The organism is Acinetobacter sp. Ac_5812 (assembly GCF_013072695.1).
Classification (GTDB): domain Bacteria; phylum Pseudomonadota; class Gammaproteobacteria; order Pseudomonadales; family Moraxellaceae; genus Acinetobacter.
Window position 1 is genome coordinate 58,217 of record NZ_LXUK01000012.1, and the last position, 57,671, is coordinate 115,887.

General features: G+C 40.0%; 52 protein-coding genes, 2 tRNA genes and 1 pseudogene (2 of these 55 running past the window's edge). 28 read left to right on the forward strand and 27 right to left on the reverse strand.

The genetic code is table 11. From position 1 onward, the window contains the following. Both A7P55_RS09415 and A7P55_RS09420 read left to right on the forward strand, forming a co-directional pair. Positions 1 to 481: the final stretch of a TonB-dependent receptor gene (locus tag A7P55_RS09415; RefSeq protein WP_171551903.1), read on the forward strand. It extends 2,252 nt beyond the left edge of the window; 481 of the gene's 2,733 nt are visible here — the last part of the coding sequence; its start codon lies beyond the left edge, outside the window; it ends in the stop codon at positions 479 to 481. 7 nt (positions 482 to 488) lie between these two features. Then, positions 489 to 3,261: pseudogene (locus A7P55_RS09420) on the forward strand (M1 family metallopeptidase). A 59-nt stretch (positions 3,262 to 3,320) separates the two neighbouring features. Here A7P55_RS09420 and A7P55_RS09425 read toward each other — a convergent pair. Beyond that, positions 3,321 to 4,685 (reverse strand): L-cystine transporter, encoded by a 1,365-nt coding sequence (locus tag A7P55_RS09425; protein ID WP_171551905.1) that lies wholly within the window; start codon positions 4,683 to 4,685, stop codon positions 3,321 to 3,323. A 357-nt stretch (positions 4,686 to 5,042) separates the two neighbouring features. Then, positions 5,043 to 5,627, reverse strand: coding sequence for an aminodeoxychorismate/anthranilate synthase component II (locus tag A7P55_RS09430; RefSeq protein WP_216078011.1), 585 nt, complete (start codon positions 5,625 to 5,627; stop codon positions 5,043 to 5,045). A gap of 617 nt (positions 5,628 to 6,244) precedes the next feature. On the opposite strand from A7P55_RS09430, the gene glnA reads away from it, so the two are divergent. The 5 genes from glnA to A7P55_RS09455 all read left to right on the forward strand — a co-directional run bounded on the left by glnA (position 6,245) and on the right by A7P55_RS09455 (position 11,179). After that, the gene (gene glnA, locus A7P55_RS09435) at positions 6,245 to 7,660 is read left to right on the forward strand and encodes a type I glutamate--ammonia ligase (protein ID WP_171057879.1); all 1,416 of its coding nucleotides are present in this window, start codon (positions 6,245 to 6,247) and stop codon (positions 7,658 to 7,660) included. A 393-nt stretch (positions 7,661 to 8,053) separates the two neighbouring features. Beyond that, on the forward strand, positions 8,054 to 8,545 hold the full coding sequence (locus A7P55_RS09440; protein WP_016660385.1) for a chorismate lyase: 492 nt from the start codon (positions 8,054 to 8,056) through the stop codon (positions 8,543 to 8,545). Between the two features lie 15 nt (positions 8,546 to 8,560). Then, positions 8,561 to 9,442 (forward strand): 4-hydroxybenzoate octaprenyltransferase, encoded by an 882-nt coding sequence (gene ubiA, locus A7P55_RS09445; protein WP_171551906.1) that lies wholly within the window; start codon positions 8,561 to 8,563, stop codon positions 9,440 to 9,442. A gap of 109 nt (positions 9,443 to 9,551) precedes the next feature. Further along, complete coding sequence (locus A7P55_RS09450; RefSeq protein WP_171551907.1) at positions 9,552 to 10,856, forward strand: lipase family protein; 1,305 nt, start codon at positions 9,552 to 9,554, stop codon at positions 10,854 to 10,856. Positions 10,857 to 10,972: 116 nt separating this feature from the next. Next, positions 10,973 to 11,179: a hypothetical protein gene (locus tag A7P55_RS09455; protein WP_171551908.1), complete on the forward strand. Its 207-nt coding sequence runs from the start codon at positions 10,973 to 10,975 to the stop codon at positions 11,177 to 11,179. 19 nt (positions 11,180 to 11,198) lie between these two features. Here A7P55_RS09455 and A7P55_RS09460 read toward each other — a convergent pair whose 3' ends face one another. The 4 genes from A7P55_RS09460 to A7P55_RS09475 form a co-directional block, all read right to left on the reverse strand. After that, positions 11,199 to 11,639, reverse strand: a complete 441-nt coding sequence (locus tag A7P55_RS09460) for a DUF2726 domain-containing protein (protein WP_171551909.1) — start codon at positions 11,637 to 11,639, stop codon at positions 11,199 to 11,201. Positions 11,640 to 11,697: 58 nt separating this feature from the next. After that, positions 11,698 to 11,773: transfer RNA gene (locus A7P55_RS09465), tRNA-Asn, on the reverse strand. Positions 11,774 to 11,858: 85 nt separating this feature from the next. Further along, on the reverse strand, positions 11,859 to 12,167 hold the full coding sequence (locus tag A7P55_RS09470) for a hypothetical protein (protein ID WP_171551910.1): 309 nt from the start codon (positions 12,165 to 12,167) through the stop codon (positions 11,859 to 11,861). 179 nt (positions 12,168 to 12,346) lie between these two features. Then, positions 12,347 to 12,422: transfer RNA gene (locus A7P55_RS09475), tRNA-Asn, on the reverse strand. 236 nt (positions 12,423 to 12,658) lie between these two features. On the opposite strand from A7P55_RS09475, the gene A7P55_RS09480 reads away from it, so the two are divergent. Then, a complete protein-coding gene (locus A7P55_RS09480; protein WP_171552241.1) occupies positions 12,659 to 13,090 on the forward strand; it encodes a hypothetical protein in 432 nt (143 codons plus the stop codon). 36 nt (positions 13,091 to 13,126) lie between these two features. Here A7P55_RS09480 and A7P55_RS09485 read toward each other — a convergent pair whose 3' ends face one another. Further along, entirely contained in the window at positions 13,127 to 13,564 is a 438-nt protein-coding gene (locus tag A7P55_RS09485; RefSeq protein WP_171551911.1) for a PaaI family thioesterase, read from the reverse strand. A gap of 181 nt (positions 13,565 to 13,745) precedes the next feature. Here A7P55_RS09485 and A7P55_RS09490 point away from each other — a divergent pair, with 181 nt between their 5' ends. After that, the gene (locus A7P55_RS09490) at positions 13,746 to 14,165 is read left to right on the forward strand and encodes a GFA family protein (protein ID WP_171551912.1); all 420 of its coding nucleotides are present in this window, start codon (positions 13,746 to 13,748) and stop codon (positions 14,163 to 14,165) included. 99 nt (positions 14,166 to 14,264) lie between these two features. Here A7P55_RS09490 and A7P55_RS09495 read toward each other — a convergent pair whose 3' ends face one another. Beyond that, positions 14,265 to 15,500 (reverse strand): aminotransferase class I/II-fold pyridoxal phosphate-dependent enzyme, encoded by a 1,236-nt coding sequence (locus tag A7P55_RS09495; protein WP_171551913.1) that lies wholly within the window; start codon positions 15,498 to 15,500, stop codon positions 14,265 to 14,267. A 214-nt stretch (positions 15,501 to 15,714) separates the two neighbouring features. On the opposite strand from A7P55_RS09495, the gene A7P55_RS09500 reads away from it, so the two are divergent. Then, positions 15,715 to 15,894, forward strand: coding sequence for a hypothetical protein (locus tag A7P55_RS09500; RefSeq protein WP_004652676.1), 180 nt, complete (start codon positions 15,715 to 15,717; stop codon positions 15,892 to 15,894). A gap of 38 nt (positions 15,895 to 15,932) precedes the next feature. On the opposite strand, the gene A7P55_RS09505 is transcribed toward A7P55_RS09500, so the two are convergent. Then, positions 15,933 to 16,727, reverse strand: a complete 795-nt coding sequence (locus tag A7P55_RS09505; protein WP_171551914.1) for a hypothetical protein — start codon at positions 16,725 to 16,727, stop codon at positions 15,933 to 15,935. A gap of 159 nt (positions 16,728 to 16,886) precedes the next feature. Then, a complete protein-coding gene (locus A7P55_RS09510) occupies positions 16,887 to 17,870 on the reverse strand; it encodes a GGDEF domain-containing protein (RefSeq protein ID WP_216078012.1) in 984 nt (327 codons plus the stop codon). Positions 17,871 to 18,285: 415 nt separating this feature from the next. Here A7P55_RS09510 and uvrB point away from each other — a divergent pair, with 415 nt between their 5' ends. The 6 genes from uvrB to A7P55_RS09540 all read left to right on the forward strand — a co-directional run bounded on the left by uvrB (position 18,286) and on the right by A7P55_RS09540 (position 25,339). Continuing rightward, positions 18,286 to 20,310 carry an excinuclease ABC subunit UvrB gene (uvrB, locus tag A7P55_RS09515; protein ID WP_171551916.1) on the forward strand — a complete coding sequence of 675 codons (2,025 nt, stop codon included), beginning with the start codon at positions 18,286 to 18,288 and terminating at the stop codon, positions 20,308 to 20,310. 120 nt (positions 20,311 to 20,430) lie between these two features. Then, positions 20,431 to 21,015: a lipocalin family protein gene (locus A7P55_RS09520; RefSeq protein WP_016163065.1), complete on the forward strand. Its 585-nt coding sequence runs from the start codon at positions 20,431 to 20,433 to the stop codon at positions 21,013 to 21,015. A gap of 108 nt (positions 21,016 to 21,123) precedes the next feature. Continuing rightward, positions 21,124 to 22,068: an EamA family transporter RarD gene (rarD, locus tag A7P55_RS09525; RefSeq protein WP_171551917.1), complete on the forward strand. Its 945-nt coding sequence runs from the start codon at positions 21,124 to 21,126 to the stop codon at positions 22,066 to 22,068. 255 nt (positions 22,069 to 22,323) lie between these two features. Further along, positions 22,324 to 23,781 (forward strand): glyceraldehyde-3-phosphate dehydrogenase, encoded by a 1,458-nt coding sequence (locus A7P55_RS09530; RefSeq protein ID WP_171551918.1) that lies wholly within the window; start codon positions 22,324 to 22,326, stop codon positions 23,779 to 23,781. A 134-nt stretch (positions 23,782 to 23,915) separates the two neighbouring features. Then, complete coding sequence (locus A7P55_RS09535; RefSeq protein ID WP_216078014.1) at positions 23,916 to 24,659, forward strand: MFS transporter; 744 nt, start codon at positions 23,916 to 23,918, stop codon at positions 24,657 to 24,659. Then, positions 24,659 to 25,339, forward strand: coding sequence for a hypothetical protein (locus tag A7P55_RS09540; RefSeq protein WP_171551919.1), 681 nt, complete (start codon positions 24,659 to 24,661; stop codon positions 25,337 to 25,339). Before A7P55_RS09535 ends, A7P55_RS09540 begins: the two co-directional genes overlap by 1 nt. Positions 25,340 to 25,423: 84 nt before the next feature. Here the strand turns inward: A7P55_RS09540 and A7P55_RS09545 are convergent, their stop codons facing one another. Further along, the gene (locus A7P55_RS09545; RefSeq protein ID WP_216078015.1) at positions 25,424 to 26,536 is read right to left on the reverse strand and encodes a hypothetical protein; all 1,113 of its coding nucleotides are present in this window, start codon (positions 26,534 to 26,536) and stop codon (positions 25,424 to 25,426) included. Positions 26,537 to 26,719: 183 nt separating this feature from the next. Here A7P55_RS09545 and cgtA point away from each other — a divergent pair, with 183 nt between their 5' ends. Both cgtA and proB read left to right on the forward strand, forming a co-directional pair. Next, positions 26,720 to 27,937: an Obg family GTPase CgtA gene (cgtA, locus tag A7P55_RS09550; RefSeq protein WP_004808499.1), complete on the forward strand. Its 1,218-nt coding sequence runs from the start codon at positions 26,720 to 26,722 to the stop codon at positions 27,935 to 27,937. Between the two features lie 15 nt (positions 27,938 to 27,952). Further along, entirely contained in the window at positions 27,953 to 29,086 is a 1,134-nt protein-coding gene (gene proB, locus A7P55_RS09555) for a glutamate 5-kinase (protein WP_171551920.1), read from the forward strand. 74 nt (positions 29,087 to 29,160) lie between these two features. Here the strand turns inward: proB and A7P55_RS09560 are convergent, their stop codons facing one another. From A7P55_RS09560 to A7P55_RS09580, 5 genes are all read right to left on the reverse strand, one after another. Next, positions 29,161 to 30,795, reverse strand: coding sequence for an iron ABC transporter permease (locus A7P55_RS09560; protein ID WP_171551921.1), 1,635 nt, complete (start codon positions 30,793 to 30,795; stop codon positions 29,161 to 29,163). A gap of 73 nt (positions 30,796 to 30,868) precedes the next feature. Then, entirely contained in the window at positions 30,869 to 31,888 is a 1,020-nt protein-coding gene (locus tag A7P55_RS09565) for a Fe(3+) ABC transporter substrate-binding protein (protein WP_171551922.1), read from the reverse strand. Between the two features lie 66 nt (positions 31,889 to 31,954). Further along, entirely contained in the window at positions 31,955 to 33,025 is a 1,071-nt protein-coding gene (locus tag A7P55_RS09570; RefSeq protein ID WP_171551923.1) for an ABC transporter ATP-binding protein, read from the reverse strand. Positions 33,026 to 33,140: 115 nt separating this feature from the next. Continuing rightward, on the reverse strand, positions 33,141 to 33,773 hold the full coding sequence (locus A7P55_RS09575) for an HAD-IB family hydrolase (RefSeq protein ID WP_171551924.1): 633 nt from the start codon (positions 33,771 to 33,773) through the stop codon (positions 33,141 to 33,143). Next, on the reverse strand, positions 33,740 to 34,948 hold the full coding sequence (locus A7P55_RS09580) for a DUF1615 family protein (RefSeq protein ID WP_171551925.1): 1,209 nt from the start codon (positions 34,946 to 34,948) through the stop codon (positions 33,740 to 33,742). The genes A7P55_RS09575 and A7P55_RS09580 overlap by 34 nt, the downstream gene beginning before the upstream one ends. A gap of 82 nt (positions 34,949 to 35,030) precedes the next feature. Between A7P55_RS09580 and dusB the strand changes: the two genes are divergently transcribed. After that, a complete protein-coding gene (dusB, locus tag A7P55_RS09585) occupies positions 35,031 to 36,053 on the forward strand; it encodes a tRNA dihydrouridine synthase DusB (protein WP_171551926.1) in 1,023 nt (340 codons plus the stop codon). Positions 36,054 to 36,113: 60 nt separating this feature from the next. On the opposite strand, the gene oxyR is transcribed toward dusB, so the two are convergent. The 4 genes from oxyR to rubA form a co-directional block, all read right to left on the reverse strand. Continuing rightward, entirely contained in the window at positions 36,114 to 37,019 is a 906-nt protein-coding gene (gene oxyR / locus A7P55_RS09590) for a LysR family transcriptional regulator OxyR (RefSeq protein ID WP_005145424.1), read from the reverse strand. A 6-nt stretch (positions 37,020 to 37,025) separates the two neighbouring features. Then, positions 37,026 to 37,970: an esterase EstB gene (estB, locus tag A7P55_RS09595; protein WP_004808493.1), complete on the reverse strand. Its 945-nt coding sequence runs from the start codon at positions 37,968 to 37,970 to the stop codon at positions 37,026 to 37,028. Positions 37,971 to 38,054: 84 nt separating this feature from the next. Next, positions 38,055 to 39,236 carry a rubredoxin reductase RubB gene (gene rubB / locus A7P55_RS09600; protein ID WP_171551927.1) on the reverse strand — a complete coding sequence of 394 codons (1,182 nt, stop codon included), beginning with the start codon at positions 39,234 to 39,236 and terminating at the stop codon, positions 38,055 to 38,057. Between the two features lie 84 nt (positions 39,237 to 39,320). After that, complete coding sequence (rubA, locus tag A7P55_RS09605) at positions 39,321 to 39,485, reverse strand: rubredoxin RubA (protein ID WP_000760495.1); 165 nt, start codon at positions 39,483 to 39,485, stop codon at positions 39,321 to 39,323. A gap of 348 nt (positions 39,486 to 39,833) precedes the next feature. Here rubA and A7P55_RS09610 point away from each other — a divergent pair, with 348 nt between their 5' ends. From A7P55_RS09610 to cysN, 5 genes are all read left to right on the forward strand, one after another. Beyond that, the gene (locus tag A7P55_RS09610) at positions 39,834 to 40,271 is read left to right on the forward strand and encodes an SRPBCC domain-containing protein (RefSeq protein WP_005202469.1); all 438 of its coding nucleotides are present in this window, start codon (positions 39,834 to 39,836) and stop codon (positions 40,269 to 40,271) included. A gap of 159 nt (positions 40,272 to 40,430) precedes the next feature. Beyond that, positions 40,431 to 41,957: a lysine--tRNA ligase gene (lysS, locus tag A7P55_RS09615; protein WP_171551928.1), complete on the forward strand. Its 1,527-nt coding sequence runs from the start codon at positions 40,431 to 40,433 to the stop codon at positions 41,955 to 41,957. A gap of 144 nt (positions 41,958 to 42,101) precedes the next feature. Continuing rightward, positions 42,102 to 43,541: a capsule assembly Wzi family protein gene (locus A7P55_RS09620; RefSeq protein WP_171551929.1), complete on the forward strand. Its 1,440-nt coding sequence runs from the start codon at positions 42,102 to 42,104 to the stop codon at positions 43,539 to 43,541. A gap of 322 nt (positions 43,542 to 43,863) precedes the next feature. Then, positions 43,864 to 44,772 carry a sulfate adenylyltransferase subunit CysD gene (gene cysD, locus A7P55_RS09625; RefSeq protein WP_004808480.1) on the forward strand — a complete coding sequence of 303 codons (909 nt, stop codon included), beginning with the start codon at positions 43,864 to 43,866 and terminating at the stop codon, positions 44,770 to 44,772. A gap of 83 nt (positions 44,773 to 44,855) precedes the next feature. Continuing rightward, positions 44,856 to 46,469: a sulfate adenylyltransferase subunit CysN gene (gene cysN / locus A7P55_RS09630; RefSeq protein ID WP_171551930.1), complete on the forward strand. Its 1,614-nt coding sequence runs from the start codon at positions 44,856 to 44,858 to the stop codon at positions 46,467 to 46,469. A 122-nt stretch (positions 46,470 to 46,591) separates the two neighbouring features. Here the strand turns inward: cysN and A7P55_RS09635 are convergent, their stop codons facing one another. Together A7P55_RS09635 and A7P55_RS09640 are read right to left on the reverse strand one after the other, a co-directional pair. Beyond that, a complete protein-coding gene (locus A7P55_RS09635) occupies positions 46,592 to 47,464 on the reverse strand; it encodes a DMT family transporter (RefSeq protein WP_171551931.1) in 873 nt (290 codons plus the stop codon). A 155-nt stretch (positions 47,465 to 47,619) separates the two neighbouring features. Then, positions 47,620 to 48,171: a DUF2239 family protein gene (locus A7P55_RS09640; RefSeq protein ID WP_171551932.1), complete on the reverse strand. Its 552-nt coding sequence runs from the start codon at positions 48,169 to 48,171 to the stop codon at positions 47,620 to 47,622. A 218-nt stretch (positions 48,172 to 48,389) separates the two neighbouring features. Here A7P55_RS09640 and A7P55_RS09645 point away from each other — a divergent pair, with 218 nt between their 5' ends. Continuing rightward, positions 48,390 to 48,905, forward strand: a complete 516-nt coding sequence (locus A7P55_RS09645) for a hypothetical protein (RefSeq protein WP_171551933.1) — start codon at positions 48,390 to 48,392, stop codon at positions 48,903 to 48,905. A gap of 67 nt (positions 48,906 to 48,972) precedes the next feature. After that, complete coding sequence (locus A7P55_RS09650; protein ID WP_171551934.1) at positions 48,973 to 49,236, forward strand: ribosomal protein L7/L12; 264 nt, start codon at positions 48,973 to 48,975, stop codon at positions 49,234 to 49,236. 37 nt (positions 49,237 to 49,273) lie between these two features. On the opposite strand, the gene A7P55_RS09655 is transcribed toward A7P55_RS09650, so the two are convergent. Together A7P55_RS09655 and A7P55_RS09660 are read right to left on the reverse strand one after the other, a co-directional pair. Next, entirely contained in the window at positions 49,274 to 50,602 is a 1,329-nt protein-coding gene (locus A7P55_RS09655; RefSeq protein WP_171551935.1) for a hemolysin family protein, read from the reverse strand. 201 nt (positions 50,603 to 50,803) lie between these two features. Continuing rightward, complete coding sequence (locus tag A7P55_RS09660) at positions 50,804 to 51,805, reverse strand: LysR family transcriptional regulator (RefSeq protein ID WP_004808464.1); 1,002 nt, start codon at positions 51,803 to 51,805, stop codon at positions 50,804 to 50,806. A 530-nt stretch (positions 51,806 to 52,335) separates the two neighbouring features. Between A7P55_RS09660 and A7P55_RS09665 the strand changes: the two genes are divergently transcribed. Then, positions 52,336 to 53,940, forward strand: coding sequence for an isocitrate lyase (locus A7P55_RS09665; RefSeq protein WP_005145450.1), 1,605 nt, complete (start codon positions 52,336 to 52,338; stop codon positions 53,938 to 53,940). Between the two features lie 301 nt (positions 53,941 to 54,241). Here A7P55_RS09665 and A7P55_RS09670 read toward each other — a convergent pair whose 3' ends face one another. The 3 genes from A7P55_RS09670 to A7P55_RS09680 all read right to left on the reverse strand — a co-directional run bounded on the left by A7P55_RS09670 (position 54,242) and on the right by A7P55_RS09680 (position 56,824). Then, positions 54,242 to 54,868, reverse strand: a complete 627-nt coding sequence (locus A7P55_RS09670; protein WP_171551936.1) for a superoxide dismutase — start codon at positions 54,866 to 54,868, stop codon at positions 54,242 to 54,244. Between the two features lie 226 nt (positions 54,869 to 55,094). Beyond that, the gene (locus tag A7P55_RS09675; RefSeq protein ID WP_171551937.1) at positions 55,095 to 55,718 is read right to left on the reverse strand and encodes a superoxide dismutase; all 624 of its coding nucleotides are present in this window, start codon (positions 55,716 to 55,718) and stop codon (positions 55,095 to 55,097) included. A 347-nt stretch (positions 55,719 to 56,065) separates the two neighbouring features. After that, positions 56,066 to 56,824, reverse strand: coding sequence for a Nif3-like dinuclear metal center hexameric protein (locus A7P55_RS09680; protein WP_171551938.1), 759 nt, complete (start codon positions 56,822 to 56,824; stop codon positions 56,066 to 56,068). 188 nt (positions 56,825 to 57,012) lie between these two features. On the opposite strand from A7P55_RS09680, the gene A7P55_RS09685 reads away from it, so the two are divergent. After that, positions 57,013 to 57,671 carry the 5' portion of a trypsin-like peptidase domain-containing protein gene (locus A7P55_RS09685; RefSeq protein ID WP_171551939.1) on the forward strand. Its footprint extends 529 nt past the window's final position, so only the first 659 of its 1,188 coding nucleotides appear in the window; its start codon is at positions 57,013 to 57,015; its stop codon lies beyond the right edge, outside the window.

Below are 57,671 nucleotides of genomic sequence, written 5' to 3' on the forward strand. Positions count from 1 at the left end.
GATTAATGCAGCTTCAGATCATACTCGCGGGATTGATTTCACCAGCAAATGGCGCTGGAAAACAGAAAATGTAGGTAACTTCCTGTGGACGGTGAATTATAGTCGTGTGCTGGAACGTGAATATCAACAATCAAAAGATGGCGAGAAAGATAATTATTTAAAAGACTTAACCATTCCAGATTGGAGAGACCGCTTGAATACCAGCCTGAGTTGGAGTCTCGGGGATTGGGCATCAACCGTATTGGTCAATCGCTATGGCAAAATTCCAAACGGTGATCAAACGACTTATCTAAGCCCAACCTATTTGGTCAATTGGAGTGGAACTTATCAAATTTCACCTAAGGCTTCTGCTTCAATCATTGTGAATAATCTATTTGACAAAGTGAAACGCGATGACACAGGTGGATGGCCTTATTATCCAGTAGGATCATACTCACCAATCGGCCGTCAGGGTTGGCTGGAGTTCAATTATAAATTCTAACAATGATGTGTGGATGCAGCGAAGTGGTACACCATTTGCTGCGTCTTTTTATTTTAAAAACTACAGAGGACAGATCTCCTATGTTGGTCAAACCTTCATTTAAAAAACAATTGCTACTGACAACATTACTTTCATTATCTGCAACACAGATTTTTGCATCAAATAGCAATGAACAAATTCCAATCGGCAAATTACCTGAATGGGCCATACCTGAATCTTATGATTTAGATTTTAAAATTGATCCTGCACAAAAAAGTTATACGGGTAAAACCACAATCCATTTAAAACTGACCCAAGCAACCGATTATGTTTGGATTCATGGTAAATCTTTATCGGTAAAAGACGCTAACATCCTATCCGCAACTGGGCAGAAAACCACGGCCAAATATGAGCAAGCTTCGGAAGTCGATGGTGTCAGTCTGATTAAATTTGCTAAGACATTAGCTGCTGGGCAATACCGCTTAGTATTAGATTTCAATGCAGATTATGATCAACAACTGGATGGTATTTATAAAATTGAGTTTGAGGGTAAACCTTATGTTATGACTCAAATGGAAGCCATCAGTGCACGTCAATCTTTTCCATCATTTGATGAGCCCCGTTTTAAAACGCCATTTAATATTCGATTAACCATACCAAGTAAATATTCAGGTTTTGCCAATACCAATCAAGTCGCTGAACAGGCCGAAAAATCGGGTTGGAAAACCTTAAGCTTTGCACCGACTAAACCATTACCAACCTATCTATTAGCTTTGGCTGTTGGCCCTTGGCAAGTACAAAAAGGTCCTGATATTGGTGCGACTGAGTGGCGTAAACAGGCGATCAAATTACGCGGTCTGGCACCTGATGGTAAGGCTGAGAAAATGCAGCATGCTTTGTCTGAAACCCCAGCGATTTTAAAAACATTAGAAGATTATTTTGCATTTGGCTATCCATTCGACAAATTGGATTTGCTTGCTGCACCTGACTTTGCTGCTGGTGCGATGGAGAATCCCGGACTGATCACATTTAGAGATTACTTAATGTTGCTGGATAAAGACTCTCCCGTATCTTTTGTACAGAGTTCATTTAATGTCAATGCACATGAATTAGCGCATCAATGGTTTGGGGATGTGGTGACCATGCCGTGGTGGGATGATCTGTGGTTGAATGAATCTTTTGCCACGTGGATGCAAAGTAAAATCACCCAACAATTACATCCTGAATTTAATGCTGACTTAGAACGTGTGGTCGATACTGCAGGTGCAATGAAAAGCGATAGCTTGGTCAGTGTACGCCGTATCCGTCAGCCAATTTTAAGCAATGCCGATATTCAAACGGCTTTTGATGGCATTACCTACCAAAAAGGTGCAGCTGTTTTAAATATGTTTGAGAGCTATCTAGGCGAAGACAAATTCAAACAAGGCGTGCGTAATTACATTCACAAGCATCAATATGGCAGTGCTACTGCCAATGATTTAATTAGCTCCCTCGCAGAACAGTCTGGTCAAGCTGAGCGTTTTAGCAAAGCGGTGAAAAGTTTTATTGATCAACCGGGTGTACCGTTGCTGAATACTTCATTGCAGCAACAAGGTAATAAAGTCTTTTTAAATGTGAAACAAACACGCTATTTACCCGTTGGTTCTAAAGGCGATGCCAACAGTCTTTGGGGTGTGCCATTGTGCGTACGTTACGAAGTTCCAAATGCAGCGAGTAAAGTTCAATGTGAACTGGTTGATCAAGCCGAAGCCAAAATTGAACTCAAAGGTGCACGTATTAACAGTTGGTATATTCCAAATGCTGATGCGGCAGGCTATTACCAATTTAGTTTGCCTGAACCAGAACTTGCTCGTCTGACTGCCGCTACGGAGAAACTTTCCAATACTGAACAATTGGCCTATGCCTATGCTGTTTCAGCGGCATTTAACCATGGTGATATTAACCTTTTGGCGGTGGTGGATGTCGCCAAGAAGTTTGCGAACTCGAATAGCCGACAGATTAATACGGCATTGTTTCAGCAACTCAGCACAATCCAACGCCATGTGTTGAAGACGGAGGTAGAACGTGAGCATTTTAGAAAAGTGCTTGCGAATTTGTATCTACCTAAATTGAATCAATTGGGTTATGCGAGCAAAGCAGGTGAGTCTGCTGAGGATAGCTTGTGGCGGAGTGAGTTAGCCCAATTTCTTGCATTGGAAATTCAGGTACCAGAAGTTCGCCAAAAACTGTTAAAGCAATCCGATGTTTTATTTGAACAGACGCAACTGAACTTTGCTCAGCTCACCCCAGAATTATTGCCAACGATTCTGGCAGTCCGTGTCCAAGAAAAAGGACAGCCTACATTTGACCGTTTAGTGGGGGAGTTACAACGTATCACGCAGCCGACCCAACGTTTGGCGATTCTCACTGCTTTAGGTTCAGCAAATCAGGTGGAAACACGTCAGCAGGCACGTCAGCTCGTTTTAGACCCACGTGTGAAAGTCGGTGAAGTACGGACCGTGATTAACGCAATCAATAGCTATAGTGGTGAACAAGGTGGACTGTGGTCATGGTTTAAGACCAATCACGATGCTGTGTTTGATCGTTTAGGCAAGTCTTCTGCTGGACGTTTCCCCGCATTGTTTAGTGGTGCAGCCTGTTCACAACAAGAAGCGACGCAGTTGAATGCCTTCTTTGCACCGAGAACCAAAGAGCTGGTCGGGGTTGAGCGGGGTTTAAATCAAACTAAAGAACGTATCCAACTCTGTGAGTCTTTAGTCGCGAAGCAAGATGGTTCGCTTGTGCAACAGTTGAAGTTATAATTGATTCAATCATAAAAAAAGCCAACGATCATGCGTTGGCTTTTTTATTTTAATCTAGCTTAAGCATCATTATCGGGTTGTGGATTTCTGACACCGAGTAATTGACTGGTCGCTGTGCCTGCAGTCATCGAACCGTTGACGTTTAAAGCAGTACGACCCATATCAATGAGTGGCTCAATTGAAATCAGTAACGCAACTAAAGTAATCGGTAAGCCCATGGCTGGGAGGACGATTAAAGCAGCAAAGGTTGCACCGCCACCAACGCCAGCAACACCGATCGAACTGAGGGTTACCACCACAACCAACTGCGCAATCCATAATGGATCCAACGGATTGATACCGACTGTTGGGGCAACCATCACCGCCAGCATTGCAGGGTATAAACCTGCACAACCATTTTGACCAATGGTTGCACCAAATGAAGCAGAAAAGCTGGCAATCCCTTCAGGCACACCCAATTGTTTGGTCTGTGCTTCGATATTGAGTGGAATACTGGCTGCACTTGAACGACTGGTAAATGCAAAAGTTAAAACAGGAAAAACTTTCTTGAAAAAGTCGATTGGATTGACACGTACAAATAGCAAAATCAGTGCATGTACGAGGAACATAATTGCAAGGCCAAGATAAGAGGCAACTAAGAATTCGCCCAGTTTTACAATGTCAGCAACATTCGCCGTTGCCACCATTTTGGTCATGAGTGCCAATACACCATAAGGCGTAAATTGCATGACTAAACGGACAAGACTAATCACCAAAGCTTGCAGTGCTTCAATCCCGTGTCTGATTCTTTCACCATTGACGGTGTCTTTATCCATCAGTTTGAGCGCTGCAACACCTAAAAATGCAGAGAAAATCACCACACTGATGATCGCTGTTGGGCGAACACCGGTTAAATCAGCAAATGGGTTTTGAGGGAATAGTGAAAGCAAGAGCTTTGGAACATCTAAATCTGTCACTTGTCCAATGTATTGACTTTGAATGGTTGCTAGACGCGCCGCTTCTTTGGTGCCTTGTACTAGTCCTTCAGCGGTTAAGCCAAATAAATTGGTGATGCCTGCACCCACCAGTGCGGCAATTGCTGTGGTCGCTAACAAGATACCAATCACGAGTACACTGATTTTTCCAAGAGACGTGGTTTGGTGTAGTTTCACCACCGCACTTAGAATCGAGATGAAAATCAGTGGCATGATCACCATTTGTAATAGTTGTACATAACCATTACCCACAAGGTTGAACCATGCAACCGAGTGTTCAAGCACAGGGTTATCGCCGTAGATCGCTTTAAGGGCTAAACCGAAGAAGATACCAACCACCATACCGATCAGAACTTTTTTGGAGAGACTCCAGTCTTTTCGATAAGTAAAAAACAATCCTGCCATGAGCAGGACAAAAACAATAATATTCAATAAAACCAAGGTATTCACAATAGGTTATCCTGATAGATCATTCAGGGGGAATGCTAAGAACAATGACTTAGATTCTATCATCCAGCCGCCCTGAAACTTAATCATTCCTATGACTATAGTTAATCTAAAAAAGTAAAATGCAATCAGACAAAACAGAAATTGAGGATTGAACTTACTTTTTATAACGTGTGAAAAGTGGATTAATTATTGAAAAAGAATGACTTGTTTTTAAGTGTAAGTTTTCAGATTAAGTTTAATGCTGAAAATTTATACCGTGTGTATGAGTTATATATTGTTTTTATATGTTCAAAATAAAAACAGCCCATTGATTAAAAATGGGCTGTCAGGATATTTGATGTAATCAAATGCTCGTGTTTAAGCGTAAATATCCAAGAAGTTTTTGAAAATTTGATGACCATGTTCGCTCAAAATAGACTCAGGGTGAAATTGCACACCTTCCACAGGCAGAGTTTTATGTTTCACACCCATAATTTCTTCAATCGTACCGTCTGCTTGATTGGTCCAACAGGTCACTTCTAAGCACTCTGGCAAAGTTTCTTGCTCAATCACCAATGAATGATAACGTGTTGCAGCAAAAGGTGATGGCAAGTTGCTAAAAATCCCTTTGTCACTATGATACATATCGGATAGGCGGCCATGCATCACTGTTTTGGCGCGAATGATATGACCACCAAAGGCTTGTCCAATGGCTTGATGACCTAAGCAAACGCCAAGCAAAGGAATTTTGCCAGCAAAGTGATTGATGGCTGGAATAGAAATGCCTGCTTCACTTGGAGAGCATGGACCAGGGCCAATCACCAGATATTTCGGCTGCCATCGCTCAATATCCTCTAAAGTCACTTGATCATTACGAACAACTTTTACTTCTTGATTCAACTCGCCAAAGTATTGAACGATGTTGTAAGTAAATGAGTCATAGTTATCGACCATTAGAAGCATTTTATATTCAACCTATTGATTATATTTAAGGTTTTAACAAATGAGTGCTGATATTGCTCACATTGTTACTCACTTTAAGAAAAATGGAGAATGATGGACCACAATTCTTAGACGAATAATCATAGCAAAAACAAATAGCCAATGTTGAATATTTCGGAAATCTCAGCACTTAAATAAAGGGCCAATTTTGTTTATTGAAATGAGCAGGTAATTGATCATAAATTTTTGTAATTGAAACACTTGAGGAAAAAAACTGAAAGTGAATCGAAAGTCTAAATGAATTGATTGGAATGATGTTGAAAAGAATGATATAAAAAGCCAATTTACGCGAATAATAAAAGCGTAATTGGCACTACATTGGTTCTTTGTTATATGTATTGCACCATTTTGGTTCATTATGTCTTTTTTAGGGACGAACTGAAATAGGAATGTTTAAATATGGTGCATTTTAAAATGCAGGCATTAAAGTAAGCATAGGACAGGGAGCTTAAAGCATTTTTTCTGCAAAGAATTTCAATGTTTTAGGTATGCTTTGAAATTGTTGGTATGATAATTGCTAATTATACACCAACAACTAACACGCACTTAACAAGTGCATAAAAACTTCATTGGAGCAAATGAGCATGGCGAACAAGGTCCTTCAACTCATCAAAGAAAGTGGCGCAAAATGGGTCGATTTTCGCTTTACTGATACTAAGGGTAAAGAGCAGCACGTAACTTACCCAGCTGATACGATTGATGAAGATACATTTGAAGACGGTAAAATGTTTGATGGTTCTTCAATTGCTGGTTGGAAAGGCATTGAAGCTTCTGACATGATCTTACGTCCAGATGCTGAAACAGGTTTTCTTGACCCGTTCTTTGCTGAGCCTACAGTTGTTGTAACTTGTGACGTTATCGAGCCTTCAACTGGTCAAGGTTACGAGCGTGACCCACGTTCAATTGCTCGTCGTGCTGAAGAATATTTAAAATCTACAGGTATTGGTGATACAGCATTCTTTGGTCCAGAACCAGAATTCTTTGTTTTTGACGAAGTAAAATGGGACATCGACATGTCTGGCGCGCGCCACACATTGATCGCTGAAGAAGCTGCTTGGTCTACAGGTAAAGACTACGAAGCAGGTAACTCAGGTCACCGTCCACGTGTTAAAGGCGGTTACTTCCCAGTTCCTCCAGTTGACTCTCATCAAGACATGCGTGCTGAAATGTGTGCACGTATCGAAGACATCATGGGCCCTGGTCGTGTAGAAGTACATCACCACGAAGTTGCATCTTGCCAATTAGAAATTGGTGTGAGCTTCAATACTTTAGTTCGTAAAGCGGACGAAGTTCAGCAGTTCAAATATGCAGTTTGGAACGTTGCGCATCAATATGGCAAAACAGCGACATTCATGCCTAAGCCAATGGTGGGTGATAACGGTTCTGGTATGCACGTTCACATGTCAATTTCTAAAGATGGCAAGAACTTGTTTGCTGGTGATGAATATGCTGGATTATCAGAAATGGCATTGTTCTTCATCGGCGGTGTAATCAAACACGCGCGTGCGTTGAATGCGATTACTAACCCAGGTACAAACTCTTATAAGCGTTTGGTTCCACACTACGAAGCACCAATTATGCTTGCTTACTCAGCGCGTAACCGTTCGGCTTCTATCCGTATTCCTTACGTTTCTAGCCCTAAAGGCAAGCGTATCGAAGCACGTTTCCCTGATCCATTAATGAACCCGTACTTAGGTTTTGCGGCATTGTTGATGGCTGGTCTTGACGGTATTCAAAACAAGATCCACCCAGGTGAAGCTGCTGACAAGAACTTGTATGATCTTCCTCCTGAAGAAGAAGCAAAAATCCCAACAGTTGCGCACAACTTGGAAATGGCGATTGCTGCACTTGAAGCGGATCATGAGTTCCTGTTGAAAGGTGGTGTATTCACTAAAGAAATGCTTGATGCATATATCGAACTTAAAACTGAAGATGTACGCCGTCTTAACACGACGACTCACCCAGTTGAATTTGATATGTACTACAGCCTGTAATACATACAGATTGAAAAAAGCTCGCTTCGGCGAGCTTTTTTTATGTTTTTGATTCAATTGAAAGTCATGCGCTTTTTCTAAAGAAATTCATGTACACTCATAGGGTCTGCTGGCACTTCACAGATGTTTGCGACAGAGGACATTTTTTAGATGTTACAAGGCAGGTCGTATGAAATTTAGTGCTTCTAAATGAATACGGGCTAACGTTGTAACATCAAAAAATGACCCTGTCCCGAAGGGTTATGTCTAAAACCTCCCCAAACTTCGTTATGAAACTTGACAAGGGTATCGCCATTGTCTACGTTCCATGCCTTGTTTGTGTGGTTTTAGCCTATAACGCAATGCATGGCTGAAGTATCAGCAGACCCTAATGATGTTTTTAGTGAGCCAAGCATGCGAAATTTACGACCAAACAGAATTAAGGGACGAGAGATCCCAGCTGAATTAAAAAAATGGTTGTATGCATCTGGTTCCCTCACTCAGCAGTTGACTGATTTGGGCGGGGGGGAGTTTCATGTTGAACGGACAAAAGAGCATTTTCAACGACTCACTTTTAACGATAGCCAGTGGATGCAAATGCCAGCACACCATATTGCATGGGTACGTGAAACCAATCTTTATGGCAGTGAAACAGAAGCTTGGGTGAAAGCAAAAAGTATCTTCCCGATTTTAAGCTTACATAAGAAAGCACGATTATTTCGGCATATTCGTAATAAGCCAATCGGCTGGTTTTTATTTCAACGAACCAATCCTGCCTGTGAAAGACGAGTAATTTATCTTGAAGAAGGGTGGACCAGACAAAGTTGTTATACTTGGCATGGTTGCAAATTTATCGTGCAAGAGACTTTTCTCCCTGCATTTGAACAGTTTATTCGACAGCATTGACTCTAAGGATTCATCATGGAAACAGTGCAACACACAACATGGCGGCAACGCTTAGAAGCCTATTATTATTTATGCCGTTTTGATAAGCCTGTAGGTACAGAACTGGTCTTTTGGCCAACCATGTGGGCGCTATGGATTGCTGCTGGTGGTTTACCACCCTTGCAGATTCTCATTGCGATGGTCTTGGGCACTATTTTTATGCGTGCAGCGGGTTGTGCGATCAATGACTTTGCCGATCGTAAAGTCGATGCCCATGTAGAGCGTACCAAGACACGACCATTGGCGACAGGAGTAATTCGTCCACGCGAAGCGGTTTATGTTTTTTTGGGTTTGGTTGCTGCTAGTGCCTGTACCTTATTTTTTCTACCTATTGCGACCTTTTATTGCGCTTTAGCGGGGTTGGTGCTGGCGTTTATTTATCCCTTTATGAAACGCTATACCCACTTACCACAAGTGGTTTTGGGCATGGCATTTTCATGGGGAATTCCAATGTCTTTTACTGCGATGGGGAAGCCTCTGGATTTAACCTGCTGGCTTTTATATTTCGGCAATTTGGCATGGACAGTGGCTTATGACACCCAATATGCAATTACTGATCGTGAATATGATTTGAAGATTGGCGTGAAGTCGACAGCGATTTTATTTGGTCGTTACGATATACAGATTATCGGTTTGTTACAGCTTTTAAGCCTGATCTTGATTGGTGGGGCTTTATATCTGGAAAATCTGTTACTCCCATTTGGATTGGCTGCATTGTTGATTGTTGCAGGAGATTTTATCTATCAAGCGGTTAAAACTAAAGATCGTGATCCACAAATTTGTTTTTGGGCATTCCGTCACAATCGCTGGGTGGGACTGATTATTTTTATTGGAATTTTTTTAGAATTCATATTTTAAATTGACTGAATAGTTGAAAAGTGTCCTATGCAGGGCACTTTTTTTATGCCTTAATAATGTGGCATGTAGTTTCATGCTTCAAATAAAACAAGGACTAAAGGGATATTTTATGAAACGGTCTAAAATTGCATTAGCAATAACATTCTCTATTTCGGCATTATTTTTAACCGCATGTAATGACAATGATGATGATTATACCGGGGTAGATTCGAATAAAACCTATCTGTCTGAAACGACTTATTCTAAGGATAAAGTGGATAATGCCTCATCGGTAAAAGTCATGACTTATAACATGGTCAATGTACAAGGGCGCACGGCAAAAGCAACCGCACTGGTGATGTTTCCAAAAGCTGCTCAACCTACTGATGGTTACCGAGTTGTGGTCTGGGAGCATGGTACGGTTGGGGTGGGTGATAGTTGCGCACCAAGTAATAATACTGTGAATCCTCGCTTTAAAATTCTCGCTGATACTTTATTGGCGGCGGGTTATGTGGTGATTGCCCCAGATTATGAAGGCTTGGGGACTCCAGGAATTCATCCCTATCTAAACTTGGGTAGTGAAGCGAAGTCAGCAATTGCGGCGGTTAAAGCAGCCAAAGATCATTATGGGGCGAAACTCAATGGACAATGGATGTCAATTGGTCAGTCTCAAGGTGGTCATGCTTCATTGGGTACTGCTGAATTTGCAAATAATGATGCAAATTATAAAGGTGCGGTTGCGGGTGCGCCTGCATCGAGCCTTGGTTATATCATTTCTGTTGTTGCACCACAGGCAATTGCAAATATTCTTAAGCAAGAACAGGCTGGTCTTGCACCAGTAGGTACAGCTGTTGAAGTCTATGCAGAGCTGCTTGCTTATGCTGCATATACGACTGTGGGTATTACTGCTTATGATCCTAAATTTAATTATCGAGAAATTTTTCAGGAACGTTCTCGCTCAATTGCTGAATTCGCCGAAGGCACGACAGGTGAAAATGGCATCTGTTTAGATGATTTGCATAATAAGTTTGCAGCAGATATTCGTGACTTTATCAGCAAAGATACCACGAAAACTGTTTTGGACTACCCAGGCTTAGCAGGCAACTTCCAAGAAAATCCAACAGTGAAAAAATTCCTAGAAGATAATCAACCTGCGGCCAAGAAAATCAATACACCTGTTATGATTATTCAGGGTAAGCTAGATATGGCTGTTCCTTATGATGTGACAAATGCTTTGCAAAATGGATTAAAAGCCTTAGGTACAAATGTTGAATTCTTAGGGGTTGATGGCGCAAGTCATACTCAAGCAATTGTATGTAAGAATGCGGATGCTTATAGATTTATCCAAGACAATATGTCAGCGGGTACAGGTATCGTATTGACGAATGCGCAGAAGGATGCCAGTCAAAATCCTCACTGTACTGGTAAATTCTAAGATTTCTTTACTTATTTAGAAGAAATTTGCTTTTAAAAAGAGCCTCTTTATAGGGGCTCTTTTTTGTTATATTGTTACGCATCTTGAAATTGATGTCATTTGAGTTTGAAACAGCTATGAGCCAGCAATCTGTTGAAAAAAAGTCAGTACCTTGGTTATTAATGAGTTTGGGATTGTTGATTCCAATTTTTATTGTAGGTATGGCCTTTGTTGCTGCTAAAAGTGATGCACAAACCAAGAAAAAATATGACCAGCAACGCGCTGAAATGGCAAAGAAATTTGAACAGCAGAAAAATGCTGAACAAGCGACAAAGGCGGAATAATCTTTCTTAAATTAGCCGACTATCGAAGATCCATCTGTAGCTGTTTTATAGATGGAATCTCTGTATAACGTTGCACTTGATAGCCTGCTTCTTGCAACATCTGATCGCGCTTTTTATCTTCTAATTCTTTACCTAAATGGCTTGGGTCATCTAACTCAATAATCGCCAAAACATTCATTTGCTGATCTAAAACCACAAAGTCTGTGACCTTACGATTAAATTTACTACGGATCTTGTAATGGTCACTGGTAATCAATGCACTGAAGGCAACCTGCGCAAGTACATGGTGCTGTGGAAAGGCCTGTTGTAATCGTGCAAACATTCTTGATTCAAATGATGTGATGACGGGTCGAGCAAAGAACTTTTGTTTGGGAAAGAAAGGTCGTATACAGCTAAAGAGTAATATAGCTGTACTAATAAAACCAATAGTGAGAAATAAGAGGTGATTCGATTCAAACATGTGTTTATCAAAGAGCAAATAAAAAACCCACTCAACTAAGAGTGGGTTTTTAGAATCTTGGCTCTCCCACCTGGGCTCGAACCAGGGACCTGCGGATTAACAGTCCGTCGCTCTACCGACTGAGCTATGGGAGAATCTGGAGCGAATTTTAGGGCTTAAATGACAGTCCGTCAAGTAAAATCAGTATGAATAATAATCGCTTAACCAAAATATAGTGTATTAACGTGCAACTTGATTACATTGTGCCAATTCAGTGGAGCGGGCAGTCCAGATTGCACCTGCTGAGTTTTTATAATAACTAATCTTGCCAATACGTAAGACTAGACTCTGGCAAGAATCTAAGGAGAGTGCATTGCCCCAAGGGCCAGACATGCGACAGACACTACCATTACATTTCCAGACGACATTGGGTCCATTTTCAATGGGAACAGTTACTGTACCTTTATAGGAAGAACCTGCATACCAAGTGGTTTGTGCAGCGATTGCTGGACTGCTAAGGAATATTAAACAGAATAGAAGTTTTTTCATTATATCTTTTCCCTAATATAATAATTAAATTTTATTTTATATTGAAAATAGGGAGGTGGCCTAAATTTATACGATACTCAACATGAAACGAACAAAATAATCATAATTGTCGTTATAAGGGGTATTTTGTACATTTAAAATAAAAAGCCCAGATCAATGATCTGGGCTTTTTAGAATCTTGGCTCTCCCACCTGGGCTCGAACCAGGGACCTGCGGATTAACAGTCCGTCGCTCTACCGACTGAGCTATGGGAGAATCTGAGTGCCATTATAGGCAGCTTTTAAAATTGGTCAAGATAAAACTGTCATGTTTCTTTCATTTTTGCATCGTATGCTTTTTATTTGCACAATTGCGATAAAGTCAGAAAAATAACTTGAACTTTAGGTGGGCTATTGCTAGATTCAAATGAGAAAGAGCGTTTAGGTATTTATCTAAACAGTGTGGATTTAACCCTACTTGCCAGCACTAAAATGGCTAAACTGGAGGTCGAAATGACTATTCTAAATATTCAATCTATTTTTTCAAATTTGTCTTTTTATCAAGAGCATTATCTCGAAATTATTCAAGATGCTGCACAGTATTACACGCCAGTTGAACATTCATTTATCAATACTTTTCCATTTAAGCAACAAGCCTTGTATCTGGGCGATTTATTGCAATTATGGTTTGGCAATAAGTGGAAAATTCAAACGGTTAAAGACCTACTCACACAAAAAAATACATCGACTGTTGATGAGCATACGCCTTTGTATGTATTCCAACTTGGTGGTGAATTATTTTTAGGCGCAAATACGGCTTTGGCTTGGTCTGTGGCAGAGCAAAAGATTGTTTCTGTGCAAGTGAAAAGCATTTGGCAATACGCAGTATTCAGTCATTTATGTATTCGACCAAAAAACTTTCAAGCGAATAAGGCCATTGCATAGGGCTATGATGAGATAGCCCATTTGCTTAATCTGTGCTTATGGGCGAATGATCATGCAGGTTGCGGTTGCATGGGCATACAGTTTGCCATCTGCATCGACAATCTTACCTTCAGAAATACCTAAATTTTTACTAATATTGATCATGCTGCCTATCGCTGTGAGTTTTTGATTCTTTGGAATAGGGCGACACATTTTAATATTTAGATCAATAGTGCCATAACCGACACCTGCTTCTAAAAGCGTATGAATAGCACAGCCTGTCACTGAATCAAGTACGGTTGCAGCAAAACCACCATGTACACCACCCAGCGGGTTAAGGTGGCGTTGATCTGCTTGTACTTCAAATTTAATAAATCCTTCTGCAACTTCTACGGGTTGCATCGGAATCGTTTCACTAATACTGGCAGGTGGAATTTTCCCTTCACACATCGCGGTTAAAAACTCAAGTCCATTCATTTCTTTCGGGTGTTTCATGTTTTTTCCTATATAGTTCTAAAAAGGAACTTGTTTATAACGTAGTCTTTCCATGAGAGGCTGTCAATACAGTTCATCGATCAATATCATGTTTTACAAATTATTGATTGCAGCATGCTTGCTTTGTTTTATGCTAATCATAATTCATAAATAACAATTTTGAATAAAAGGTAAATTTATAATGAAAGGACAATGTGTTTGTGGTGAAACCACATTTGAAGTTGAATTAAGTAATCATGATGTACATGCCTGTCACTGTTCGATTTGTCGTCGACAGACCAGTGGCGTGATTATGACGATTGATGTGAAACAGGGCAGCTTAAAATTTTTAAAACAAGATCATCTCTCTGTTTATAACTCATCAGCTTGGGGCGAGCGAGGATTCTGTAATGCCTGTGGTACCAATTTATTTTGGCGGACTAAAGATCAGAATTATTGCAATATCAATGCATTTGCATTGAATGAGTCACCAAAAGATTTGAATCTCGATCTGGAAATCTATATTGATTGTAAGCCTGGGTTCTATGCTTTTCAAAATTCGACCAAGAAGATGACTGAAGCTGAGGTCGTTGCACTTTTTAGTGGTGAATCTGCGGAATAGCGTAGCTTGTAGGAAATTCTAATTGTATTGCAGATTATTTCGATTTAAGAGATAAAAAAAGAAGCTTCATTGAGAAGCTTCTTTTTTATTGCGGAAAAATTATTTCGCAGCTTTTTCTGCTGCAATCGATGCAATTGCAGCATCAACGCCTTCAATTGAATCAGCCGCTTTTTTGATACGCGCTAAAGCATCAACTAAAATTTCGTCAGCAGTTGCGTAAGAGATACGCATAAACCCGCCTAAGCCAAATGCATCACCAGGAACAACGGCAACACCTGTTTCTTCAAGTAGCCATTCAGAGAATTCTGTGCAAGATTTTAAGCCTTTGGCACGAATCAATGGACGAATGTTGGCATAGGCATAGAAAGCACCATCAGCAGGAAGACAAGAAATCCCTTTGATGTCATTCAAGCCGCTCACAACGAGGTCATGACGACGTTTAAACGCTTCAATCATTGGCTCAAGTACATCTTGCGGGCCATTCAATGCTGCTTCAGCTGCAACTTGCGAAATCGAAGTTGGGTTTGAAGTGGATTGTGACTGGATCTTTTTCATCGCACCAATGATTTTTGCAGAACCTGCAGCATAACCGATACGCCAGCCTGTCATTGCGTAGGCTTTAGATACGCCATTTAAAACAATGGTACGATCATACAAGTCTGGTGCAACAGTCGCGATATTGTAGAACTCATCTTCCCAACGAATTGGTTCATACATGTCATCAGAAGCAACAAATACTTGTGGATGACGACGTAACACTTCTGCTAAAGCTTCTAATTCAGCTTTGGTATAGATCATACCTGTTGGGTTTGAAGGGCTGTTTAATACCACTAGACGTGTATTTGGTGTGATTGCTGCTTCTAACTGTTCTGGTGTGATTTTGAAGCGTTGTTCTTCGCCGCATTTCACGATCACGGGTGTGCCTTCAGCAATAATCACCATATCTGGATAGCTTACCCAGAACGGAGCAGGGATGATCACTTCATCACCTTTGTTTAACAAAGCAAGTGCCAAGTTAAAGAAACTTTGCTTACCACCACAAGACACGAGAATCTGGTTGGCTTCGTAATCTAAATTATTATCGCGTTTGAATTTCGCAATAATTGCTTTTTTTAAGCTTGGAGTACCGTCTACAGCTGTATATTTTGTAAAGCCTTTATTAATCGCTTCAATTGCAGCATCTTTGATATGTTGAGGGGTATCAAAGTCTGGTTCGCCTGCACCTAAACCAATCACGTTTTTACCAGCAGCTTTAAGCTCAGCGGCTTTATTGGTTACTGCAAGTGTAGGGGACGGTTTGATGGCATTGACACGATCAGAGAGACGTACGTCCACGGCATTATTCCTTCTTATGGGATTAAAAAATAAAAAGCAGCTTATCTTAGCCTAAATAGACTTCTTTGTGGCTGAAACTTGCCAGAATCGCATAAAAAGTTACTAAATTTTAAGCATTAGAATCATTGTGTTTTTTTACATATTTTATTTTTATCAAAAGCGCAAAAATCTATTACAATATGCGGCTAGAAATCTAGATTTCGAGAGAATTCCAATGAGTACCCAACAACCTAAAGCCAAAAAAGCTTTGGTGAAATTGCCTTTTCCGATGCCATCTGCTCAGGATGATGCTGAGGATGCAACGCATAATCAGGTTCGTCCAAAACCTGAACAATATGCTGATCGCACTTGGATGCCACCACGCGGTACACGTCGTTCGATGGGTAAGCGTTAAGAAAAAAAGCCAATCAATCTGATTGGCTTTTTTTCTTATTAATGGCGGTTTAATGGATGTTGTATTTTTAGTTCGCCGCGCCAAAGTTTGAGAAAATCGTACTCATCAATATCATACAGTTCCATCAAGGCAATAATGACACTCACAAAGGTCATGGCACCTTCAGCGTTGTTATGGAAATTGAAAATTTTGCCATTGAGCTTGCCTAAAATATCATTGATTTCATGTTCACGACCGCGACCATAACGATCACGTGGGTACAACTCTTCATTTAAAACAACCAAAGCAATGGCCTTTTCAGCTGCGGTTAACTGAGTCTGATCGAGTGCTTCTTCGAAAGACTCGTAGCCATGATCAAAATAGAAAATGACCTTATCTGAAATAAAAGCATGCACCGCTTCAGCAGTTAGATCAGGAAATTGCGAAACAGCATCTTCTTCAATATAGGGGCGAAAGGATTCTGGAAAAATCACATTGGAGTGAATTCCTTTAAATAATGGGGCGATTTCCGATACTTTATAACCCGCGATACCACAGCCCAAGGCCGTTAAAAAGTATTTCATTTTAGGATGATGTTTTGCGTAGACTTTAAAGTCCTCGACATAATGCTCTATCTGAGCCAATGGCATTTGTTGTAAGTGTTCATTCAGGGTTGGAATTGCGAAGGTTTGTCCTGCCCAACCACGACCGACACCTTTGACTGCCGCAAAGTGTTGTGCTGCGACTCGGGCTGCGCCGCTGTCATGTATCCCTGCTAAATTACTACCAAAAACAAAGACCGTATCTTCTGGGAGTTCCGTTACGATTGTTTCATCGTGATATTGGTAAGCCATATTCTTATCATTGAAATAGAGTATAAGTTCATGTTGCAGTCGATTGCTGAAAGGGTCAAGCGCTGTTTGTATTTTTCTTTTATATTTTACTTTGGTGGTAGGTCTAATGTGAGGTTTATTCAATCCTATTGGTTTTAAAGCTATGCTTGAATGAAAGATCTATATAATCAAGTCAAAAGAAATTTGATTTCGTCCATTCTCTTTTGCTTGATAGAGTAAATTATCTGCACGCCGCAATCCTTGTTCAATTTCATCAAAGTCATGTATCTGTGTGAGGCCATAACTGGCCGTCATTTTAATTTTATGGCTCGTAAATGTGGTTTGTTCAAGTTGTGTTTTCAGTTGTTTTGTTCGAGATAGTGCCTCAGTTGCATCTTTTGCAGAGATCAAGCAAATAAACTCTTCACCTCCAAAACGAGCCATTAAATCATTTGGTTTTTTGTGCTGTAACATGACTCGGCTTACTTTTTGTAAGACCTGATCACCAATATAATGTCCCCATGTGTCATTAACTGACTTAAAGTGATCAAGATCTAAGCAAACTAGAAAGTAACAATGATTGCTGAAGGTTCGTTTTTCACTTTTTTCGAAAAACCCCCGCCGATTAAGCAATTGGGTTAATGGATCTTGTAGACGTTCGTTGTTGAGATGCTGAATCACATCTTTGACGGCACCACCACTGATTACGATTGCGAATAAAATATTTAGAATAATATTGACTGACATCCCTAGTAACCACCATGTTGATGAGGTGAGGATGATATGGTCACGATCAATGCTATCTAAAAATATAAAATTAATGATGGCACGACAAAAAGAATAGGAGACATTCAGCAGATAGAAAATCAAAATCCAGCGATCAAATGATTTACTGGCGGGCAGAGATTGCAATACCGCAGGAATCGTAATAAAGCCAATCAGTCCAAGAGTGGCATTCAAAATAATCAACCTTAACCATATTTGCGGATTTACATAGGAAAAATAGGCCAGTGTAATAATGGCAAAGGTTGCGAGTGCGAAAGCGATGTAATGATTGAAAGACCTATTTAACTTGACGCTGATCGCATATGCACCCAGCCAACTACCTAATAAATAAAGAATTGCAGTGAATGGAGCAGCAATTGTCAGTTGCGGGTTGCTCATCAAACATTGTATAAAAAGTGCTATGGAGGGAATTGTATAGGCCAAACCAATCCATAATAAAAAAATCTCAGCTTTAAAAATTAAGCGACAGAATGTAAATGCCAAACCAATGAAAAATAGGCAGCTGGGAACGATTAATATAAAATATTGTGTATTAACTGAATTCACAAAAAATTTTAAAGTTCTTGATATTTTTGAAGCGCATAGATTAATGTGCTTTGGTATAAAAATTCAATCTTTTTAGTTGAAAATATAAAATTAGCCGTACTTTTTAAGTAAACAAATATGTGAATTTGAACGTAATTATTTAAATCTAATATTTGCATCTAAACATTCGCATTAAAGTACATAAAATAGATTGCAAATTGAGTCGATCGACTCCATTAATAACGCATGTTTAGCAAAGAGAAGTCTCGTGAGCGAAAATCAACCTTTTGAGTTAGTCACCAACTACCAACCTGCGGGAGATCAACCTCAGGCGATTGAAAAATTGGTCAGTGGTATCGACCAAGGTTTTCGCAATCAATTACTGCTCGGGGTTACTGGTTCAGGTAAAACCTATACCATGGCCAATGTGATTGCACAGACGCAACGCCCAACCATTGTCATGGCGCATAATAAAACCCTAGCAGCGCAGCTCTATGGCGAGTTTAAAGCTTTTTTCCCGAATAATGCGGTGGAGTATTTCGTCAGTTATTACGATTACTATCAACCAGAAGCCTATGTGCCATCATCCGATACCTTTATCGAAAAAGACTCTGCCATCAATGATCACATTGACCAAATGCGTCTTTCGGCAACACGTGCGTTGTTAGAGCGTCGTGATGCGATTATTGTCGCTTCGGTTTCTGCAATCTATGGTTTGGGTGATCCAAATGCCTATATGCAGATGCTATTGCATATTGTACAAGGTGATCGCGTCAGTCGCGATGAGATCATTCGTCGTCTAGTAGAGATGCAATATACCCGTAATGAACTGGAGTTTTTACGTGGTACCTATCGTATCCGTGGGGAAATTATTGATATTTTCCCAGCAGAATCGGATAAAGATGCGATTCGGGTCGAGTTATTTGATGATGAAGTGGACTCGATTCGTTGGTTTGATCCGTTGACAGGAAAATTGGTATGTAAAGTGCCGCGTGTGACCATTTATCCAAAGAGTCATTATGTGACCCCGAAAGATCATTTAACCCGCGCGATTGATACCATTAGAGACGAATTAAAAGATCAGCTGAAATTCTTCAAAGCGCATGACAAATTATTGGAAGCACAGCGGATTGAACAGCGTACGCGTTATGATTTAGAGATGATGCAACAGTTGGGCTATACCAATGGGATTGAAAACTACTCGCGTCATCTTTCAGGTCGTGGGGCAGGCGAAGCGCCGCCAACTTTGTTTGATTATATCCCCGAAGATGCTTTGCTGATTATTGATGAATCACATGTCACTGTTCCTCAAATTGGTGCGATGTATAAAGGCGACCGTTCGCGTAAAGAAAACTTGGTCAATTATGGTTTCCGCTTACCAAGTGCTTTGGATAACCGTCCAATGAAATTTGAAGAGTGGGAGCGAATTGTTCCAACGACCGTTTTCGTCAGCGCAACACCCGCCCATTATGAATTGGAAAAGTCAGAGCAAATTGTTGAGCAGGTGGTACGTCCAACAGGCTTGATTGATCCTGAAATTGAAGTGCGTCCAGTATTAACCCAAGTAGATGATGTACTTTCTGAAATCAATATTCGTAAACAGCTGAATGAACGTGTGCTGGTCACGACTTTAACCAAACGTATGGCTGAGGATTTAACTTCATATCTTAAAGAATATGGCGTTAAAGTGGCCTATCTGCACTCGGATATTGATACGGTTGAGCGTGTCAAAATTATTCACGAACTACGTACTGGTGTGCACGATGTACTGGTCGGGATTAACTTGCTGCGTGAAGGTCTGGATATGCCAGAAGTGTCTTTGGTTGCAATTTTAGATGCAGATAAAGAAGGTTTCTTGCGTTCAGAACGTTCATTGATTCAAACCATTGGTCGTGCAGCACGTAATGTCAAAGGTAAAGCGATTTTATATGCCGATCGTATTACTGATTCGATGCGTAAAGCGATGGATGAAACAGATCGCCGTCGTAATAAGCAAATTGAATTTAATGAATTACATGGGATTACCCCACGTAGTGCGGTACGCCAAGCGATCAAGGAAATCGATACGGGTGAAGTACTGACCGACGATGAAATTGATGAAAAAGTACTTGAGCAAGCACAGTCGATCAGTGCAGATGAGCAGCATTTATTATCTGATCCAAAACTGTTTGCAAAGCATATTGGCAAACTGGAAAAGGAAATGTTAAAAGCCTCGAAAGAGCTCCAGTTTGAACAAGCTGCAAGATTACGCGATGAGATTGTCCGTCTTAAAGCGCATATGTTGCAGTCATAATCAAACAGAGAAATCCTCAAAAGGGATACATATCGCAACAGTTTTTGTTCACAAAGTAAGCTATTTTAAATTGCTAACTATATGACTATTGATAACAAATTACTGTTTTGAGGATTTCTCATGCCTTTTATTAAAAATTTCCCGAAAGCGAGTTGGCGCCTTGCAAAGATTGCGATTGGTGGGGCTGTCTTAACTGGGCTGGCTGTTGGAACCATTGCTTATGCGCAAGCAAAACCGTTACCGACAGTCGATAAAGTTGAACTCGATAAGTATTTGGGCGTTTGGTACGAAGTAGCGCGAAAACCGATGTTTTTTGAGCGTAAGTGCGCCTATAACGTCACCGCGACTTATACCTTAAATGAAAATGGCAATATTGTTGTTGATAACAAGTGTTATGACAGTGAAGGCAACCTACAGCAAAGCTTAGGCGAGGCATTTGTTGCCAATGCGCCATTTAATACTAAATTGCGGGTAAGTTTCTTGCCAGAGGTCGTGCGTTGGGTCCCTGTGATCCGTGGTGATTACTGGATTTTAAAACTTGATGCTGATTATCAAACGGTATTGGTTGGAGAACCGCGCCGTAAATATTTATGGGTACTTTCACGGATACCTAATCCCAAAAAAGAAATTATTCATGAGTATCTAAATTACGCTAAATCATTAGGTTATGATATTAGTGATGTGATTTACCCTGAACATCATTAAATAAATACGATATACTGAATAAGAACCATGCTTGCATGGTTTTTTTAATTCCAAATAGTGGATAAATCACATATTTTGGAAGATACCCCAAAAAATTAGAGGCCTAAAATGTTTAAAGGAATTGCTTATTCAGTTTTGGCTTCAGTTACTTTTGGGGTTTTGTACTTTTATACTCAATTGCTTGGTGCATTTGACAGTGAACAAACCTTTGGTTGGCGAATCATTGCGACCTTGCCTGTTTTAACACTATTTATGTGGTTCAGCGGTGACTTGAGTCATATCAAACACATATTTAAAAGAATTGTCGCACAACCCTCATTATTACTACTTTTAATTACCACCTCAGTACTCACTTCTGCTCAGCTCTGGCTATTTCTGTGGGCCCCTATGCATGGAAGAGGGTTACAAGTCTCATTGGGGTATTTCCTATTACCTCTGGTTTTGGTGTTGGCTGGAAGTATCCTATACGGCGAAAAGCTTTCAAAGTTGCAGTACGTTGCGGTATTGCTCGCTGCATTTGGTGTCGGACATGAGGTTTGGCGTTTAGGCAGTATTGCTTGGGAAACTGCCTTTGTTGCTTTGGGTTATGCAGCTTATTTTATTCTTCGAAAAAAGATTCAAACTGATAATTTGGGTGGGTTTTGGTGGGATCTTTTACTGATTCTTCCAGTAGCGATTTTCTTTACCCAAACAGGGGATACACCTTATCTCAAGTTTTTAGAATATCCGAGTTTGATCTTGGTGGTGATGGGGCTAGGTTTACTTAGTGCCATTGGTCTGGGGAGTTATATTCTTGCGAGTCGCTATCTACCTTTAATTATTTTCGGTTTACTGGGTTATTTAGAACCTGTTCTTTTGGCCTTGGTCTCTTTGCTCATTGGAGAGAAAATCGGTGTGGATGAATGGTTAACCTATATCCCGATTTGGTTGGCTGTGTTGGTACTGGTGATTGAAGGGGCAATGCATTTGTACCAACAGAGAAAGCGCAAGCAGCATCTAGAATTGAACTTAAAACAGTATTCGCAACGGGTAAATTTGGATGAGAAAAGCTAAAAGTGCTTGTCTATTACGCTGAACTATCAATAAAACTGTTATAAAAGTCTACTAGGTTGCAGCTATTTTGATGATGAAAATGGATTTCTACCAAAATTCACAAAAATAATTATAGGTATTTTATGAATTTATAGTCAATTAGGACAAAATCTTAGCTCGTTTAGCAGCTTTTGATTCAATCTTGATGATAATTCTATTACAATTATGGCGTTTTAAAAATTCACGCCCAGTATATATAAATTAGAGGACGTATCAGTGAGCAAAGACACTATCATTGCCCTACACGCAGAACACCAAGGTCGTTGGAAAAACCGTGAAGAAATCGCGGAACGTATGATTACTTTAATTGGTCAATTGTACCGTGAGAAAAATATTGTTGTTTCTGTTTACGGCCGTTCTTTAATTAACCGTTCAGTTATTCAAATTTTAAAAACGCATCGTCGTACACGTATGCTTGATGTTGAACTTTCTGTTGTCAATACCTTCCCAATTTTGGAAGCGTTAATGAAAGTTGAAAACATCGGTTCAGCTGAAGTTGATATCGGTAAACTTGCTGTTGAATATAAAAACCAAGGTGGCGATGTAGATGCTTTCGTTGCAAATGCAGTTGCTCCAATTCAAGGTAACGTGACTGCTGCTGCGCCTAAAGATGTTGTTCTTTATGGTTTTGGTCGTATCGGTCGTATCTTAGCGCGTTTAATCATTAGCCAATCTGGTTTGGGTCGTGGTTTAAGCCTTAAAGCAATTGTTGTTCGTAAATCATCTGACGGTGACTTGGCGAAACGTGCTTCTCTATTACGTCGTGACTCTATTCACGGTACTTTTGACGGTACGATTTCTGTAGATGAAGAAAACGAAGCAATCATTGCAAATGGTCAATTCATTAAAGTGATCTATGCATCAAGCCCAAGCGAAGTGGATTACACTGCTTATGGTATTGAAAATGCACTTCTGATCGACAATACAGGTAAATGGCGTGATGCTGAAGGTCTAAGCCAACACTTGAAATGTGCAGGCGTTGCACGTGTCGTATTAACTGCACCAAGTAAAGGTGAGATGAAGAACGTTGTGTTTGGTGTGAACAACTCGGACATCTTAGATGAAGACAAAATCATCTCTGCTGCAAGCTGTACAACCAACGCAATTACACCTGTATTAAAAGTTTTAGATGACAAATACAAAGTATTAAATGGTCATGTTGAAACAGTTCACTCGTTCACAAACGACCAAAACTTAATTGATAACTATCATAAAGCTGATCGTCGTGGCCGTGCTGCAACATTGAACATGGTCATTACTGAAACTGGTGCTGCAAAAGCAGTTGCAAAAGCGTTACCAGGTCTTAAAGGTAAGTTGACAGGCAACTCTGTACGCGTACCAACACCAAACGTATCTCTTGCAATCTTGAACCTTAACTTAGAGAAAGAAGTTGATCGTGAAGAAGTGAACGAATACATTCGTCAAATCTCAATCAACTCTAGCTTGCAAGGTCAAATTGGTTATACCAACTCAACTGAAGTTGTATCAAGTGACTTTATTGGTTCACGTACTGCAGGTGTATTTGATGCGCAAGCAACAATTGCTTCAGGTACGCGTTTAACTGCTTATGTTTGGTACGATAACGAAGTGGGTTATAGCTGCCAAGTATTACGTATCGCTGAACAAATGTGTGGCGTAAGCTATACAAAAATCCCTGCTGAAACAAATGCATAATTTGTTCGCAGAGTGATAAAAAGCCCAGTTAATTAACTGGGCTTTTTATTGACTGTACAGAATATATGCTGAATTAAACATAAAAATCGATAAAAATAGAGGAAAAGGGACATAATCAATCAAGGAATTGTTCATTGTTGCAGTTTAGACGTTTATTCATCGTATTTGCTTTAATTGTGGTTGCCAATTTATGCGGCGTATATATCGCAATGTGGGTGTTCAAGCATTTTAATATTTATATTCCATTAAAAAATCAAGATGTCGCGATCGACTTACAAGAACCTTTGCAGGTGCGGGTAAAAGTGAAAGATGCTTTAAATGTAGATGTGAACGGACGTGTTGACGCCAAAATTCCAATTAATGAACAACTAAATGTTCCGCTGACTCAAACACTTACACCACGGGTTTATTTTGATAATTTAGTGCCCATCAGTACCACGATTCCTGTAAAGGAAACCATTAAGGTCAATCAAAGCCTGCCGATTGATACCAAGGTTCAGGTTAAAATTTTAGGTAAGGACGTCACCTTACCATTAAAAGGCTCAATTCCATTGCAACTGGACGTGCCGATTGACATTCAAGTGCCATTGCAACAAAAAGTTCATTTAAAATTCGATGCGCCTGTTCGTACAGAACTGAAAGAAAACTTGAATATTCCTTTAAAAGCACAGCTAGATGCGAACATTCCAATTCAAGGTAATTTGAATGTACCGATTACTTCTGAGCTTAATGCTACCGTTGATGTTAAAAATACCTTGCCTGTCAAAATTGCACAGGGTGAATTAAAAATTCCTTTATCCACCATGTATTTGGATCGTGTCAAAACTCAGCCTGTCGAAGTGCAAGCGACTCAACATGATGTAAAAGTAGGTGAGTAATGGAGATGCCCAAAACACTGAAAAGCCTGCTGATTAGCTTTGTGATCGTGACCACTTTGGTGGCAATCCTATTTTGGTTTTATTTAAATATTCAGGCGTCTTTGATTGTTTCTGCGCAACAGGCAGATATTCGTTTGCCTGAATCTTTGGGCACCAAGATCCAAGTCGGTGATCACCTAAGAGTGAAGTCGGAAGGTCAGTTGAATACGGTTTTGGATATTGATCGGACTTTGCATTTACCATTAAAAGGGAAGTATTTGGCTGATCTGAGTTTTGAAGTGGAAACACCGATTACGGTTGATATCAACTACGAAACCATGCTGAAAGTAGATGAAGTGGTGCCGATAGAAACCAGCACCGATTTGATCTATCAGAATAAATTATTACCCAAGTTTCCTTTGAGTTTGGATATTCCAGTGAAGTTGGATATTCCATTTCAATTGAAACGTACTTATACCGTTCCTGTGAAAATTGTTTTTGATGGACCTGTGTATTTCGCTTTTGATGAGTCTGTTGATTTGCCTGTAAAGCATCAATTTAAACCGAGCTTTTATATGAATGATGCAATTAATATGAGTAAAATTTCTTCCTTTGATGCGATCATGTATAACTCGGTACAGCAGACCAAAGCCAATTTAGATATGCAAATGGAATTACCGTTGAAGAATGTGAGACCTTGAGATAGTTCAAGGTCGAATGATAATGAGGAAGGGGGGATAGTTTAGTTTTTCAAAAAATTTTACCCGAGTTCATAAGGTAGTAATCTATTTTTTAAGTAATCCGTCTAAACGTTTCTGGACTTCTGAATATGTACTTTCTAGAGAGGGGTTAATATACCACGGGTGCCCAGGCTTAACTCTTTGCTGTGATTCTAATATAGGTACAGCTTCTGCAACTAAATCATCATATAAAGGATCATTTAGATATTTAGCTAGCATCAACCGAGGATAGGGGGATGTATAGGCTTTTTCACTACCATGATTAATCCATTGACTCAATGTTTCAATATCTCTATGTTTTTCTGCATCATAAATCAAAAAATCATAAATCTGCTGTAAAACATGCTTTAGTTGTTTTGGATCATTAAACTGACTAGCTTTGCCTTTTATACCATGGATGTTGGATAAATATTGTAGAGTATATTCGGCTATATAATGTGTTCGTGATATTTGTAGAATAGTATTTGATTTTAGTTCTATATAGCTCATTAGCGATATATCAGTATACATAACGTTATCGCCACTAGTTGGGCAAAGTATATTAATGCTTTCATAAATTTTTGAATTAATATTTCTAAACCAACCTTGCTTTAACTCATTAAATTGATTGGCTTTTTTTGTTTCAAAAAAATGCAAAATATCTTGATTTTTTTTCAACCATCTGTCTGAAAAAAGAATAAGTTGCTCTCTTGTTGCGGGGATAGATTGAAACTGTTCTAGTTGCTCTTGAGTTACAGGATGCACAGCATCCAGCATTCTTTCAATATTGTGTTGGTCTGGGAATATTTGTTCCTGACTAAAAAAGAGATAAGACCTTGCATCAAAGGCAACTAGGTCATGTTGGCGTAAAGTCTCAATCAAGATTTTATAGAGATATTTACTTTTAACCAATAAGCCTTGTTCAATCTTAAAGACATTGTCAGCAGCATCTAAATAGCGTATTACATTGGTAAAAGAGCCAATAATTTCCTCATCAAAATTTGCGGCAAGCTCAGGATTGGTGACGATATTCTCCACATTAAGTAGCCAATTTTTAAACTTTTCGGTGAATCCTGTACATTGAGAATTAGTTGCGTAATATTCTGCTTGTGCCAATGAGTCAATTGTGACTTCAGGATGATGTTGTTTCGCATCCCAAATATAAAATAATGATGACACTTATTTTTATCCTGTAATTTTTTTAAGTGATTAATTATACTGATAAAATTAATGGAATACTAAAAATTTTGCTTAATGTGGTCAAGATTGAAATAAAAACTGTTGTTACATTCAATTTTCTATTCGAGAATTTTCTTAAAATGTGGCAAAATAGTCCGCTTTTAAGAATTTGAGGATTGGCACATGCGCTTTGTTGATGAAGCAGTCATTATCGTAGAGGCTGGCGACGGTGGCAATGGCGTAGCCAGTTTTCGCCGTGAAAAATTTGTCCCTTTTGGTGGCCCAGATGGCGGTGATGGGGGACGTGGCGGAAGTGTATATATTCAAGCCGATGATGATACCAGCACACTGGTAGATTACCGTTATACGCGTCGCTATCGTGCAGAGCGTGGTAAAAATGGTTCGGGTGCGAATTGTTCTGGTCGTGGTGGTGAAGACGTTATTTTGAAAGTACCAGTCGGTACAACCATTGTAGATACAGAATCTGGTGACATTATTGGTGACTTGGTCGCTGATGGTCAGCGCGTAAAAGTTGCGCATGGTGGTGATGGTGGTTTAGGTAATACTCACTTTAAATCATCGACTAACCGTTCGCCACGTAAGTGTACGCACGGTATCAAAGGTGAATATCGTGAAGTCCGTTTAGAGTTGAAAGTACTTGCAGATGTTGGCTTACTTGGTATGCCAAATGCAGGTAAGTCAACATTTATTCGTGCAGTCAGCGCAGCAAAACCAAAAGTTGCAGATTATCCATTTACCACGATGGTACCAAACCTCGGTGTGGTCGATGCGGATCGTCATCGCTCATTTGTAATGGCAGATATTCCAGGATTAATCGAAGGGGCTGCTGAAGGTGCTGGTCTAGGAATTCGTTTCCTTAAGCATTTGGCGCGTACGCGTATTCTTTTGCATATTGTTGATGTTCAGCCAATTGATGGTTCTGACCCAGCACATAATGCAAGAGCGATTTTAGGTGAGTTAGAAAAATTCTCTCCGACATTGGCAAAACTGCCAGTGGTCTTGGTATTAAATAAATTGGATCAAATTGCAGAAGAATCAAGAGAAGAATGGTGTCAGCATATTCTTGATGAATTGCAATGGAAAGGTCCTGTATTTAAAACTTCTGGTCTTATGTCAGAAGGAACCAAAGAAGTTGTGTATTACTTAATGGATCAAATCGAACAACAACGTGAGCGTGAAGTTGAAGATCCTGAGTATGCAGCAGAAGTGAAAGCATTCCGTGAACAGCTTGAAGCTGAGACACGTGAACAAACCATCGCAGCGAAAGAAGCATATCGTGCCATGCGTAAAGCACAGCGTGAAGCGGGTTTGGACGATGATGAAGACTTTGATGACGATGAAGACGAAGGCGATGTAGAAAGCGTCTACATTCGTGACTAGTAAACCGAGGGAAAAATGATAGAAGTGGTCGATGGGCAACGTCAGCTCAATGCGTGTAAACGAATCGTTGTTAAAATCGGATCATCTTTACTCACTGCAAATGGGCAAGGTCTAGATTTAAATGCAATTTCGCACTGGGCGAAACAAATTGCAGATCTACACAATGCTGGACATGAGATTATTCTGGTGTCTTCAGGTGCAGTTGCAGAAGGGATGGTACGCATGAAACTTGCGAGTCGACCCACCGATCTACCCAGTTTGCAAGCTTGTGCTGCCATTGGCCAAATGGGCTTAATCCATACTTGGTCAAGTGTACTGGATCAACATGGTATCCAGACGGCACAAGTCTTACTCACACATGATGACCTTGCTGATCGTCGTCGTTATCTTAACTCTTGTGATGCTTTGCAAAACTTGATTGATTGGCATGTCATTCCAGTCATTAATGAAAATGACACCGTCTCTACTGATGAAATTCGGTTTGGTGATAACGATACTTTGGCAGCTATGGTTGCGGGTCAGGTACAGGCAGAATTGTTGATTATCTTAACGGATCAACAGGGTATGTTTGATTCAGATCCACGTAGCAATCCAAATGCAAAATTGTTCTCTGCTGTTCGAGCACTCGATGATCGTTTGTTTGAAATGGCAGGTGGCGGTGGTGTGCTTGGTCGTGGTGGTATGGTGACGAAGGTTCGTGCTGCACGTCTAGCGGCAAAGTCGGGTTGTCCAACCTTGATTGCCAGTGGGGAGAGCGAAAATGTGTTGGCTCGCCTAATGGCTGGTGAGATGTTGGGTACTTTATTCACCACGGACAATGACCGTGTCACTGCACATCAGCAATGGCTGGCTGCGCATTTGCAAACTGCGGGTCGTTTAGTGATTGATGATGGCGCTGTTGAAGCGATTAAGCTCAAGCACCGTAGTTTATTGCCTGTTGGAGTCAGAGCGATTGAAGGACATTTTGATCGTGGTGATGTGGTGGAATGTGTTGATAAAAACGGTGGTCGTATTGCAGTAGGTCGTGTGAATTTTAGTTCACGTTCTGCCGAAATGATCAAAGGTTTATCATCAGAAAAAGTCTATCAGGTACTCGGTGAAGCACGATCGCTAGAAATGATCCATCGTGATCATATGGCCATTTATTAATGTTGATATGATTTCATGGCATTTAAAAAAGACCTCAAATATTTGAGGTCTTTTTTGTGATGCAAAGAAGACTTTTATTTTTGTTGGATGGATTGACCTATACGTGCCAATAAAATGACAGGAATCAGTCCGACCAGCACAATCAATAAAGCGGCAATTGCGCCATCTTCATAGGTTCCTCTGGATGCTTCTGCATAGAGTTGTGTGGCCAGTGTCTCCAGATTCAGTGGTCGAAGTAGTAGGGTTGCGGGTAATTCCTTCATACAATCGACAAAGATCAGTAACGCAGCAGAAATCATTGCAGGGCGTAATAAAGGTAAATGTACTCGCCATAGTGTTGCTGATCGGTTGTGCCCCAAGTTTTTTGCTGCATCATCAAAAACATGGTGGATACGATTATATCCAGACTCAATGCCCCCAATTGCAATGGCGAGAAAGCGAACACAATAAGCATAAATTAAAGTAAAAGTAGTGCCTAGAAATAATAATCCAGTATGGATACCCAGTTGGAACTCCAGAAAGTCTGCAACAGCATGGTCAATTGCACCCAGAGAAAGCATCAGTCCAATGGCTAAGACAGTTCCTGGAATGGCATAACCTAAGCTGGAAATACGGCTGAACCAAGTGTTCTGGTTAAAACGTGCGGCACTGACAATCAAAAAAGCAATGAGAACAGTAATGAAAGTTGCAATCGTTGCCAAGCTTAAGGTGTTGATTGAAGCCTGCAATAATTCAGGAGAAAAGCCTGCATATTGTAGACGTTTATACGATTCAGCGACTAAATAACTTGTTGGAATGAGAAAGCCAATACTAACGGGAATAAAACCAAGTCCAAACAAGAAGAATGCCTTAACTCCTGTGATCGGTTGAGCAGGCATGAGTTTGCTGCGTTGTGCTGAATTCATATAGCGTTGTTTACGGCGTCCAAACCGTTCAATAATCACCAAGAATGTAATAATCATGAGCATAAAAATGGCAATCTGAGCGGCACTGGCTAAATCGGATTGATTGGTCCATGTGGAATAAATTGATAGGGTCAGCGTTTTTACACCCAAGAACTCGGTTGCACCAATATCATTAATGGTTTCCATCAGCGCTAAACTCGTACCCACTGCGATGGCTGGTCGGGCCAGTGGAATAGCGACGCGAGTGAAAACCTGATTCGGTTTTAGACCAAGACTGCGTGCCACTTCAACCAGACTGGCGGACTGCATGAGAAACATGGCGCGGGTACTTAAATAAACGTAGGGATATAGAACAAAGCTTAATAAAAAAATGCATCCCCATACGGTACGAATATTGGGAAACCAATCAGGTTGTCTATCCCATCCGAACCAAGTGCCGAGCACACTTTGTATTGGGCCAATGGGATGTAACAGGTCAATATAGCTATAGGCAATGATATAGGTGGGGACAGCCAATGGCAGTAATAGCGCCCAGTTTAAAAATGCACGCCCTCTAAACTGATAAGCCGTGACCAGCCATGCACTTCCTGTTCCAATCAAGGTCGTGAGTAGACCCACCCCAAATAATAATAAAGTGGTATCCAGTAATGTAGGAGGCAGTACATAACGGATCAAATGCTCCCAAATCTCACTATTGCCTTGTAATGCAGACCAAACCAGCGCCAATACAGGTAAGCAGGCAAGTATGGTGAAAAGACCACTGAGCGAAAATAATGATTGCAGTATGGATTTATTATTTATCATCAAGGTGTCAATTTACTAAATATGAAGCGGAATGACGCTAGGTGGCGAGTCAATGCCACCTAACTGATATGATTTAATGATTGAACTGTACTTTATCGACCAAAAGATTGGCTGTTTTACGGTATCGAGCGATATCACTCAAGCGTATTGTATCGACATTCAATTTACCAAAGCTGGCAATCACAGGATCTATTTTGACTCCAGGTTTAACTGGATATTCAAAACCACTTTGTGCGTAAATGGCTTGGGCATGGTCAGAGACCAAGAACTCAAGCAACTGGACGGCCTGTTTAGAGTTGGGAGCATTCTTGGCGACAGCCGCACCAGAGACATTGACATGGGTTCCGCCATTGCTAAAACGAGGGAGAACGACGTTGATGGCATTGCCCCAGCGTTGCTGTTCAACATTATTTTCTGTACGCATACGACCCACATAGTAAGTGTTTGCAACACCAATATCACAGATTTTACCCAAAATATCGCGTGCCACGTCGCGATCACCGCCACTGGCTGGTCGTGCCAAATTGGCTTTGACCCCACGTAGCCATTGTTCAGTGGCTTTTTCGCCATGATGCGCAATATAAGCCGCAATTAGGCTGGTGTTATAGACATGACTGCCAGAACGAATACAGATTTTACCTTTCCATTTCGGATTGGCTAGTTCTTCATAATTGATTGCAGTCAATGGGGCGCGTTCTTTTGATGCATAGACTGCACGAGCCCGCATGGATAGGGCATACCAGTGCCCATTGGCAGCACGTAAATTACCTGGAATCGCCTGATTCAAAATTTTTGACTGAATCGGTTGGGTTACGCCACCTTCGACTAAATCGACTAGATTGCCAAAATCAACGGTGAGTAATACATCTGCTGGAGAGCGACGGCCTTCGGCTTTCACTCGCTCAAGTAAACCATCTTTGATAAAAACCGTATTGACCTTAACACCTGTCTTGCTACTAAATTCTTGTAGCAGAGGTTGAATCAATGCGGGCTCGCGGGTGGTGTACAGATTGACTTGGGCGGCATGTAACCAACTGCTCCCGAGTGCAAGTAGACCCGTTAAAACTAGACGATGCTTAAACCGTAAATTCATTCTTTTTCACTCATATTTAGGATATTGAATATCAAATTGCTGATTCAGCAAACCAGAGGTTAAATGCTAAGTGGCATAGTAAAAACATGTATTTAAATCAACAGAAACATAGACATTTTCTTGTTCTGAAAAATGTTGTAAGTAATCAACCTGAGCAATTAAGGTAACTGCTTCTGTATTAAGTTGTAAATGTAATTGCTGCATATGTCCCATAAAGGTGGTTGAAATGACTTTCGCTGCTAAAAAACCTTCAGATTGCCGGTGCTGAATGCGTAGTTGATGTGGTCGAAAGTAGCAGTGAATAGGTTGCTGAGATTGGCTTAAGTGTTGTGGGATTTTTATGGAGCCAAATGCGGTCGTCAGTAGTTGATTATTTTGTTGAGTGGGTATTTTATTTAAATGTGAAAAATAACGGGCAGCGAATTGTGTTTCGGGTTGTAAATAAAGTTGTTTGGGGCTGCCTATTTGAATGATTTTACCTTCGTGCATCAAAATAATTTGATCTGCAATTTGTAAGGCTTCTTCTGGATCATGGGTGACAATAATGGTGGTTGTGGCGGTTTTTTTTAACAGGCTGATCGTGTTTTTACGGATTTGATCGCGTAGACGATGATCAAGATTTGAAAATGGCTCATCCATTAATAAAACATGTGGTTTAGGTGCGAGCGCACGTGCCAATGCGACACGTTGCTGTTCTCCACCCGATAAGGTATATGGATAGCTCTGTGCATGCTGATGCATAGAGACATGTGTTAAAGCCTGTTCAGCAATATCCTGTCGTTGTGATTTTGGGAATTTCTCTAAGCCAAACATGACATTTTCCAGCACACTCAGATGCGGGAACAGCGCATAGTCCTGAAAAACTAAGCCGATATTGCGCTGCTCGGCAGGAATGTGCTGCTGACTATTCCAAAGAATATGGTTTTCAAGTTGAATTGAGCCTGAACTCGGCGTTTCCAAGCCCGCAATGAGGCGTAACATGGTGGTTTTCCCACACCCTGAATGTCCGAGTAAGCAAATGATCTGACCGCTTGTGGCGGACCAAGTTGCTTGATCAACTGCAAATCGTTTGCCGAATTTTTTGCTCAGTTGTTGGATGGTTAAAATATTGGCCTGAGGTGCACTAGAAGCGGTCATGGTCAATTCACAACATCATTAAAATTGTTAAATATTAATTTAATAATAGCTTAATAATTCTGCTTGTATAGTGTTTTTTCTAAGCGTTACCAAACTATCGATTTTCAACAATCGACTATTGAACCGCAACAGTCGTATCACGCCCAACCATATAGGGATAGTCCGCCAAAGAAAGCATATCGAGATCTTCTTCACTATTACCATAGGCATAAATTGCTTGGTAATCTGCTAAATTATATTGCTGTAAAATACGCAATTTCTTTTGTTCGCGGCTACAATCTTCTGAACGATAACGACCCGTTAAAAGTCCATTTTTGATTTCGGTTTGCGTGCAGATGAGCTCGATATTCAAAAACTCACAAATTGGTGCTAGGTAGATATCAACCGAAGCAGATACCAACACAATATGGTCACCACGTTGTTGGTGTTGTTGAAGTTGTTGTAATAAATCCTGATCGAGTCGTTTAATCAGCTTCTGTGCATATTCTTGAGCAAGTTGCTCGACCACATCTACAGAAATGTCTTTGAACATACTTTGGAATAAACGTGGTCGCATGGCATGCGCAGGGTAGAGGCGTAAATAGTAGGCTTGAATCCATGGCAGGATTTTCAAGCCTCTTTTGACAATATGACGTTTTGATAGTGCAAAGAAAATAAATCCTGTGAAACTGTCTCTTGGATAGAGTGTTCCATCAAAATCAAATAAAGCAAGATTTAGAGTTTTATGCGTTTCGCTCTTTGCATGCATGTTTCATATCGTCCATTAACGCGACTGGCAAACCAATTGGTATTGTAATCACGACTCAGTTTAGGGCCCGAAATAACGACCTCAGGCATAATTGCATAAATAGGTTCTTTATTAGTTTTACTTTGATACAACTTTTGAACGGCTAAATAAGTTTGGGTATCTTCAAACTTCTTTTCTTTTTCTTTCTTTAAATCCGCGCGAATTTGACGTGGAGTAACTAAAATCTTATTGTTGGTAAATGCTGAGATCACTTCTTTTTCAGATTGGCTCAGTGCAGATTGTACATTCCCATCTTTATTATAAAGCAATAAATCTCCATCTAAATCAAGGTCTTTACCTTGTATGACTTCAAGCATCTTTTGAAAAGCTGCATTACGGCTTGAATACATGCCTGAATTGTAATCGGCAAAACGGTAGATGGCTTTGTCATAATCAGCAGAATATTCCATCAAACGATGGATACCATAATATAGGCCGCCGTATTGGGTATAGAGATCATTACGTAGTTCAGCAATATTTCCGCTTTGGCGTTTATGCTCTTTGGCATAATTAATATGCACTTGCATAGAACCCAGTGTGGTAATCGGGTTCATTTTCTCGCCAATATCTTGTCCAACCAATTTCGCTGCACCTGTTAGGGCACTGACATGGTAATGCTTCGACATATAGTCAAAAATTTCACGATAAAGCAAATCGAGTTCACGCTCGGTTCTGACTTTACGCATTTGGCTCATGTAGTTATTTTCTGGCGAAGGTTGATTTTTGAGCACGTCTTCAAAGTAACCCGCTACCGTGCCGCCAATCGTTTCACCTAATTTCGCCTCAAACTTCTCTTTGAGGCGTGTATTGATTTCCTGAACTGCTTTCTCACCCAGGCCAGGTACAGCAGGGTCAGCGACAAAGTTAGACTCTTGATCAACCACAGCCACAATGCTGCATACATTTTGCTTGGTTTTAGGAATACTCAGTTGTTGCATGATCTCAAAGATATCTTGCGACCAAGACTGACGATCATTAACACGTGGTGGCAGTACTTTGGTAATTTGTTCTGCCTTCATTTCGGGTTCTTTATTATTTGACCACCAAGCATTATCACCACAAGCCACTAAGCTTATGCTGATTGCCAAGAGGCTAAATGTTTTGAATAGAGGACGAGTCGAAAACGATTGGTTCATAATGAAGACAACACCGCACAAAAAGATGAGCCGAACGGGCGAATGAAGTATACTATGTTGATCAGAAATTGTAAGAAAATATATGTATATTGGTTCATATCAACTGTCAAATAATTTGATTGTTGCTCCGATGGCTGGCGTTACAGACCGTCCTTTTAGAACGCTGTGCAAATACTTTGGTGCGGGACATGCGGTCAGTGAAATGATGACCGCAGACAAGACACTACGTATGAGTAAAAAGAGTCTTTATCGGGCTAATTTTGATGGTGAGCTTGCGCCAATCTCTGCACAAATCGCAGGTTCTGATCCTGAGCAACTGGCAGAAGCAGCACGTTATCAGGTGGCGAATGGTGCACAGATCGTTGATATCAATATGGGGTGTCCTGCGAAAAAGGTCTGTAACAAACTTGCAGGTTCGGCTTTATTGCAAGATGAAGATCTTGTTGCGCGTATTCTTGATGCCGTAGTTTCCGCAGTGGATGTACCAGTCACTTTAAAAACCCGATTAGGTTTTTTAAATGGGCATGAAAATATTTTACGTGTGGCCAAACGTGCCGAAGAATCTGGAATTGCAGCCTTAGCCTTGCATGGTCGTACCCGTGAAGACATGTATTTAAATACAGCACGCTATGAATTGATTAAGCAGGTCAAAGAATTGATTGATATCCCATTGATTGCCAATGGTGATATTGATAGTCCTGAAAAAGCCAAATATGTGCTGGATTATACGGGTGCAGATGCCATTATGATTGGGCGCGCAGCCCAAGGCCGACCTTGGATCTTCCGAGAAATTGCGCATTACTTAAAAACTGGGGAGCATCTTGCTGCGCCTGATATAGCTGAAGTTAAAGCAGTATTATTGGGGCATCTGGCTGAGCTATATGATTTCTATGGTGAATACTCAGGCTGTCGTATTGCTCGTAAGCATATTGCTTGGTATACCAAAGGCTTACGTTCAAGTAATGAGTTTCGTCAGAATATGTATAAAGTTGAAAATACTGCTGATCAAGCTAAAGTGGTGGAATCATATTTCAATGAATTACTTGATCAAGGTTTACGTATGAGTGATGTACAAGTTGAACAAGTGAATTTATTGGATATTTAATAATTATTCTAATTGCATTGAAAAAGCCTGTAACTCAAATCGAATTACAGGCTTTTTTTATTACGATAAATGAGCCGTGATTTTTTGCAGAATTTGCAAGATCACATCAAACTCACTTTGTAGTGGTGTACTTTTACGGGTCACTAAAGCCAATGTGCGGCTTGGTGCAGCTTCAATCGCTTTTACATCAATCTCTTCGTTGAAATGAATCATGCTATTTTTAAGCGCGATCTCAGGTAAAAGGGTAAAGCCTAAATCAGACGATACCATTTCAACCAACGTTGGTAATGAACTTGCTTTTAAGCGATGATCATTTTTGCGCTCACCAACAGGGCAGGCACTTAAAGCATGGTCACGTAAGCAATGTCCTTCCTCAAGCAGCATTAAACGAGATAGATCCAAATCATCTAGAGAATTTGCATTGGCTGCATTGGTATCTTTCTTGTTATACACAAGGAATAAGTGTTCTTTGGCAATTTCAGCAACTTTTAGACTGCGCGTATCAAACGGAAGCGCAAGTACAATCATGTCTAAATTACCATGTTCCAACTTCTCTACAATCTTCTCACTCTGTGCTTCATGTAAGTGCAGTTGGATCTTTGGTAATTGCTGATGAACTTCATCTAAAAGTTGAGTCAGAATAAAAGGTGCAATGGTTGGAATAATACCGAGATGTAAATCACCTGTTAATGGTTCACTCATCTCTCGGCTTAAACGCATCAGGTCTTGGGCATCGGCAAGCAACACTCGCGCTCGTGCCACTACTTGCTCACCTAATGGGGTTAAACGGACGTTTTGACGATCACGCTCAACTAAGACGCCACCTAATAAACGCTCCAATTCCATGATGCCACCAGACAGTGTTGACTGGGTAACAAAGGAACGACGCGCTGCTTCAGTAAAATGTAAAGTTTCTGACAACGTAACTAAATATGATAGCTGTCTTAATGAGGGTAATGCAGCCATAGAGTCCTAGTGTGATGATCTAAAGTGGTGAGTAAACAAACCACTAAGTTGCGGAATGAAATGTGCAGGAATATCATGCCCCATTCCTTGAATTAATTCAAACTTAGCACCAGAAATTGCTTTTGCAACAGCTTTCCCGTGACTTGGTGGTAACAGGCGATCTTTTGATCCGTGTACAACCAAAGTCGGCTGAGTAATTGTTTTGTTCAATGGTAACAAAGAACCTGTACATAATATTGCTAAAAATTGTTGAAGTACACCCGCTGGATAAAAACTACGTCGATATAATTTGCGAATGGTTTGAATTGATTCGACTGGATTGACATAACCAGGTGAACCGATAATACGGAAAACATTTAAACTATGATTAATAATTGTTTCTTCATCATGCCCTTCAGGTTTACCCAATAAGCTAAAAAGCTGCTTTGGAAAAGGGGGAGGTAAAAATGGTTGATTATTACTGGTAAAGAGTAAACCTATTTTTTCGACTTTTTCTGGATATTTCGCAGCAACAATCTGTGAAATCATTCCGCCCATTGAGGCACCAATAATATAGGCTTTCTCAATGCCTAGCTGATCAATCAGCATCGCCACATCATCGGCCATATCATATAAAGTATAAGGCGCACCTTCATTGCGAAGCCCAAACATGAAACGACTCATCAGTTTCATGGTATTGAGCCGTTTGCCTTTATTACGAATTTTAGAAGATAAACCGATATCTCGATTATCAAAGCGAACTACACGGAAACCTTGGTCGATTAATGCCTTACAGAAGAAATCAGGCCAAAACAGCATTTGTGCACCTAAACCCATGATCAATAAGATCGTTGGATGCTCAGGATTCCCGCCCATTTCAACATGGAGTTCAATGCCATTGCCCAAAGTTACTTTGGTTTCCTGCATAAAAGACGCATATGGTGACACGTTAAATTGGAGGGCACTGTTCATGATCTTCGTTCCAAATTGAATTCTTCTTATTGCTTAGAGAGTTTGGAGGAAATTCTTTTCTCAACAAACTCTCGTATTTAAACCTTAAACTTGCGCTGGAATCAAGTCTGGAACCAGCTTGGTGAGCGTTAAACGTTGTTTGCCTGCAGTTGCGCCTAACAGTACAAAACCTCTCAAGGTTCCTTCACCATCAGCTGCTTTGGCAAGCATACCGTCATCAAACTCTTCAGTTTCCCAGTTCACATCCACATTAAGCGGTGCAGGTAAAACCGTCAATGGCGCAGCAGGTGTTTTTACTGCAACTGGCATAGCAGGGTAGTGTACCGCTGTGCTTTGACCACTGAGCGTTTTTGCTAAAGCACGTGCTTGCTGCATAATTGGCATCACATATGGCAATAAAGTGCCATTCACTTCTGCACAGTCACCGACAGCGTAGATATCAGCTTGATTGGTTTCTAAAAGCGTGTTGGTAATAATGCCGCGACTGGTTTGAATGTCTGCTGCTTTTGCTAACGAGATATTTGGTTGTAAGCCAATTGCAGAAAGAACAATATCAGCGACCAGTGTTTTACCATTGGCTAAAGTGACTTCGTAGTCTTCACCATTGTTAATTTTGGTGACTTTTTCCACCGTGGTAGAGAGTGCAAATTTAATGCCTGCTTGTTCTAAATTGGTCTTAAAGGCTTCAGCGACATGGTTTGGCAATAAACGACCCAGTGGCTGAGGAGCTAAGTCAATTACAGTAACATCATATTGGCTATGCAATAAGTCATTGGCAAATTCACAGCCAATCAGACCTGCACCAAGAATAACCACGCGTTTGTCTTTACGGTTTGCAAGGTTTTCACGGAAGATACGATAGTCGACCAATGAGTTCACGACATGAATGTCATCACTGCCATCACCAGCAATCGCTAAGCGGATAGGGTTTGCACCGACAGCCAATACTAACTTTGAATAAGGTTGGGTAATGGTTTGCCCATTTTTTTCTAATGTAAGTTCATGGTTTTCGGCATTGATTGCTTTCACCCATGTGTCTGCATCAATGCGCATATTCAATTGGGTTGCCATCTTTGTCGCATCACCTAAAGCGATTTGTTCTGGTGCTTTATTCCCTGCAAAGGCATTAGATAATGTTGGTTTTGCATAATTTACCGCATCATCTGCACAGATCATAACCAGTTCTTGTTCAGGACTTAGTTTACGAAACTCTCGTGCTACGGTGTAACCTGCCATGCCCGATCCGATGATAACGATAGGATGCATTCTATTCTCCAATATTTTCTTATTTAAAAACAAACGATAGCAAAAAAAAAGACCATGATCATTGTCACGGCCTTCTCGATCTATTTAGATTTCAATCATTTCAAAATCAGCTTTTGAAACGCCGCAATCTGGGCAAGTCCAATCATCTGGGATATCTTCCCATTTGGTCCCTGCTGCAATGCCGTCTTGTGGCCAACCTTCTGCTTCGTCGTAAATCCAACCACAAACGATACATTGATATTTTTTCATGTGACTCTCCAAACTGATAGGTATGTTCAAGTTGCCTTTCAGTAAAACTATTCCGTAATGTCGCTATGATCGCTGCAATAGGAACTAACTTATGCTAATCGGGAGTTAGATTTTTACGCAGAACGACATTTAAGTAAAGTAAATGCAAGAGTTTAATCATTTATTCAAAAAGTGATATGGCAATTCTATCTGAAAGTCTTGTTATTTGAGCAATTACTCTAATTTTTTGTAAAAATATAACGCTTATATAATTAAAAAAAGCCGAAATGTATAAATATAGTGTGTATAAAAAACAAACATTCAGAATCAAGATATGATGATGAAAACAATGATCAAGGAGAATAAAGCATGGAAACCTTATCTTATAATATAAAAATTTATGCGACCCCTGAGAAAGTTTGGGAAGTCCTGTGGACCCCAGAAAGTTATCAGGCATGGACAAAATTCTTTGCATGCGATTCAACCATGACCACGGATTGGAAAGTGGGCGGTAAAACCTATTTCGGAGATGGCAAAGGCAATGGCATGATCTCCACCATCGAAAGCATAGATGAACCTAAAGAGATTGTTTTTAAGCATCTTGGGATGATTGAGAACGGCAAGGAGGATCTAGAAAGTGAAGCTGTGAAGTCTTGGGCTGGTGCTTTAGAAAAATATATGCTGTTTGATTTTAATGGTGAAACGCAATTGCATGTAGAGGTCGATATTCAACCAGAACATGCAGAATTTATGAATAAAGGCTTTGATCAGGGACTTGCCATGGTCAAGCATTTAGCTGAGAAATAAGCGACAGCTGATCGATTTTTTAGCGGAAAATTGCTGCGTTATCTCGATTCAAAAATGGATAAATCTTGATTTTTTTGAATTGTCTGGTTGAAACAATACGAAAATGAGTTGTGATCTGCTATTCTATGTCACTTCATTTTTTACTTAATCGAGGCAGAGATGACGCAACAAAACGCTCAATCGACTTCTGAACAAACACTTTCCGAAAACGATTTAATCGCACAGCGTCATGCCAAATTAAAGCAAATCCAAGAGACTGCAAAACAAACGGGTAAGAGCCCGTGGCCTAACACGTTTAAACGTGAGCACTATGCAGCTGATTTGCAAGAACAGTTTAAAGATCAAGACAAGGCGCAAATTGAAGACGCTGAAAAAGTGTATGTAAAAGTTGCGGGTCGTGTGATGCTCAACCGTGGATCATTTATGGTGATCCAAGATATGACAGGTCGTATCCAACTTTATGTAGACCGTAAAGGTTTGCCAGCTGACATTTTAGAAACCATTAAAAGTTTAGACCTTGGCGATATTATCGCTGCTGAAGGTTATATTGGTCGTTCGGGTAAAGGTGACTTATATGTGCACCTCGAAGGTTTTGAATTACTGACCAAATCACTGCGTCCGCTGCCAGATAAATTCCATGGTTTAACTGATACTGAAGCGAAATATCGTAAACGTTATTTAGATTTGATCGTAAATGAAGAAACACGTAAAACCTTTGAAATTCGTGCCCAAGTGGTTGCTGGAATTCGCGCATTCTTGACCAATGAACGTTTCATGGAAGTTGAAACGCCAATGATGCATGTGATTCCTGGTGGTGCATCTGCGAAGCCATTCGTAACGCATCATAATGCTTTGGACATGGAACTGTATTTACGTGTTGCACCGGAACTCTATTTAAAACGCCTTGTGGTGGGTGGTTTTGAGCGTGTGTTTGAAATTAACCGTAACTTCCGTAACGAAGGGGTTTCAACACGTCACAACCCTGAATTCACCATGATTGAGTTCTATCAAGCCTATGCTGATTATAAAGACTTGATGGTATTGACTGAAAACATGCTTGAAAAATTGGCCGTCGATATCTTGGGTTCTACTGATGTGCCTTATGGTGAAGAAGTCTATAGCTTCAAAGGTCCATTCAAAAAGATCTCAATGTTTGATGCAATTCTTGAGAATAATCCAGACTTCACACCTGAAAATGTGAATGACCGTGAATTCTTGGCGAAATTTACCAAAGACGTTTTAAAAGAGCAGGTGAAACCTGGTTTTGGTTTAGGTAAATTACAAACCATCGTATTTGAAGAAACCGTAGAAACTAAACTGCGTCAGCCGACGTTCATTACTGAGTATCCTGCTGAAACTTCACCACTGGCACGTCGTAATGATGATAATCCGCACATTACCGATCGTTTCGAGTTCTTTATCGGTGGTCGTGAGTTGGCAAATGGTTTCTCTGAGTTAAATGACCCGATTGATCAGGCTGAGCGCTTCCAAGCACAGGTTGCAGAAAAAGATGCAGGTGATGATGAAGCAATGCATTACGATGCAGACTTTATCGAAGCATTGGAATACGGTTTGCCACCGACAGCCGGTCAGGGCATCGGTATTGATCGTTTGGTGATGTTGTTTGCCAATGCTGCGAGTATTCGTGACGTTTTATTATTCCCACATATGCGCCGTAAAGATTAATTTACCGTTCATTCAAAAGCCACTTCCATGAAGTGGCTTTTTATATTCATGATTAAAAAAATATAATTATTGCATTTGATGATTGAAAAGAGATCGTAAAAAAACGATCATGTGCACATAAATAAATTTGAGAACAGTTTAGATATGTTTCTAAAAAAATCGCTTTATGTCGCATTATTTGCTTCGCTTTCCTCTGCAACATTTGCACAAGGCCTCATCTTAAACGATGCAAATTTACGTACAGATTTAAATTGGCTGAACCAGCAAGGTGTTATTCAAATTAGTACGTCGACTTGGCCAATGAGTGGGGATGAAATTCAACGTGCTTTATCCCAAGCGAAAGTGAGCAATAATGCTCAGCAAAAGGTGGTGAATTCAGTTGTTAATGCACTGAAAGCAGATAATGAAACGGTTAAACTTGGTTTACATGCCAGCTCTGATCTTAAAACTGTTCCTCAAACATTTGGTGACAACCAAAAATCACAATATCAGGTCGCTGCTGAGTTTAATGCAGGTGGTGAAAATTGGGATGCGAAACTTCGTGTGAATGGAGAGAAAGATCCACTGGTTGATAATGGGCATGATGTCAATGTAGAAGGTTCTTATCTTGCTGGTAAGCTTTGGAATCAATGGGTGATTGCAGGTCAGATTCCGACCTATTGGGGCCCTGGGCATGATGGAAGTTTGATTCGCGGTGATGCTAGCCGTCCTGTGTATGGTGTTACGGTGCAGCGTGCTGTCCAAAATGCATTTGAGACCAAGTGGTTATCTTGGATTGGCCCTTGGCAGTACCAGCTATTTGGAGGTCAGTTAGATGATTATACTTCTATTCCAGATGCAAAACTCGTTGGGATGCGGTTGACTGCTCAGCCTTTACCTTATTTGGAGTTGGGTGCTTCACGTGTCATGCAATGGGGCGGAAAAGGTCGTCCTGAAAGCCTGAGCTCGTTATGGGATGCGATTAAAGGTAATGATAATTTCTATAATGATTACGAAGGTGGAAATCAATTAGCAGGCTTTGATGCACGTTTATCTTTACAACCATTATTGAATCAGCCAATTAGTATCTATAGTCAAATGATTGGTGAGGATGAGGCTGGATATTTACCAGCAAAATGGATGTACCTAGCGGGTGCTGATTTCTCATCAAGCTATAAAAATATGCCGTATCAGCTCTATGCAGAATGGACGGATACACGTACCAATGGTGAGGTAAAAGGTATTTCTTATACTCACCATATTTATAAAGAAGGATATTACCAACATGGTTTTTCATTAGGCCATTCAATTGGTGGTGATAGTCAGATGTATTCAGTTGGTGGTGATATTCGTTTTGATACAATGAACCGTTTAAATGGGCGTGTAATTTATGCCAAATTGAATCAATCAAATATGGCTGTTAATACTGCATTTCCAAAAGAAGACAATATAAAAGGTCTTGATTTGACTTGGACACACTACTTGAAACCAACAATTCCATTAAAAGTGAATGGTTGGGTCAGTGATTCTGATTTGAATGGCAGTGATGGTGGTGTTTCTGTCGGTGTTGAAATTCCATTAGAACGGAAAATGTTCGGTTTCTGATAGGTTTTAAATCTTTGAAAAAAGAAGCCTTTGGGCTTCTTTTTTTATATTTTTTGGTGAGGAATAGGTTGTACTGATATTCCATAATCTTATTTTTATATCATAATTTTGCATATTGATATGAAAAAACAAGCTAAAGAACTGGATCTAAATTATTATAATGAATAACCGCTATTGAGTGGTTTTTTGCCACCAGTAAGAATATCTATATCATGAAAAATTGGAGTTGTTATGGCACTTGTTCCTCCACACAGTCTTCAAAGTGGTGGTTTAATCCCACTTATAGATTTTATGGATAGCATGGATAAGGAGGAAATTGTACATGACTGAAAATAGATTAACTCACCTCAAGCAACTTGAGGCAGAAAGTATTCATATTATTCGTGAAGTTGCAGCTGAATTTGAAAATCCGGTGATGCTTTACTCGATTGGTAAAGACTCAGCAGTAATGTTGCATTTGGCATTAAAAGCATTCTATCCAGCGAAACTCCCATTCCCACTACTGCATGTAGATACGGGTTGGAAGTTTAAAGACATGATTGCTTTCCGTGACAACATGGCAAAAACGCATGGTTTTGATCTGATCGTACATCAAAATGTAGAAGGCCGTGAGGCGGGCATTAACCCGTTTGATCACGGTAGTTCAAAATATACAGATATCATGAAAACCCAAGGTTTAAAACAAGCTTTGGATAAGTATCAGTTTGATGCTGCTTTTGGTGGTGCGCGCCGTGATGAAGAAAAATCTCGTGCCAAAGAGCGCGTGTATTCATTCCGTGATAATAAACATCGTTGGGATCCAAAAAACCAGCGTCCAGAACTTTGGAACCTTTACAACGGTAAAGTGAACAAAGGTGAAAGTATTCGTGTATTCCCATTGTCTAACTGGACTGAGTTAGATATCTGGCAATATATCTATTTGGAAAATATTCAACTGGTTCCTCTTTATTTCTCTGCAGTTCGACCTGTGGTTGAACGTAGTGGCACGCTAATCATGGTCGATGATGAACGTATGCGCTTAAAAGAAGGTGAAGTTCCACAAATGAAATCGGTACGTTTCCGTACACTTGGTTGTTACCCATTAACTGGGGCAGTTGAGTCTGAAGCAGATACCTTGCCTGAAATTATCCAAGAAATGCTTTTGGCCACGAGCTCAGAGCGTCAAGGTCGTATGATTGACCATGATGAGGCTGGTTCGATGGAAAAGAAAAAGCAAGAAGGTTATTTCTAATTTCCTTAAGCAAGTCCCTCTTTTTAAAGAGGGATTTAAGGAGATTAAAACCGATTTCTAAAGAATATGTGGAGTTTTGAGCAATGTCTCATCAATCAGATCTTATTAGCCAAGACATCTTGGGATATTTAAAACAGCATGAGCAAAAAGATTTATTACGTTTTTTGACATGTGGTAATGTCGACGATGGTAAAAGTACCTTAATTGGTCGTTTACTTTACGATTCAAAATTGATTTATGAAGATCAATTGCAAGCAGTAACACGTGACAGTAAGAAAGTGGGTACTACAGGTGATGCACCTGATCTTGCCTTACTGGTTGATGGCTTACAGGCTGAGCGTGAGCAAGGTATTACCATTGATGTGGCTTATCGCTATTTCTCTACAGAAAAGCGTAAGTTCATCATTGCAGATACACCAGGACATGAACAATACACGCGTAACATGGCGACTGGTGCATCTACTGCCGATCTTGCGATTATCTTGATCGATGCACGTTATGGTGTGCAAACACAAACTCGTCGCCATTCATTTATCGCAAGCTTATTGGGTATTAAAAATATTGTTGTTGCGATTAATAAGATGGACTTGGTTGAGTTCTCTGAAGCACGCTTCAATGAAATCCAAGTTGAATATGATGCTTTCGTGAGTCAACTCGGCGATCGTCGCCCTGAAAATATTGTGTTCGTACCCATCTCGGCATTAAATGGCGATAACGTTGTTAATCCATCTGCAAGTACGCCATGGTACAAGGGTCAAACCTTGATGAGCCTGCTTGAGTCAGTGGAAATTAAACGTGAATCTAATAAACGTGAATTCCGTTTCCCTGTTCAATATGTGAATCGTCCAAACCTCGATTTCCGTGGTTTCGCAGGTACGATTGCGCTTGGTCAAGTGAATGTTGGTGATGAAATTATTGCCTTGCCATCTGGTAAGAAATCAACAGTTAAAGAAATCGTAACTTTTGATGGCAACCTAGAACAGGCCGTTGCAGGTCAAGCCGTTACTTTAACTTTAAACGATGAAATTGATATTTCTCGTGGTAACGTTTTGGTCCGTGCAGGCGAGCAACCATTGATTTCACGTAGTGTGCGTGCATCAGTGGTCTGGATGAATGAGCATCCGCTGGTAAAAGGCAAACTGTATAACGTCAAAATTGGGACTCAAACTGTTCCAGCGAAAGTGACGGCAATTAACTTTCGTGTCAATGTGAATACTTTGGAACACACGCAAGTTGAAGAGCTTGAGTTGAATGCAATCGCAGATGTTGTCGTTGAGTTTGATGCACCAGTGGTCTTCGATCAATATCAAGACAGCCGTTACACCGGTTCATTCATCTTTATTGACCGTCTAAGCAATGTGACTGTCGGTGCAGGTATGGTTGAAGCGGCGGTTGAATGGGCAGCGCATAGCAACCCTGTAACTGCTGAAGATCGTGCGGCACGTTTAGGTCAAAAACCTGCTGTGATTGGTGTTTCTGCATCGTTGATCGAGAAAGCTCAAGCTTTAGAAAGTTTATTGATCCAACAGGGTGTAGTCGCAATTGCAAAAGCCAATTTAACGGCTGAGCAAATTGTATTATTACGTGAAACAGGTGTTGTAATTATCACAACGACTGTGGATGGTACAGATACAGAAATTACTGCTGAAACGGTTGAAGAAGCCGCTGAAAAAGTGGTGGAGTTAGTTCGTCTTTAATCGGCTGAATTGATTTTGAAAACCCGCGTAAGCGGGTTTTTTTATTTGAGTGGGCTAAAAAAGCTGAAATTGGTTCTGTTGCATATTTACTCATTGTATTCTTTGCAGTTGTCGTTTTGATATTATGTCGTGCAACTTGGTTTAACTGCTTTTCTATACACTAAATAAACACCACTCAAGATCGCTGTAATTCCAACGTAGTCGAAAGTGGAAAGTTGGGTATTAAAAATCATAAAGTCGAGTATCAACGTCACAAGGGGAACAAGATAGAATAAGCTAGTTGTATTCACTAGATTGCCTGATTGTAATAATTTATAAAAAATCAGTTGAGCAATCACAGAAACAATAATGCCTTGATATAAAACAGGAATCCAAAAGCCCCAATTCATCTCAAAATGAAATGATTGAAATGGGATGATAAAAATAATGAAAATCAAAGATATGGCATATTGTAGTGGTAAAACATGCCATGGTTTTTCAGAAATTTTTCTCTGTAGAATCACACCTGTCGTGATACATATCAGGCAGATAATTGATGCAAGCGTTGCCCATAAAGATAATTTGTTGACAAACATATTGTTGTAAACCAAACAAATAATTCCAAAAAAACTAAGCAATAACCCTGTGAGCTTAACTTTGGAAAAACTTTTCTCTGTAATAAAAAAGGTCAGAATAGGTTGTAAGGCAAGGATGGTAGAAAGAAGCCCTGGGGAAATTCCAAATTCAAGGGATAAAAAATAAAACAGAGTATAACCCGTAATTAAGAAGCAACCTGTAAAGATGACATATTTAAAAGAGGTGTTTTGTGGGTAAAAAGGCTGTTTTGAAATTAAACAGAAGAATAAAATTAACGCTGTAGCAATCAAAAAACGGAAAAACAGAAAAGGAATTGTAGCACCATGATGAAGTCCCCATTTGGTAAAAATGGCAGCGCTCCCCCAAAGTAAAACAAATAGGCCAATATAAAGGAAATTTTCATTCTTAAGTTTGACCATTGAACTTGTCCTTTTTCATATCTATATTTTTAGGTCTTTGAATATTAGTTTTATATGATCAGTAAACGATGATTTTCACTCGATGGTGATAAAAATGCTCTACCATCTAAGACGGGTAGAGCAAGTTATTTTAACAAATGATAAAAAGAATGCATTTAGAAAATATGACGTGTTTTGAAAACTAAATATTCTTTTATATCTTTAGGATAATCTTGAATCATCTTAAAAAAAATCGTTTGATCACCTTGATATAGAGCACGAGTTGCTTCTTCGTAATTTGGCATATTGCCTAACATGGCAGACATAAAGTGGTCAGTGGCTTGCTTGGCAAGCATGATATTGCTTTCAGAATTATGATCATTCAGTTCTTTATCGATCAATTTGCGGATCACAGCCGATGCACTGGCACTCTGTTGATCCAGCCAATCCCAATGCTTTTTCTGTAAGGTAATTTCACGAGAGATGACGCCAAGTTTCGGTCGCCCAACTTTCTTTGTTGGCTCAGGCTCACTATAACGTTGATGAATTTCTTGTTCAGAACCAGAAAGATCAAGATCAACCTGTCGGCCAGTTTGGTCATTGAAAATTAAAATATTCTCAGATGTCTTGGGCGTAAGTTTAATCTTAATTGCAAGCTCAGCAGGTTGCCCACTTGCGACCAATGTATTGCCAGAAAAGGCAGTATAGGTTGTTGTTTGAGTATTCATTTTCTTCGCATTATTTTATACGGGTAAAATAATATTATCAGGGTAAAAGTAATTATGCAAATAAATATAGCTTCAAAATATCTGATTCTGTTGGGGAGCAAGCTTTGGAACCTGACATAAAAAATGATGCAGATCGAATGCCAAATTTCAATTTTATATCTGCTTTGATATCGCTTTTATGAGACAATGTTTTTTTATTTTTGTGTATTAGGACTCCCATGATTGAGCAATCTCCTGAATCTTTAAGCGATATCGAAATTTTAGACATTTTACAGTCTATGAAAAAAGATAAGCTGGATACGGAAGCAAATGAGATTATCCGTAATGGGGGGAAGGCTGGGCGTCAAGAAGCACATAAACAAGCTTTGGTTGCATTGAATGCAAACTTTGAAGAAAAGTTTGTAGAAGCGGTTACACTCGCATTAGGTTTAAATGCTGGTCAGGCGAAAAAAATTCGCTATAAAAAAGATCGTATCCGTATTTTAAAAGTGCGTGGTATTGATTATTTAGCGATTGATGGTGCAGAAACCGCTCAGGTTTTAGCTCAAGTTGCTCAAGCGATTAGCCGTGAAGATGCAATCGTGACTGAAGGCCTACACAATATTTTCCCATTTTGGAAAGAAGGTTGGCCGATGGTTCAGTTTGATAACGCTTATAAAATCTTGGCAGAAGACATTGGTATTCACTATCAAGCGACCTTGGATGAACTCATCTCCATGTATGGTGGGAATTAAGGAATTTTAAATATCCTGTTCTGATCAATGCGGTTGCCAATAGAAAATAACAAGGATTGTTAATTTTATGAATTTACCACCGACGATTCCTGTAGAAGCTTTAGCCATGCTTCGTGCAGGGCAGCTAATTGATGCGATCAAAATCACGCGAGAAAAAACGGGTTTAGGCCTAAAGGAATCTAAAGATTTAATTGATCAATATCTTCAAGATCATCCACAAGAACAGGCGCAGATTCAAGAGCAATTGGCGCAACGTAGTCGTGGTGGAATTAAAGCTTTTATTTTAATTTTATTGATATTGGCTACCGTGATCTGGTTTGTCATGAAATAAAAAAAGCCCATATATGGGCTTTTTTTAGCTTTCAAGATTAATCATCTTGTGATGCTGGAGATTCACCTTCGAGATTGGGTAAAACTTGAGTCACTAGCAATTGGTCAATTTTATAGTGGTCAATATCGACAACTTCAAATTTGAAACCAGCATATTCAACAGCATCAGCAGGGCGCGGAATTTTGCGTAAACGATACATGATAAAGCCTGCAATCGTTTCGTAATTTTCATTTTCCGGGAATTCTTCGATGGTTAATGCGTGTTTTACATCTTCAATTGGTGTGCTGCCGTCAATCAACCAAGAATGATTATCTCGTTTGATAATCTGCTTTTCCTCATCCATCGGTGTAACCCAGTCTCCCATGACCGTGATCATAATATCGCTGAGCGTGATAACACCCACAACCAAAGCATACTCGTTGATCACAACAGCAAACTTTTCTTTGGTCGAGCGGAAACGATCCAGTAGTTCAGATAAGGTTAAAGAGTCTGGAATAATCAGGACATTACGGATGGTTGATTCATTGAGTTGGGTAAAGGATTGATTGTTTAAGATACGTACCAGAATATCTTTGGCATCGACATAACCAATAACCTGATCAATATGTTCACTACACACTAAGAATTTTGAATAAGGATGTTCAGCCAGCTTTTGACGAATACTCTGTTCCGGTTCATTCAAAGTGAAATAAACAATATTTTCTCGTGCCGTCATGCTGGATGGGACAGTTCGTTCTTCAAGCTCAAATACATTTTCAATGAAATGATGTTCTTGTTTTTGTAAGACACCAGCTTGTGCACCAGCATTTACGATGGCAGAAATATCATCAAAAGTCATGCTGTCATCGCGTTTAGTATCAATTTTAAAGATTCTAAAAATTGAATTTGCAATGATATTAATAAACCAAGCCAATGGTCTGCAGATTTTGATAAAGATCGTAATTGGATTGATGACTTTAATGGCTAGTTTTTCTGGAAAGATCATGGCCAAACGTTTTGGCATCAAATCAGCAAACAAGATAAATAGGGAAGTGACTGTTAAAAAAGATAAGCTGAATCCGATGGTATCTGCCCAAGGCCCTGGGTAAAGCTCAGTCGCCAAGTTGTGGAAGTAGGGACGCAATGAGGATTCACCGACAATACCCCCCAAGATCGCGACAGCATTCACGCCGACTTGGGTGGATGCAAAAAAGTCTGCTGAGTTTTCTTGTAACTCGATGACTTTATTTGCTCTTTCCTCACCGCTTTCGGCAATGAGTTTGAGTTTGAGTTTTCGTGATCCAGCAATCGCGATTTCAGATAAGGATAAAAAGAATGAACATGCGACTAGAAGGACTAGAATCATCATGCTTTGTAAAATATCCATACATCACCTATGTTGATAGGACACAGCCTATAAAATCGCTTATGCAAATAATTGTTTGTTACGCATTATTTCACTCGCTTATTCTATAAGAGAATATAAACTATCAATAATTAAAAGAAATAAATTTTTATTGATATTATTATTAAAACAATCAGCCACACAGAAGATATGGCTGAAATTTCATCTTGTTAATGTGTCTGTTTAGAAAAAGCTATGTGGTAATTGTGAATTGCCATTATTCAACAAGTATTCACGATTTTCTTCCTCAATCATTTGGCGAGCCACAAACAAAATCAATTGTCTGAGCCAACGATGTGCAGGATGATGATGCAACAACGGACACCAAGCCATTTTTAGTTCAAATTCAGGAATATAGAAAGGAGGATCCTTTATAACCAGTCTAGGATTCTGTGTTTGTAAACGCGCCATACGTGTTGGTAACGTCGCGATTAAATCTACATTTTGCGCCAAGAGTGCTGGCATTTGATAATGACGGGTAAATACAGAGATCTTGCGGCGTTGACCGATACGCTCTAAAGCTTGATCAATCCAACCTAATCCAGCTTGTTTTTCTGGATTGACACCAAAGCCGACACCCATACCTGTTTTAGATACCCAAATATGCTGTGCATCTAAATAACTTTTTAAATTGAGGTGAGTAACTGCAGGGTGCTTATCATTTAAAATACAGCTAAAACTATCACGCCATACTAAGACCTGATGGAAGCTTTGCGGGATTTCGTTGAAGCGGTTAATGGCTAGATCAACTTTACCTTGTTCCATATCACGGTAGGACACGTCACTTGGAGTTAAGAAATCCAAGACCACATTGGGTGCTTCTGAGCGTAAAGCTTTTACTAAACGTGGAACTAAAGTCGCTTCGGCATAATCGGATGTCATAATCCGGAATACACGATTACTGGTATAAGGACGGAATTCAGTACGCGGTTCAAGAATCATTGACAGATCAGCCAATGCATCTCGAATACGTGGCTGTAATTCTAATGCACGTTCTGTTGGCGTCATACCTTCAGAAGAACGAATGAGTAGGGGGTCGTTAAATAAATTACGTAAACGACGCAGAATATTACTCATCGCAGGCTGGGTAACACCCAATTGCTCTGCTGCGCGGGTGACATTTTTTTCACGAAGAAGTACGTCAAGATAAATTAATAAATTGAGATCGACGCGCTCCAGATTCATAAAAAAAATACCGAAAATAAAATCCTTGAATTGCCTTGAATTATGACATATCCAAAGGGATTTGTGTAACTTAATCCTACATAAAAGCAACAGCCTCAATGCTTATGTTTCAACTTGGCACATTCTGTCGAATTATTTAATTTTAACGGCTTTTTATGGTGTAATTTTTTATTCAAATTGAGGCAAAATAGACCAGAAAATTGTCATTTCCTGTCGTTTTAAGAACCCTGTTTTAGTTTTTTCTGAACTGATGAGTCTAGAAAATGGGTCTGAAATTTGATGGTTGGCTTAAGTTGTGTATTTTGTAAGGTTAATAAAAACAATCGTTTATCTGGTATTTTTTGTATTTTTGAAAAATGGTTATACATATATTTTTTTAGAAAATACTGAAGATTAAGCCAGAATATTGGATAAAACACTTGCCAAAGACTAAGCTGTGATACATGTTGATGAGGTGCTTTAAATCTAGACTAATTAAAATCAGGATTTATTAGCAATCATTCGATGCCAATCCGCAAAAGGAATATATCATGTCTACATATCAAACAGCGATTGATGCAATCCGCGAACTAAAAGCAAAATTCGGCGACACTTGGCGCGATATTAGCCCAGAAGATGCTGCGCGTATGCAAATGCAAAACCAATTCAAAACTGGTTTAGATATTGCTAAATATACAGCTGCGATTATGCGTCGTGATATGGCTGCTTATGATGCTGATTCTAGTAAATATACTCAATCATTAGGTTGCTGGCACGGTTTTATCGCGCAACAAAAAATGATTGCGAACAAAAAATACTTCGGTACAACTGAACGTCGCTATATCTACCTTTCTGGTTGGATGGTTGCTGCACTTCGTTCAGAATTTGGTCCACTTCCTGACCAATCTATGCATGAAAAAACTTCTGTACCTGCTTTGATCGAAGAAATCTACACTTTCTTACGTCAAGCTGATGCGAAAGAACTTAACGATTTATTCCGTGCGCTTAAAAAAGCAAACGAAGCTGGTGATACTGCTAAAGCTGCTGAAATCACTGCTCAAATCGACGGTTTCCAAACTCACATCGTGCCAATTATTGCGGACATCGACGCTGGTTTCGGTAACGAAGAAGCGACTTATTTACTTGCACGTAAGATGATCGAAGCGGGTGCTTGTGCACTTCAAATCGAAAACCAAGTATCTGATGCGAAACAATGTGGTCACCAAGCTGGTAAAGTAACTGTTCCACATGAAGACTTCATCTCTAAAATCCATGCATTACGTTATGCATTCTTAGAAATGGGTCTTGATGACGGTATCATCGTTGCGCGTACTGACTCTGAAGGCGCTGACTTGACTCAAAAAATCCCAGTGGTTAAAGAGCCAGGTGACATCGCTTCTCAATACATCAGCTACTTAGATACAACTGAAATTGACATTGCTGATGCTCAAGAAGATGAAATCTTGATCAAACGTAATGGTAAATTACACCGTCCTAAGCGTTTAGCTTCTGGTTTGTATCAGTTCCGTGCTGACACTCAAATTGACCGTGTTGTACTTGACTGTGTATCTAGCCTTCAAAATGGTGCTGACCTTCTTTGGATCGAAACTGCGACTCCAAACGTAGAAGAAATCGCTCACATGGTTAACCGTGTACGTGAAACTGTTCCAAATGCGAAGCTTGTTTATAACAACAGCCCATCGTTCAACTGGACTTTAAACTTCCGTCAACAAGCTTACGACCGTTGGGTTGCTGAAGGTAAAGACGTTTCTGCTTACGACCGTGCTAAATTAATGAGCGCTGAGTACGATGCGACTGAATTAGCTGCTGATGCTGACGCTAAGATCCGTACATTCCAAGCAGATGCTGCTCGTGAAGCGGGTGTGTTCCATCACTTGATCACACTTCCGACTTACCACACTGCTGCGCTTTCTACTCATGAGCTTGCACAAGGTTACTTCGGTTCTGAAGGTATGTTGGCTTATGTTGCTGGCGTACAACGTAAAGAAATCCGTGGTGGTATCGCTTGTGTTAAACACCAAGCAATGGCGGGTTCTGACATCGGTGATGATCACAAAGAAATCTTCTCTGGTGACAACGCTCTTAAAGCGCACGATGATGCTAAAAACACAATGAACCAATTCGCTGCTCACTAAGCACTGAACTGATTCAAAAAAACCCTGCGAAAGCAGGGTTTTTTTATTGCTTAAAAATTTGATGTGTTGTGGTGATTTAGAGCTAATGCTGGGGGTGGCTGATTTTAAGTTTATTATTTGGGGGGCTTTTGCAAGCTGAGATAAGAGGGCGGCTTTTAAAACAATTGAACGGTGTGAGTATCAATTAAACTTAAGTCTTTCATTCATTGTACTTGGGTTGATTTGCTCTGGTGGATGCTATAAATCGCATCGCAAAAAAAACTGCTCATCAAGAGCAGTTTTTTATTCAAGAAATAATCAATTATTTCTCAACACCTGCTGTTTGACCTGCAAGTTTTGCATTTGCATAGTCCCAGTTTACTAGGCTTTCTAAGAAAGTAGCGATGTATTTTGGACGTAAGTTACGGAAGTCGATGTAGTAAGCGTGTTCCCAAACGTCGATGGTTAATACTGCAACTTGACCATGAGCAAGTGGCGTATCTGCATTGGCAGTTTTAGTAATAGATAATTTGCCGTTTACTTCATCAGCAACTAACCAAGCCCAACCTGAACCGAATTGAGTTGTTGCAGCAGCAGTAAATTCTTCTGCAAATTTTTCGTAGCTACCAAAAGCTTCTTCGATTTTAGCTGCAATCGCACCTGTTGGCTTACCACCACCATTTGGTTTCATGCTGTTCCAGTAGAATGTATGGTTCCATACTTGCGCAGCATTGTTAAAGATACCTGCTTTAGATGCATCACCAGCAGACGCTTTGATGATTTCTTCTAAAGTTTTGCCTTCAAGGTCAGTACCTTTGATTAAGTTGTTTAAGTTAACAACATAAGTATTGTGGTGTTTGTCGTGATGGTATTCTAAAGTTTCGCGAGTGATGTGTGGCGCTAAATCATCATAGCCATATGGAAGTGCAGGTAAAGTAATGGTTGTCATGTTTCATTCCTTGCAAATTTGCTGGGTTTTACATTAAGTGCCTTTATTGTAAATGATTCTATAGACAATAGGGCAGTCTTTTAATACACAAAATATGCAAAAAATTTCGTTATGAGACATATACCATACAACAATGATTAGAGTTTTTAGCTCGGTTGGTGAACGTTGCAAAAGACTCTAACCTGTTTTTAGTGAGATGCTGATCTAAGTTCAGTTGCTATGAAAATTACTGAGTTTTGGCTTGTAATGCATCATGATAACGACGATTGACCTCATCCCAATCGACAACATTATAAAAGGCAGCAATATATTCAGGACGACGGTTTTGATATTTTAAGTAGTAGGCATGTTCCCATACATCCAGACCTAGAATAGGCGTATTGCCATGCATCAAGGGTGAGTCTTGATTGGCACTACTTTCGACAATCAGCTTATGTTCAGGCGTAACGCTTAGCCATGCCCAACCACTCCCAAAACGACTAATTGCAGCTTTGGTAAAAGCATCTTTAAAAGCATCAAAACCACCCAACTGTTGATCAATTGCTTCCGCAACAGGCCCTGTTGGTTGTCCACCACCTTGTGGGCTCATGACGGTCCAAAAAAGTGAGTGATTGGCGTGGCCACCTGCATTGTTGATCACCATATTCTTAAGGTTGGCAGGGACGTCATTCACTTTGGCAACCAATTCTTCTACAGGGAGTTTTTCCCATTCTGTACCTTCAATTGCACCATTGATATTATTGATGTAGGTCTGATGATGTTTACTGTGGTGGATTTCCATGGTTTTGGTATCAATATTGGGTTCAAGTGCATCGTAAGCATAAGGAAGTGCTGGTAAAGAATAAGCCATGTGTTTGATTCCTTTTAATCAAAATGATTTTATTGGCATAAATTAAAGCGCCTTCATTATTCATTTAAAAGCAAATGAGAATCAATATCTTTTAATTTGCTTTTATCTATACAAAATGGGATAAAAAATAAATTTTATTTATCATTGGTTTTATTGGGTATTGAGTTGGCTGAGCAATAACAACAAGTGTTTGACTCTTAGTCTATTTAAAGTAGGCAGAGGTATTGCAATGAGAAATAGCTGATTATTTCAATCACTCAAGTTGCACAGACATTGGTTTAAACATTGGGTTGAAATATAAAGGGAAGGAGTGAAACGAACTTCACTCCATTCAAGATTGGATCGGGTTAAATCGGGTTATTGAGTTCAAAATACTCAGTTTCGATTGAAAATTGTTGGGCAATGGCTTGTGCCAAACGCTGCACGCCATAACGTTCAGTGGCATGATGGCCACATGCGAAATAATGTACCCCAAGTTCTTTGGCTTCATAGAACGTACGTTCGCTGACTTCACCAGAAATATAAGCATCACAATCTGCTTGAGCTGCTTTGGCAATAAAATCTTGAGCACCACCTGTGCAGAAGCCTACTTTTTTGATTAGCGTTTTATCACTCGGCAGATGAATCACATTAAAGTCAAAAATGCTCTGTAACTTCGCTTTAAATTGTTCAGGACTCAGTGAATCGCCTAAATAGGCGATATTACCGATTGGGTGTTTTTCGCTTGGATCTAATGCTTCTAGATCGTGTAGACCAATCAAATCGGCAATAGCGACGTTATTGCCCAAAGTTGGATGTGCATCCAAAGGTAAATGGTAGGCAATCAGGGAAACATTATTTTGAATCAGTTTTTTGATGCGATTGCCACGCATTCCTGTGATTGGGTAGGGTTCGCCTTTCCAGAAATAGCCATGATGAACCAATAAGGCATCTGCTTGTTGGGCAATTGCAGCATCAATTGCATCTTCAGATGCAGTCACGGCACATACAATTTTATTGACTTCAGGCTTGCCTTCGATCTGTAAGCCGTTTGGTGCGTAGTCTTTAAATTCATTGGCTTTTAAAGTCTGGTTACACCATTGCACAATGTCATGCAAATTTGCCATGCGATTCCTCAAATGTTTTACATCTTTTCTCAGCAACAATAAGAACATATTTTCAAATGTAACTAAAGCTAGACAAAACTTTTTTAACTTTTGCATTGATTTTAAGCAATTTACTTTACAATGGTGGAAACTTCCAGTTCTTCAATAAATTACGTTCATTACATAATTTCGCCTAGAGGATAATAGACGTGCGCCGTGCATTTACATGGTTACCTTGGGTATTACTCATTCTTGTTATTTTTAGTTTTCTGGCTTGGCAGAAATCACATCAACCGAAACCAACGGTGGCTGCTGATGGGGTAAAAATGCCCGCAGAAAAGGTTGAACCACTGATTGATACCACGCGTACGGGTGGGGTGGTTTCCTATAGTGCTGCGGTCAAAGTAGCGGCACCTGCTGTGGTCAATATCTTTACCACACAGAAAGTGAAACAGATGAATCATCCATTATTGAATGATCCTGTGTTTCGTGAGTTTTTTGGCAATCAAATGCCACAGCAACCTCAAAATGAAAACAGTTTGGGTTCAGGCGTAATTGTACGTGCAGATGGTTATATTTTAACGAATAATCATGTCATTGCGCAGGCTGAACATATTGTCGTGGCTTTACAAGATGGGCGCCGTGCTGAAGCGACCGTGGTTGGCACTGATCCAGACACCGATTTGGCAGTGATTAAAATTGAATTGGATAAATTACCGGTATTGCCATTTAAATTAAGTGGTAATGAAGTGGGTGATGTTGTGCTCGCGATTGGTAACCCATTTGGTGTCGGTCAAACCGTGACTCAGGGGATTATCTCTGCTACGGGACGTTCGGATTTGGGCATCAATACCTATGAAGACTTTAT

Coding starts and splice junctions, on each gene's coding strand:
- A7P55_RS09430 (WP_216078011.1), bottom strand. CDS start 5,627: ATGCTTCTAATGGTCGATAACTATGACTCATTTACTTACAACATCGTT.
- glnA (WP_171057879.1), top strand. CDS start 6,245: ATGAGCATGGCGAACAAGGTCCTTCAACTCATCAAAGAAAGTGGCGCA.
- A7P55_RS09440 (WP_016660385.1), top strand. CDS start 8,054: ATGCGAAATTTACGACCAAACAGAATTAAGGGACGAGAGATCCCAGCT.
- ubiA (WP_171551906.1), top strand. CDS start 8,561: ATGGAAACAGTGCAACACACAACATGGCGGCAACGCTTAGAAGCCTAT.
- A7P55_RS09450 (WP_171551907.1), top strand. CDS start 9,552: ATGAAACGGTCTAAAATTGCATTAGCAATAACATTCTCTATTTCGGCA.
- A7P55_RS09455 (WP_171551908.1), top strand. CDS start 10,973: ATGAGCCAGCAATCTGTTGAAAAAAAGTCAGTACCTTGGTTATTAATG.
- A7P55_RS09460 (WP_171551909.1), bottom strand. CDS start 11,639: ATGTTTGAATCGAATCACCTCTTATTTCTCACTATTGGTTTTATTAGT.
- A7P55_RS09470 (WP_171551910.1), bottom strand. CDS start 12,167: ATGAAAAAACTTCTATTCTGTTTAATATTCCTTAGCAGTCCAGCAATC.
- A7P55_RS09480 (WP_171552241.1), top strand. CDS start 12,659: ATGACTATTCTAAATATTCAATCTATTTTTTCAAATTTGTCTTTTTAT.
- A7P55_RS09485 (WP_171551911.1), bottom strand. CDS start 13,564: ATGAAACACCCGAAAGAAATGAATGGACTTGAGTTTTTAACCGCGATG.
- A7P55_RS09490 (WP_171551912.1), top strand. CDS start 13,746: ATGAAAGGACAATGTGTTTGTGGTGAAACCACATTTGAAGTTGAATTA.
- A7P55_RS09500 (WP_004652676.1), top strand. CDS start 15,715: ATGAGTACCCAACAACCTAAAGCCAAAAAAGCTTTGGTGAAATTGCCT.
- A7P55_RS09505 (WP_171551914.1), bottom strand. CDS start 16,727: ATGGCTTACCAATATCACGATGAAACAATCGTAACGGAACTCCCAGAA.
- A7P55_RS09510 (WP_216078012.1), bottom strand. CDS start 17,870: ATGAGCAACCCGCAACTGACAATTGCTGCTCCATTCACTGCAATTCTT.
- A7P55_RS09520 (WP_016163065.1), top strand. CDS start 20,431: ATGCCTTTTATTAAAAATTTCCCGAAAGCGAGTTGGCGCCTTGCAAAG.
- rarD (WP_171551917.1), top strand. CDS start 21,124: ATGTTTAAAGGAATTGCTTATTCAGTTTTGGCTTCAGTTACTTTTGGG.
- A7P55_RS09540 (WP_171551919.1), top strand. CDS start 24,659: ATGGAGATGCCCAAAACACTGAAAAGCCTGCTGATTAGCTTTGTGATC.
- cgtA (WP_004808499.1), top strand. CDS start 26,720: ATGCGCTTTGTTGATGAAGCAGTCATTATCGTAGAGGCTGGCGACGGT.
- proB (WP_171551920.1), top strand. CDS start 27,953: ATGATAGAAGTGGTCGATGGGCAACGTCAGCTCAATGCGTGTAAACGA.
- A7P55_RS09560 (WP_171551921.1), bottom strand. CDS start 30,795: ATGATAAATAATAAATCCATACTGCAATCATTATTTTCGCTCAGTGGT.
- A7P55_RS09565 (WP_171551922.1), bottom strand. CDS start 31,888: ATGAATTTACGGTTTAAGCATCGTCTAGTTTTAACGGGTCTACTTGCA.
- A7P55_RS09570 (WP_171551923.1), bottom strand. CDS start 33,025: ATGACCGCTTCTAGTGCACCTCAGGCCAATATTTTAACCATCCAACAA.
- A7P55_RS09575 (WP_171551924.1), bottom strand. CDS start 33,773: ATGCATGCAAAGAGCGAAACGCATAAAACTCTAAATCTTGCTTTATTT.
- A7P55_RS09580 (WP_171551925.1), bottom strand. CDS start 34,948: ATGAACCAATCGTTTTCGACTCGTCCTCTATTCAAAACATTTAGCCTC.
- dusB (WP_171551926.1), top strand. CDS start 35,031: ATGTATATTGGTTCATATCAACTGTCAAATAATTTGATTGTTGCTCCG.
- oxyR (WP_005145424.1), bottom strand. CDS start 37,019: ATGGCTGCATTACCCTCATTAAGACAGCTATCATATTTAGTTACGTTG.
- estB (WP_004808493.1), bottom strand. CDS start 37,970: ATGAACAGTGCCCTCCAATTTAACGTGTCACCATATGCGTCTTTTATG.
- rubB (WP_171551927.1), bottom strand. CDS start 39,236: ATGCATCCTATCGTTATCATCGGATCGGGCATGGCAGGTTACACCGTA.
- rubA (WP_000760495.1), bottom strand. CDS start 39,485: ATGAAAAAATATCAATGTATCGTTTGTGGTTGGATTTACGACGAAGCA.
- A7P55_RS09610 (WP_005202469.1), top strand. CDS start 39,834: ATGGAAACCTTATCTTATAATATAAAAATTTATGCGACCCCTGAGAAA.
- lysS (WP_171551928.1), top strand. CDS start 40,431: ATGACGCAACAAAACGCTCAATCGACTTCTGAACAAACACTTTCCGAA.
- A7P55_RS09620 (WP_171551929.1), top strand. CDS start 42,102: ATGTTTCTAAAAAAATCGCTTTATGTCGCATTATTTGCTTCGCTTTCC.
- cysD (WP_004808480.1), top strand. CDS start 43,864: ATGACTGAAAATAGATTAACTCACCTCAAGCAACTTGAGGCAGAAAGT.
- cysN (WP_171551930.1), top strand. CDS start 44,856: ATGTCTCATCAATCAGATCTTATTAGCCAAGACATCTTGGGATATTTA.
- A7P55_RS09635 (WP_171551931.1), bottom strand. CDS start 47,464: ATGGTCAAACTTAAGAATGAAAATTTCCTTTATATTGGCCTATTTGTT.
- A7P55_RS09640 (WP_171551932.1), bottom strand. CDS start 48,171: ATGAATACTCAAACAACAACCTATACTGCCTTTTCTGGCAATACATTG.
- A7P55_RS09645 (WP_171551933.1), top strand. CDS start 48,390: ATGATTGAGCAATCTCCTGAATCTTTAAGCGATATCGAAATTTTAGAC.
- A7P55_RS09650 (WP_171551934.1), top strand. CDS start 48,973: ATGAATTTACCACCGACGATTCCTGTAGAAGCTTTAGCCATGCTTCGT.
- A7P55_RS09655 (WP_171551935.1), bottom strand. CDS start 50,602: ATGGATATTTTACAAAGCATGATGATTCTAGTCCTTCTAGTCGCATGT.
- A7P55_RS09660 (WP_004808464.1), bottom strand. CDS start 51,805: ATGAATCTGGAGCGCGTCGATCTCAATTTATTAATTTATCTTGACGTA.
- A7P55_RS09665 (WP_005145450.1), top strand. CDS start 52,336: ATGTCTACATATCAAACAGCGATTGATGCAATCCGCGAACTAAAAGCA.
- A7P55_RS09670 (WP_171551936.1), bottom strand. CDS start 54,868: ATGACAACCATTACTTTACCTGCACTTCCATATGGCTATGATGATTTA.
- A7P55_RS09675 (WP_171551937.1), bottom strand. CDS start 55,718: ATGGCTTATTCTTTACCAGCACTTCCTTATGCTTACGATGCACTTGAA.
- A7P55_RS09680 (WP_171551938.1), bottom strand. CDS start 56,824: ATGGCAAATTTGCATGACATTGTGCAATGGTGTAACCAGACTTTAAAA.